Annotated in this window: 55 protein-coding genes and 1 tRNA gene (1 of these 56 only partly in view); 18 read left to right on the top strand and 38 right to left on the bottom strand. The window is 67.4% G+C overall.

What is annotated here, in order from left to right:
• From soxB to BM115_RS23640, 3 genes are all read left to right on the top strand, one after another.
• Positions 1 to 779, top strand: the 3' portion of a protein-coding gene (gene soxB / locus BM115_RS23650) for a thiosulfohydrolase SoxB (protein WP_092300134.1). It extends 943 nt beyond the left edge of the window; the window shows 779 of its 1,722 coding nt (coding positions 944-1,722); its start codon lies off the left edge, out of view; its stop codon occupies positions 777 to 779.
• A 77-nt stretch (positions 780 to 856) separates the two neighbouring features.
• Positions 857 to 932, top strand: a tRNA-Ala gene (locus tag BM115_RS23645).
• A gap of 167 nt (positions 933 to 1,099) precedes the next feature.
• Positions 1,100 to 2,137, top strand: a complete 1,038-nt coding sequence (locus BM115_RS23640; protein WP_092300410.1) for a cation diffusion facilitator family transporter — start codon at positions 1,100 to 1,102, stop codon at positions 2,135 to 2,137.
• On the opposite strand, the gene BM115_RS23635 is transcribed toward BM115_RS23640, so the two are convergent.
• The 4 genes from BM115_RS23635 to BM115_RS23620 all read right to left on the bottom strand — a co-directional run bounded on the left by BM115_RS23635 (position 2,039) and on the right by BM115_RS23620 (position 5,511).
• Positions 2,039 to 2,668: a LysE family translocator gene (locus BM115_RS23635; protein WP_092300131.1), complete on the bottom strand. Its 630-nt coding sequence runs from the start codon at positions 2,666 to 2,668 to the stop codon at positions 2,039 to 2,041. The two genes, BM115_RS23640 and BM115_RS23635, sit on opposite strands and share 99 nt — an antisense overlap.
• Positions 2,669 to 3,075: 407 nt before the next feature.
• Complete coding sequence (locus BM115_RS23630) at positions 3,076 to 3,702, bottom strand: DNA-3-methyladenine glycosylase I (protein ID WP_092300128.1); 627 nt, start codon at positions 3,700 to 3,702, stop codon at positions 3,076 to 3,078.
• 175 nt (positions 3,703 to 3,877) lie between these two features.
• A complete protein-coding gene (locus BM115_RS23625; protein WP_092300125.1) occupies positions 3,878 to 5,188 on the bottom strand; it encodes an MFS transporter in 1,311 nt (436 codons plus the stop codon).
• 47 nt (positions 5,189 to 5,235) lie between these two features.
• On the bottom strand, positions 5,236 to 5,511 hold the full coding sequence (locus tag BM115_RS23620) for a hypothetical protein (protein ID WP_369823533.1): 276 nt from the start codon (positions 5,509 to 5,511) through the stop codon (positions 5,236 to 5,238).
• Between the two features lie 314 nt (positions 5,512 to 5,825).
• On the opposite strand from BM115_RS23620, the gene BM115_RS23615 reads away from it, so the two are divergent.
• Positions 5,826 to 6,710 (top strand): dioxygenase family protein, encoded by an 885-nt coding sequence (locus BM115_RS23615; RefSeq protein ID WP_092300121.1) that lies wholly within the window; start codon positions 5,826 to 5,828, stop codon positions 6,708 to 6,710.
• A gap of 12 nt (positions 6,711 to 6,722) precedes the next feature.
• Here the strand turns inward: BM115_RS23615 and BM115_RS23610 are convergent, their stop codons facing one another.
• The 5 genes from BM115_RS23610 to BM115_RS23590 all read right to left on the bottom strand — a co-directional run bounded on the left by BM115_RS23610 (position 6,723) and on the right by BM115_RS23590 (position 10,456).
• A complete protein-coding gene (locus tag BM115_RS23610; protein ID WP_255370961.1) occupies positions 6,723 to 7,874 on the bottom strand; it encodes an MFS transporter in 1,152 nt (383 codons plus the stop codon).
• Entirely contained in the window at positions 7,871 to 9,112 is a 1,242-nt protein-coding gene (locus tag BM115_RS23605; protein WP_092300118.1) for an MFS transporter, read from the bottom strand. Before BM115_RS23605 ends, BM115_RS23610 begins: the two co-directional genes overlap by 4 nt.
• A 101-nt stretch (positions 9,113 to 9,213) precedes the next feature.
• On the bottom strand, positions 9,214 to 9,639 hold the full coding sequence (locus BM115_RS23600; protein WP_092300115.1) for a VOC family protein: 426 nt from the start codon (positions 9,637 to 9,639) through the stop codon (positions 9,214 to 9,216).
• Positions 9,640 to 9,655: 16 nt separating this feature from the next.
• Complete coding sequence (locus BM115_RS23595) at positions 9,656 to 10,006, bottom strand: GFA family protein (RefSeq protein ID WP_092300112.1); 351 nt, start codon at positions 10,004 to 10,006, stop codon at positions 9,656 to 9,658.
• A 30-nt stretch (positions 10,007 to 10,036) separates the two neighbouring features.
• A complete protein-coding gene (locus BM115_RS23590; protein ID WP_092300109.1) occupies positions 10,037 to 10,456 on the bottom strand; it encodes a GNAT family acetyltransferase in 420 nt (139 codons plus the stop codon).
• A 115-nt stretch (positions 10,457 to 10,571) separates the two neighbouring features.
• On the opposite strand from BM115_RS23590, the gene BM115_RS23585 reads away from it, so the two are divergent.
• From BM115_RS23585 to BM115_RS23565, 5 genes are all read left to right on the top strand, one after another.
• Positions 10,572 to 11,342 (top strand): DeoR/GlpR family DNA-binding transcription regulator, encoded by a 771-nt coding sequence (locus BM115_RS23585; RefSeq protein ID WP_092300106.1) that lies wholly within the window; start codon positions 10,572 to 10,574, stop codon positions 11,340 to 11,342.
• A 33-nt stretch (positions 11,343 to 11,375) separates the two neighbouring features.
• On the top strand, positions 11,376 to 12,356 hold the full coding sequence (locus BM115_RS23580) for an ABC transporter ATP-binding protein (RefSeq protein WP_092300103.1): 981 nt from the start codon (positions 11,376 to 11,378) through the stop codon (positions 12,354 to 12,356).
• A gap of 63 nt (positions 12,357 to 12,419) precedes the next feature.
• Positions 12,420 to 13,703 (top strand): ABC transporter substrate-binding protein, encoded by a 1,284-nt coding sequence (locus tag BM115_RS23575; RefSeq protein WP_092300100.1) that lies wholly within the window; start codon positions 12,420 to 12,422, stop codon positions 13,701 to 13,703.
• 36 nt (positions 13,704 to 13,739) lie between these two features.
• Entirely contained in the window at positions 13,740 to 14,624 is an 885-nt protein-coding gene (locus BM115_RS23570) for a carbohydrate ABC transporter permease (protein WP_092300402.1), read from the top strand.
• On the top strand, positions 14,621 to 15,433 hold the full coding sequence (locus tag BM115_RS23565; RefSeq protein ID WP_092300097.1) for a carbohydrate ABC transporter permease: 813 nt from the start codon (positions 14,621 to 14,623) through the stop codon (positions 15,431 to 15,433). The genes BM115_RS23570 and BM115_RS23565 overlap by 4 nt, the downstream gene beginning before the upstream one ends.
• Positions 15,434 to 15,475: 42 nt before the next feature.
• Here the strand turns inward: BM115_RS23565 and BM115_RS23560 are convergent, their stop codons facing one another.
• Both BM115_RS23560 and BM115_RS23555 read right to left on the bottom strand, forming a co-directional pair.
• Positions 15,476 to 16,951, bottom strand: a complete 1,476-nt coding sequence (locus BM115_RS23560) for a LamG-like jellyroll fold domain-containing protein (RefSeq protein WP_092300094.1) — start codon at positions 16,949 to 16,951, stop codon at positions 15,476 to 15,478.
• A gap of 227 nt (positions 16,952 to 17,178) precedes the next feature.
• On the bottom strand, positions 17,179 to 20,772 hold the full coding sequence (locus BM115_RS23555; protein ID WP_092300091.1) for an indolepyruvate ferredoxin oxidoreductase family protein: 3,594 nt from the start codon (positions 20,770 to 20,772) through the stop codon (positions 17,179 to 17,181).
• Positions 20,773 to 21,051: 279 nt separating this feature from the next.
• Between BM115_RS23555 and BM115_RS23550 the strand changes: the two genes are divergently transcribed.
• A complete protein-coding gene (locus BM115_RS23550) occupies positions 21,052 to 22,398 on the top strand; it encodes an NYN domain-containing protein (RefSeq protein WP_092300088.1) in 1,347 nt (448 codons plus the stop codon).
• 24 nt (positions 22,399 to 22,422) lie between these two features.
• On the opposite strand, the gene BM115_RS23545 is transcribed toward BM115_RS23550, so the two are convergent.
• The 15 genes from BM115_RS23545 to gspG all read right to left on the bottom strand — a co-directional run bounded on the left by BM115_RS23545 (position 22,423) and on the right by gspG (position 36,138).
• Positions 22,423 to 22,707 (bottom strand): hypothetical protein, encoded by a 285-nt coding sequence (locus BM115_RS23545; RefSeq protein WP_092300085.1) that lies wholly within the window; start codon positions 22,705 to 22,707, stop codon positions 22,423 to 22,425.
• Entirely contained in the window at positions 22,704 to 23,162 is a 459-nt protein-coding gene (locus BM115_RS23540) for a DUF2778 domain-containing protein (RefSeq protein ID WP_092300082.1), read from the bottom strand. Before BM115_RS23540 ends, BM115_RS23545 begins: the two co-directional genes overlap by 4 nt.
• Positions 23,163 to 23,376: 214 nt before the next feature.
• On the bottom strand, positions 23,377 to 23,616 hold the full coding sequence (locus tag BM115_RS23535) for a hypothetical protein (RefSeq protein ID WP_092300079.1): 240 nt from the start codon (positions 23,614 to 23,616) through the stop codon (positions 23,377 to 23,379).
• A 482-nt stretch (positions 23,617 to 24,098) separates the two neighbouring features.
• On the bottom strand, positions 24,099 to 24,557 hold the full coding sequence (locus tag BM115_RS23525) for a DUF2778 domain-containing protein (RefSeq protein WP_092300072.1): 459 nt from the start codon (positions 24,555 to 24,557) through the stop codon (positions 24,099 to 24,101).
• A gap of 89 nt (positions 24,558 to 24,646) precedes the next feature.
• Positions 24,647 to 25,864, bottom strand: a complete 1,218-nt coding sequence (gspF, locus tag BM115_RS23520; RefSeq protein WP_092300069.1) for a type II secretion system inner membrane protein GspF — start codon at positions 25,862 to 25,864, stop codon at positions 24,647 to 24,649.
• Between the two features lie 16 nt (positions 25,865 to 25,880).
• The gene (gene gspE / locus BM115_RS23515) at positions 25,881 to 27,437 is read right to left on the bottom strand and encodes a type II secretion system ATPase GspE (protein ID WP_255370960.1); all 1,557 of its coding nucleotides are present in this window, start codon (positions 27,435 to 27,437) and stop codon (positions 25,881 to 25,883) included.
• A gap of 9 nt (positions 27,438 to 27,446) precedes the next feature.
• On the bottom strand, positions 27,447 to 29,840 hold the full coding sequence (gspD, locus tag BM115_RS23510; protein ID WP_092300396.1) for a type II secretion system secretin GspD: 2,394 nt from the start codon (positions 29,838 to 29,840) through the stop codon (positions 27,447 to 27,449).
• Positions 29,841 to 29,884: 44 nt separating this feature from the next.
• Positions 29,885 to 30,703: a type II secretion system protein N gene (locus BM115_RS23505; protein WP_092300066.1), complete on the bottom strand. Its 819-nt coding sequence runs from the start codon at positions 30,701 to 30,703 to the stop codon at positions 29,885 to 29,887.
• On the bottom strand, positions 30,703 to 31,284 hold the full coding sequence (locus BM115_RS23500) for a type II secretion system protein M (RefSeq protein ID WP_092300063.1): 582 nt from the start codon (positions 31,282 to 31,284) through the stop codon (positions 30,703 to 30,705). Before BM115_RS23500 ends, BM115_RS23505 begins: the two co-directional genes overlap by 1 nt.
• Positions 31,281 to 32,774, bottom strand: coding sequence for a type II secretion system protein GspL (gene gspL, locus BM115_RS23495; RefSeq protein WP_092300060.1), 1,494 nt, complete (start codon positions 32,772 to 32,774; stop codon positions 31,281 to 31,283). The genes BM115_RS23500 and gspL overlap by 4 nt, the downstream gene beginning before the upstream one ends.
• Before the next feature lie 180 nt (positions 32,775 to 32,954).
• Positions 32,955 to 33,968 carry a type II secretion system minor pseudopilin GspK gene (gene gspK, locus BM115_RS23490; protein WP_092300057.1) on the bottom strand — a complete coding sequence of 338 codons (1,014 nt, stop codon included), beginning with the start codon at positions 33,966 to 33,968 and terminating at the stop codon, positions 32,955 to 32,957.
• Positions 33,965 to 34,717, bottom strand: coding sequence for a PulJ/GspJ family protein (locus BM115_RS23485; protein ID WP_092300054.1), 753 nt, complete (start codon positions 34,715 to 34,717; stop codon positions 33,965 to 33,967). Before BM115_RS23485 ends, gspK begins: the two co-directional genes overlap by 4 nt.
• The gene (gene gspI, locus BM115_RS23480; protein WP_092300051.1) at positions 34,695 to 35,114 is read right to left on the bottom strand and encodes a type II secretion system minor pseudopilin GspI; all 420 of its coding nucleotides are present in this window, start codon (positions 35,112 to 35,114) and stop codon (positions 34,695 to 34,697) included. The genes BM115_RS23485 and gspI overlap by 23 nt, the downstream gene beginning before the upstream one ends.
• Positions 35,111 to 35,629, bottom strand: a complete 519-nt coding sequence (locus BM115_RS23475; protein WP_092300048.1) for a prepilin-type N-terminal cleavage/methylation domain-containing protein — start codon at positions 35,627 to 35,629, stop codon at positions 35,111 to 35,113. The genes gspI and BM115_RS23475 overlap by 4 nt, the downstream gene beginning before the upstream one ends.
• Positions 35,630 to 35,658: 29 nt before the next feature.
• Entirely contained in the window at positions 35,659 to 36,138 is a 480-nt protein-coding gene (gene gspG / locus BM115_RS23470) for a type II secretion system major pseudopilin GspG (RefSeq protein WP_092300045.1), read from the bottom strand.
• A gap of 177 nt (positions 36,139 to 36,315) precedes the next feature.
• On the opposite strand from gspG, the gene BM115_RS23465 reads away from it, so the two are divergent.
• The 5 genes from BM115_RS23465 (at position 36,316) to BM115_RS23445 (ending at position 40,378) form a co-directional block, all read left to right on the top strand.
• On the top strand, positions 36,316 to 36,768 hold the full coding sequence (locus BM115_RS23465) for an RrF2 family transcriptional regulator (RefSeq protein WP_092300042.1): 453 nt from the start codon (positions 36,316 to 36,318) through the stop codon (positions 36,766 to 36,768).
• Positions 36,769 to 36,871: 103 nt separating this feature from the next.
• Positions 36,872 to 38,092, top strand: coding sequence for a globin domain-containing protein (locus BM115_RS23460; RefSeq protein ID WP_092300039.1), 1,221 nt, complete (start codon positions 36,872 to 36,874; stop codon positions 38,090 to 38,092).
• Between the two features lie 80 nt (positions 38,093 to 38,172).
• On the top strand, positions 38,173 to 38,871 hold the full coding sequence (locus tag BM115_RS23455) for a general secretion pathway protein (protein WP_255370959.1): 699 nt from the start codon (positions 38,173 to 38,175) through the stop codon (positions 38,869 to 38,871).
• Between the two features lie 165 nt (positions 38,872 to 39,036).
• Entirely contained in the window at positions 39,037 to 39,657 is a 621-nt protein-coding gene (locus BM115_RS23450; protein WP_092300036.1) for an EF-hand domain-containing protein, read from the top strand.
• A gap of 229 nt (positions 39,658 to 39,886) precedes the next feature.
• Positions 39,887 to 40,378, top strand: coding sequence for an Lrp/AsnC family transcriptional regulator (locus tag BM115_RS23445; RefSeq protein WP_092300033.1), 492 nt, complete (start codon positions 39,887 to 39,889; stop codon positions 40,376 to 40,378).
• A gap of 87 nt (positions 40,379 to 40,465) precedes the next feature.
• Here the strand turns inward: BM115_RS23445 and BM115_RS23440 are convergent, their stop codons facing one another.
• Positions 40,466 to 41,173 (bottom strand): GNAT family N-acetyltransferase, encoded by a 708-nt coding sequence (locus tag BM115_RS23440; RefSeq protein ID WP_092300030.1) that lies wholly within the window; start codon positions 41,171 to 41,173, stop codon positions 40,466 to 40,468.
• Between the two features lie 333 nt (positions 41,174 to 41,506).
• Between BM115_RS23440 and BM115_RS23435 the strand changes: the two genes are divergently transcribed.
• The gene (locus tag BM115_RS23435; RefSeq protein ID WP_255370958.1) at positions 41,507 to 42,103 is read left to right on the top strand and encodes a glutathione-regulated potassium-efflux system oxidoreductase KefF; all 597 of its coding nucleotides are present in this window, start codon (positions 41,507 to 41,509) and stop codon (positions 42,101 to 42,103) included.
• Positions 42,100 to 43,914 carry a glutathione-regulated potassium-efflux system protein KefC gene (gene kefC, locus BM115_RS23430; protein WP_092300028.1) on the top strand — a complete coding sequence of 605 codons (1,815 nt, stop codon included), beginning with the start codon at positions 42,100 to 42,102 and terminating at the stop codon, positions 43,912 to 43,914. Before BM115_RS23435 ends, kefC begins: the two co-directional genes overlap by 4 nt.
• Before the next feature lies 1 nt (position 43,915).
• On the opposite strand, the gene BM115_RS23425 is transcribed toward kefC, so the two are convergent.
• From BM115_RS23425 to paaA, 7 genes are all read right to left on the bottom strand, one after another.
• On the bottom strand, positions 43,916 to 44,557 hold the full coding sequence (locus BM115_RS23425) for a TetR/AcrR family transcriptional regulator (RefSeq protein WP_092300025.1): 642 nt from the start codon (positions 44,555 to 44,557) through the stop codon (positions 43,916 to 43,918).
• 7 nt (positions 44,558 to 44,564) lie between these two features.
• On the bottom strand, positions 44,565 to 45,362 hold the full coding sequence (locus tag BM115_RS23420; RefSeq protein ID WP_092300022.1) for a DUF1835 domain-containing protein: 798 nt from the start codon (positions 45,360 to 45,362) through the stop codon (positions 44,565 to 44,567).
• Between the two features lie 150 nt (positions 45,363 to 45,512).
• Positions 45,513 to 46,604, bottom strand: coding sequence for a 1,2-phenylacetyl-CoA epoxidase subunit PaaE (paaE, locus tag BM115_RS23415; protein ID WP_092300019.1), 1,092 nt, complete (start codon positions 46,602 to 46,604; stop codon positions 45,513 to 45,515).
• A 27-nt stretch (positions 46,605 to 46,631) separates the two neighbouring features.
• Positions 46,632 to 47,243: a 1,2-phenylacetyl-CoA epoxidase subunit PaaD gene (gene paaD / locus BM115_RS23410; protein WP_255370957.1), complete on the bottom strand. Its 612-nt coding sequence runs from the start codon at positions 47,241 to 47,243 to the stop codon at positions 46,632 to 46,634.
• 20 nt (positions 47,244 to 47,263) lie between these two features.
• Positions 47,264 to 48,115: a 1,2-phenylacetyl-CoA epoxidase subunit PaaC gene (gene paaC / locus BM115_RS23405; protein ID WP_092300014.1), complete on the bottom strand. Its 852-nt coding sequence runs from the start codon at positions 48,113 to 48,115 to the stop codon at positions 47,264 to 47,266.
• Positions 48,116 to 48,125: 10 nt separating this feature from the next.
• Complete coding sequence (gene paaB / locus BM115_RS23400) at positions 48,126 to 48,440, bottom strand: 1,2-phenylacetyl-CoA epoxidase subunit PaaB (RefSeq protein WP_092300010.1); 315 nt, start codon at positions 48,438 to 48,440, stop codon at positions 48,126 to 48,128.
• A gap of 21 nt (positions 48,441 to 48,461) precedes the next feature.
• The gene (paaA, locus tag BM115_RS23395) at positions 48,462 to 49,484 is read right to left on the bottom strand and encodes a 1,2-phenylacetyl-CoA epoxidase subunit PaaA (RefSeq protein WP_092300007.1); all 1,023 of its coding nucleotides are present in this window, start codon (positions 49,482 to 49,484) and stop codon (positions 48,462 to 48,464) included.
• Positions 49,485 to 49,741: 257 nt separating this feature from the next.
• On the opposite strand from paaA, the gene BM115_RS23390 reads away from it, so the two are divergent.
• Positions 49,742 to 50,209, top strand: coding sequence for a universal stress protein (locus tag BM115_RS23390; protein WP_092300003.1), 468 nt, complete (start codon positions 49,742 to 49,744; stop codon positions 50,207 to 50,209).
• A 4-nt stretch (positions 50,210 to 50,213) separates the two neighbouring features.
• On the opposite strand, the gene BM115_RS23385 is transcribed toward BM115_RS23390, so the two are convergent.
• The 4 genes from BM115_RS23385 to BM115_RS23370 form a co-directional block, all read right to left on the bottom strand.
• Positions 50,214 to 50,492: a DUF1488 family protein gene (locus BM115_RS23385; protein WP_092300000.1), complete on the bottom strand. Its 279-nt coding sequence runs from the start codon at positions 50,490 to 50,492 to the stop codon at positions 50,214 to 50,216.
• 99 nt (positions 50,493 to 50,591) lie between these two features.
• Positions 50,592 to 52,703, bottom strand: a complete 2,112-nt coding sequence (locus tag BM115_RS23380; protein ID WP_092299997.1) for an FUSC family protein — start codon at positions 52,701 to 52,703, stop codon at positions 50,592 to 50,594.
• Positions 52,704 to 53,085: 382 nt separating this feature from the next.
• Entirely contained in the window at positions 53,086 to 54,330 is a 1,245-nt protein-coding gene (locus BM115_RS23375; RefSeq protein ID WP_092299994.1) for a nucleoside recognition domain-containing protein, read from the bottom strand.
• 84 nt (positions 54,331 to 54,414) lie between these two features.
• Complete coding sequence (locus tag BM115_RS23370; RefSeq protein WP_092299991.1) at positions 54,415 to 54,801, bottom strand: DUF488 domain-containing protein; 387 nt, start codon at positions 54,799 to 54,801, stop codon at positions 54,415 to 54,417.
• Positions 54,802 to 55,221: the final 420 nt, after the last annotated feature.

The raw sequence follows: 55,221 nt of genomic DNA, 5'->3' as shown, positions 1-55,221 counted from the left end.
GGACCACGCTGGTCACCAACGCGGGCTCGAACGGCAAGTTCCTGGGGGTGCTGGATTTCGACGTACGGAATGGCAAAGTCGTCGATTTCCGATACAAGCTGCTGCCGGTCTTCGCCAATTTCCTGCCCGCCGACCCGGACATGGACGCGCTGATCCGCAAGGTGCGCGCCCCCTACGAAGCCAAGCTCGGCGAGGTCCTGGCCGTGAACCGCGGCCTGCTATACCGGCGCGGCAACTTCAACGGCACCTTCGACCAACTGATCCTGGACGGCCTGATGGCGGTGCAGGACGCCGAAATCGCCTTCTCCCCGGGCTTCCGCTGGGGCACGACGCTGGTGCCGGGCGAGCCGATCACCATGGAGGCGCTGATGGACCAGACCGCCATCACCTACCCGTACACCACGGTGACGGCGATGACCGGCGAGACCATCAAGACCGTGCTCGAGGACGTGGCGGACAACCTGTTCAATCCGGACCCGTACTACCAACAGGGCGGCGACATGGTGCGCGTGGGCGGGCTGCAGTACACCATCGACCCGAACCAGCCCATGGGCCAGCGCATCAGCGACATGCGCCTGGCCGGCCGTCCGCTCGACGCCGGCAAGACCTACAAGGTAGCCGGCTGGGCCCCGGTGGCCGAGGAAGCCCGCCAAACGGGCGGCCCCCCGGTGTGGGACGTCATGGCGCAGTGGCTGCGATCGAACAAGGAAGTTAGCGCCCGGCCGCTGAACCTGCCCACCGTGCGCGGCATGGACGGCAACCCCGGAATGATGGGCTGAGGTCCTTTCTCCGATGTGCAGTGTTGGGCGGACGCAATTGATACCCCGCGCGGAGTTCGGTTAGAATCGTCCGTCACGGGCCGATAGCTCAGCTGGGAGAGCGCTGCGTTCGCAATGCAGAGGTCGGGAGTTCGATCCTCCTTCGGTCCACCAGGATTTGTCTTACGAAACAACGCACTACGTCGAGAGATGTGGTGCGTTGTTTTGCTTTGGGGGATTCTGAATCGCTAGAATCCCAATGCGTCCGTGCGTCCGCATCGTTGAGATTCGCCATCCGGTCGTTCGCCGAATCGCAGAGCGTATAGTTTCCTCCCATGCACATGCCCAAATCCCCGGAACACACAGCGCCAGGCATCGGCAACGCCGCCACCGACCCCGCCGCCCGCGCCCAGGCCGGCCGGCGTAGCACCCTTGTCAGCGTGGCCGTCAATGTGGTCCTGACCATCGCGCAGGGGTTTATCGGCGTGGTGGCGGGGTCCCAGGCGCTGGTGGCGGACGCCATTCACTCCCTTTCCGATCTGGTTTCGGATTTCCTCGTGTTGTTCGCCGGGCATCACGGCAGCAAGGATCCGGATACCGATCACCCGTACGGGCATCAGCGCTTCGAGACCGCGGCGTCGCTGGCGCTGGGGGCCATCCTGCTGGCGGTGGGGGTGGGCATGCTCTGGGCGGCCATCGGCAAGATCCAGCATCCCGAAGGGGTGCAGCCGGTGAAGGCGATTGCGCTATGGGTGGCCATCGCCACGCTGATCTTCAAGGAACTGCTGTTCCGCTACATGCTCCGCGTGGCGGAGCGCGTGCGCTCGAGCATGCTGGTGGCCAATGCCTGGCATGCGCGGTCCGATGCGGCGTCGTCGCTGGTGGTGGCGCTCGGCATCGGCGGGAACCTGCTCGGTTATCACATCCTGGACCCCGTGGCGGCCATCGTCGTCGGGCTGGTGGTGGCGCGCATGGGGCTGCAGTTCGGCTGGACGGCCCTGAGCGACCTGATGGACCGCGCCGCCGATGACGACGTGGTGGCCGCCCTGCGCGCCGCCATGCTCGACACCCCCGGGGTGCTCGGCCTGCACGACCTCAAGACGCGCAAGATGGGGGATATGGTGCTGGTTGATGTCCACCTGGAGATCCGCGCCGACCTGACCGTGGAGCGCGGTCACGCCATCGCTACCGAGGCCCGCCGCCGCGCCATGCTGCGCGACGATGTCCTTAACGTGATGACCCACGTGGACCCGGTGCCGGCCCCGGACCCGGCCCCCTCGTCAGCGCAGGTCGCTGCGGCGGTAGAGGCTCAGGCCGACCGCCAGGAAGGCGAGCATGCCGGCGCAGCTCCGGTTGATCCACTGCACGGCGCGCGCTGACAGCGTGCGCATGGCGTGGCGTCCGCCGTACGCGTAGATCGACATCATCAGGATGTCCATCAGCGCGGCGATGACCGCCAGGATCGTGTATTGCAGCGCCACCGGCTTGTCCGCGTGGACGAACTGCGGCACGAAGGCCGAGGTAAACAGCAGCGTCTTGGGGTTGGAGAGCGCCACGAATAGCGCCCGGAAGAACGCCGCCCGGCCGCTGGCCGAGGCCGCGCCGGAGGTGGCCACCAGCGCCTGCGTTGGCGCGCGCCACATCCCCCACGCCAGGTAGAGCAGGTAGGCGGCGCCCATCCACTTGATGATGGTGAACCACTGCTCGGACGCCAGCAGCAAGGCGCCCAGCCCGCAGCCGACCGCGCCGATCAGGATCAGGTCGGCCAGCGCCGCGCCGGCGATGCCGCAGGCGGCCACCCGCATGCCCCGCGTGGCGCCGTTGCTCAGCGCGAGCAGCATGGTCGGGCCGGGCGTGACCATCACGGCGGCGACCGCAATCAGGTAGAGAAAGAGGGTAGTGGCATCCATCGCGGGGGCTCCTTCGGCAGCGAACCGCCAGTGTGCCCCGATCCCTGCCCGCATGCACGGGCCCTGTGGACATCTTCGCTACGCCTTGGGGACAACCACATGGATTGCCTGTGGCCTGCCTGGGGGCCGCATGTGGGCGGTATACGGATATCTCGGCGGCGTGGCGGGGGATGAAACCGGGCGCGAGGCGGTTGTCCACGTATACGCGGTGCGCCGCCCCTAGGTTGTCTTTTTTCCAAGCCCCTGACGGGAAAGGGAAAAGCCGGCTTATCAACGGCCAGGGGCGACGTTTACCTACTACTACTATTTATGCATACGTAAACAATATCTGTATACGTATACGCACCGTTGCCGAAACAGAAAAGCGCTGTGGATGGATCGGCTTCCAGCCAGCCTTCCGGCGAGGATCAGCGCGGCACCTTGAAGGCCTTGCGGGCCTTCAGCACCTCGGCGCGGGTCGCACAGCCTTCGAAATGATCGTTGACCAGGCCCATGGCCTGCATCAGCGCATACATCGTGGTCGGGCCGACGAACTTCCAGCCGCGCTTCTTCAGGTCCTTCGAGAGCGCCACGGACTCCGGCGACGTCGTCATCTCGCGCAGCACGGCCGGCGTGACTTTCTTCGGCCGCGACTTCGGGTCCGGCTCGAACTTCCAGAAATAGGCCGCCAGCGAGGGTTCGGTCTTCAGCAGATCCTGCGCGCGCTGGGCGTTGTGGATGGCGGCCTCGATCTTGCCCCGATGGCGGATGATGCCGGCGTCGCCCAGCAGCCGCTCCACGTCGCGCTCCGTAAACCGGGCGACCTTGTCGATCTCGAAATTGGCGAATGCCTTGCGAAAATTCTCACGTTTACGCAGGATCGTCAGCCAGCTCAGCCCGGACTGGAAGCCCTCCAGGCACAGTTTCTCGAACAGGCGCCGATCGTTATCGACCGGGAAACCCCATTCGTGGTCGTGGTAGTGGCAATAATCCTCGATCGTCCCGCACCAGCTGCAGCGTACCCGGGGCTGCGAGGCGGTCTCTGTCGATGTCATGCGTGAAGCTCCTGATGGGGTGGACGGCGCGCGCTGGCGCTTTGGCTGGGATCATGCCCGCACCTGCGGATTTGCGGAAGCCGGAATCGGACATGTAAAGCGGACACAAAAAGCGGACACAAAAAAGGCCAACCCGAGGGTTGGCCTTCTGACTTTCTACGACCCTGCAGCGCGCTCAGGCGAGCCGCTTGCCCGTGCGGTCGTGCATGAACGCCAGCGCCACGATGCTGATCATCGCGGCGGCAATCACGTAGTAGGCCGGCGCAAGCTTGTTTTGCGTCGACGTGATCAGCCACGTCACGATCAGGGGGGCGAAGCCGCCGAAGATCGTCACGGCGAAGTTATAGGCCAGCGAGAGGCCGGTGGAGCGCACCTCGGTCGGGAACTGCTCGGCCAGCACGGCCGGGGCCGGGCCGGTGAACGCGGCCAGCAGGATGCCCAGCACGATCTGCACCTGGAGCAGCGTGGCCGTGGTCGGCGACACGTTGAGCCAGTGGAACAGCGGGTAGGCCAGCGCGCCGATGGCCACCGCCACCACGGTCAGCATGCGCTTGCGGCCGACGCGGTCGGACAGCATGCCCATCAGCGGGCACAGCACCAGGATGATGGCGCCGCAGATCGCGGTCGACTGGAACGTCGCGCCCAGCGGCAGGCCGAGCTGCTGCTTGGCGTACGACGGCATGTAGAACACCAGCACGTAGGTGCAGACCGTCCAGAGGATGGTCACGCCCAGGCCGGCCAGTACTTCGCGCGGATGGTCGCGCAGCACCTGCGAGAGCGGCGAGAACTTCACATTGTTCTTGCGACGTTCGGCCTGGCGCGCCTCGAACTCGGGCGGCTCTTCCAGATGCGAGCGGATGTACATGCCCACGGGACCGATCAGCAGCCCGAACAGGAACGGAATGCGCCAGCCCCAGGCATCGATCTGCTCCGGGCTCAGGCCATTGGTCACCAGCGCACCCATCGCCGCGCCGAGCATGAACGAGATGCCCTGGCTGGCCTGCTGCCAGCTGGCATAGGCGCCGCGCTCCTCGTCCGGTGCGTGCTCGATCAGGAACGCCGTGGCGCCCCCGACCTCGCCGCCGGCCGAGAAGCCCTGGATCAGCCGCGCCACCACGATCAGCGCCGGGGCCCAGAGGCCGATGCTGTCGTAAGTGGGCGCCAGGCCGATGATGGCCGTGCCGAGCGCCATCAGCAGGATGGTCAGCGTCAGCGCCGCCTTGCGGCCGACACGGTCGGCGTAGACGCCGAGCACGATGGCGCCCACGGGCCGCATGAAGAAGCCCACGCCGAAGGTGGCTACGGTCAGCAGGAACGAGGTGAGGTCGTCGCCGGTGGGGAAGAACAGCTTGGCGATGATGACCGCGAAGAAGCTGTAGACGGTGAAATCGAACCATTCCAGGCCGTTGCCGATGGTCGCGGCGAGGATCGCGCGTCGTCGGGTGGCTTTGGACAGGTCATTGGCAGTGGCAGCTGTGACGGACATTACACTTTTCTATGACGGTGAAAACAGCCGCCATCTTAAGCGAATCCTTACATTTGCCGGGTTTGGGTGTGCGGTTGGGAGGGATCAGGTACCGCCGTGACGGCGTCATTCTGCGCCGGCGGGGCCGGTTTCTTGCGCGTGAACCACAGCCAGAGCGCGCTGGCGATCCAGCCGGTGACGAAGACGGTGTCGCCGGCGTGGTTGAACAGTGCGGGGGCCAGCGGCGTGCCGAAGACGGCGGCCAGGGTGTCCGCCGGCAGCCGCGCCACGATCCACAACACCACGGCGGGCCCGCTGCCATAGACGCCCGGCTGCCACCACAGCGCGTGGGGCAGGGCGTGAAGGGGAGCGTGGGGCTTGAACACGATGTTCGCCGGTGGGCCGGTCCGAGGCAGCTTGGGGAGGCGATCCGGGGATCGCAGGCTTTTCGCCATCATAGGCCCAATCGCCATATGCCTGCCGTCAGGCGCGGGCCTACGCTGTCGGCCTGTGTGCGCTATCCAACGCGGTGGCGAGGCGGGTGTGACGCGCACGGTCCGATGTTCAGAAAATTTGCACGAGGTATCCGCAATCGGGGTACGCCGGGGGCGGCCATTGTTGCCAAACTTCATGCAGTTGGACAAAAGGATTGAAGGCCATGAGCACGCTTCCCGCCATTTACGTGTCACACGGATCGCCGATGCTGGCGATCGACCCCGGCCCCACGGGCGCCGCATTCGATGCGCTGGGCGAACGCCTGCGCGCGCGCCAGCCCAAGGCGGTGCTGGTGATCTCGGCACACTGGATCTACAGCACGCTGGTCGTCGGCACGCGCACGCGCCAGGAGGCGTGGCACGACTTCGGCGGCTTTCCGCGCGAGTTGTACGCGCTCCGCTACGACGCGCCCGGCGCCCCGGACGTGGCCGCCCGGGTCAAGGTGCTGGTCGAAGCCGCCGGCGTGGAGGGCGTCTGCTACGTGGCCGAGGACGCCGATCGTCCGCTCGACCACGGCGCCTGGATGCCGATGCGTCACTTTTTCCCGGACGCCGACCTGCCGGTCCTGCAGCTTGCGCTGAACCCGTACCTGAGCCCCGCCACGCAGATCGAAATCGGCCGTGCGCTGGCACCGTTGCGCGATGAAGGCGTGATCGTGATCGGCTCGGGCAGCTTCACGCATAACCTGCAGGAAGTGTTCGGGGGCGGGCGCAAGGCCCAGCATGGCCCGGAGACCGAGCCCTATGTCGATGCATTCCGCGATTGGATGAAAGACGCGCTGGACGAAGCGCTGGCCACCGGCGATACCAGCCGGATCGCCGGCTACCGGGACAACGCGCCATTCGCCCGCCGCGCGCACCCGACCGACGAACACCTGCTGCCGTTCTTCGTGGCGCTGGGCGCGGCGCTCGGCCCTGCATCGGCGACCGATGGGCAGGCCCAGGTCGATCGCATCGCGGATGAAGTCACCTACGGCGTGCTTGCCATGGACACCTTCGTGTTCGAGGGGCAGGGCGCGGGCAGCGCCCCCGCTCGGCAGGCCGCCTGATCTTCCTTCGGGCTAGCGCGGCGTGAGATACCGCCGCGCGGCGCGCGCCCCGAACAGCGCGATCACCCCCATCGTCACCGCCACCACGGCCAGCCCGAAGCGCAGGTTGGCCAGGTGCGCCACCCCGCCGATCAGCACCGGCCCCAGCAGCAATCCCACATAGGCGAAGCGCGCCACGCGCGCGATGCCCTCGGCAGCGGTCACGCCGGGCAGGCGCGACGCCGCCACGAAGAAGATCGGCACCATATTGGCCGCGCCCAGCCCCATCAGGCTGAAGCCGATGAGCGTCGGCACCGGCCACGGCGCCGCGATGGCCAGCGCGATGCCGGCAAAGCCGAGCCAGGCGCTGCCGGTCAGCGTGCGGGCATCGCCAAAGCGCGCGCGCAGCAGGTCGCCGCCAAAGCGCCCACAGGCCATGCCGCCCGAGAACGTGGCGTAGCCAAAGCTGATCCAGCCGAGCGGGGCTTCCGCCACATCGCGCATATAGACCGCCGTCCAGTCGTACATCGCCCCTTCGCCGACCAGCCCGAGGAACGCCATCAGCCCAAGCAGCCAGAGCGCGCGGGAAGCGTGCGCGCGATGGTGATGGTCGGTCGTCGGCATGGCCGGATGATCGGCCAGCAGCCCGCCCGCAACGCCCACGGCGGTCAGCGCCGTCATGGCCGCGATCATCGCCGCATGGGCCAGCGGCGGCACGCCCAGCGTCAGCATCAGTCCGCCGAATGCCGCCCCGGCCATGCCGCCTAGGCTGAACATGCCGTGCAGGGCCGACATCACGGGCCGGGGGCGGCTGGCCTCCACCGTGGCGGCCTGCGCGTTCATCGACACGTCGAACGCGGCGTTGGCCATGCCGAAGAGGAGCAGCATCGGCAGCAGCAGCGTGAAGGCAGGCATGGCGAGGATGCCGAGCGTGCAGAGCGCGAACGCCACGCCGCCCAGCATCGAGGCCCGCCCGCTGCCCAGCCGCGCCACCCAGCGGCCGACCGGGCCCATCGCCAGGATGGCGCCGCCGGCCACGGCCAGCATGGCGAAGGAGAGCATGGCGTCCGATAGCCCGAAGCGCGCCTTGATGGTCGGGATGTGGACGCCCCAGGTGGCGAAGGTGGCGCCGTTGACGAAGAACAGCGCCATGGTGCCGCGCGTGGCGCGGGAGACATCGCTCATGCGGCGGCCTCCGGGCGCAGCAGCCCGCGCTTGTGCAGGGCGAAGCCGAACGCCAGCAGCGCGCCCACGGCCAGCGCCACCATCACCCACAGCATCAGCCAGTAACCGCCGGCGGCGCGCCACAGCAGCGCGCCGAACCACGGCGCGGCGGCCTGCATGATCAGGACCGGCGTCATCATCAGCCCGTTCAGCGTGGCGTAGTGGTGGCGGGAGATCAGCTCGGGCATGGCCATCGCGCGCAGCATGGTGTTGACGCCATTGGCGCAGCCATAGAGCACGGCGGCCAGCATCAGCCAGTAGCCGTGGCCGAGCGCGAAGCAGAGCAGCCCGGCACCCATCAGGCAGTAGACCGGCATCGACAGCCGCACCGGGTGGTGGATCGGCAGGCGCGCCATGGCCAGCCGGCCGGCCACCTGCGCGGGGCCGATCAGCGCCGCCACGATGAGCTGCTGTCCCACCGGCATGCCCTTCTCGGTCAGCATCGGGATCAGGTGCGCGCCGAGCAGCGAGGCGACTACGGCCGTCGCCGTGAAGGCCAGCACCACGGCCCAGAACACGGGCTGGCGCAGCGTCAGCCGCGCGATGCCGGGCCCGCCGGCGCCGGCAAGTGGCCCGCCAGCCTGCGCGGACGCGTAGGTGGCATGCGCCGTGTAGCGCAGCCGCGCATGCAGGGGCGCGCAGACGAACAGGTTCAGCGCGGCGAAGATCACCAGCGTGCCGCGCCAGCCCAGGTGCAGTACCAGCCACTGGCCGAGCGGGATAAAGATCGTGCTGGCGAAGCCGGCCAGCAGCGTCACGTGGACGATCGGCTTCTGGTAGCCATCGCCATACGCCTGGCGCAGCACCACGAAGGCGGGTTCATAGAGCGTGGACGCCATGGCCAGCCCGAGCGGAATCCACATCAGCAGGAACATCGTCGGCGAGGGCGACCACGCCCACAGCAACAGGCCGATGGCCGCCAGCACGGAGCCGCATCCCATCACCTTGCGCGCCGGCACGCGGTCCAGCAGCCGGCCCACGGCGAACGAGCACAGCGCCCAGACCAGCAGCCCGAGCGAGAACCCGCCGGCCAGGAACGGCTTGCCGAGGCCCAGCGACTGGTGCATCGGGTCGATGAAGACCGTGAACGTGAAATAGAGCGTGCCCCAGCTGATGATCTCGGTCAGGCCGAGCGTCCAGACGATATGGCGGGGCGGGGGCGCAGCGGTGGGTACGGCGGGGGCGTCGATGGTGGTCATGGCGCGCCCGGCGCAGGGCGGGGGCGCGCCGGTGGCGATGCGATGGATGAAGCGGGAATTGTATCGGCGTGACGGGCGAATGCCTACGTCAGTGCACTTGCTCAGGGACTGCCATCGCCGGGCAGGTTGGGCGGGCCTTTCAGTTCGACGGTGTTGCCGTCCGGGTCCTTCACATAGATCGACGGACCGGTGCCTTCGGCCCCGTAGCGCTGTTCGACCGGCCCGGTATCAACGTGATGAATGCGCAGATGCTCAAATATCGCCTCCGCATCGAACGGATCGATACGCAGGCAGAAATGGTCGAGGTTGCGGCCCTCTGCCCCCGGTCCCGCGCCGCCGGCACGGCCGATCGGGCCGTCCAGCGAAACGAGGTCGATCAGCCCGTTGCCGGCGCGGAGCTGCGTCAGGCCGATGGCGGTCTGCTCAAGCTCCAGGATGCAGCCGAGCACATCGATATAGAACCGCACGAGGCGCGGCACGTTGGCGGTGCGCAGTACGAGGTGGTCGATGCCGGCGATGCGGAGCATGGGCGGTCAGCCAGGATCAGGCGTGGAGGCCGTCGTACTCGATGACCTTGAGGCTGCCCAGATCGACGTTATCCACACAGCGCACGTTCACGGCGGCGGTGGGATTGCCCTTCGGGTCGGTCGCCTCGGCGTAAGGGCCGCAGCCGCAGACCGGGCAGAAGCGATGCGCGATCTTCATCGTGTTGAAGCGGTAGGTGGTGGCGTGCTCGTCCGGCGTCTTGAGCCGGAACTGCGCCTTGGGCACGAACCAGAGCAGATGCCCGCGCCGGCGGCAGATGGTGCAGTTGCACTGCAGCACCTGCGTGATCTCGCCATCCGCCTCGAAGGCGACGCGGCCGCAGTGGCAGCTTCCTTGATACGTGGTCATGGGGTCTCCTTGTCGGGGTCTTCCGCCCGATCACTGGTCCGGAATCAGCCGCTTGCCCAGGCTGACGGCCGCATCCCGGCCATAGCCGAGCTTCGCGTAGAACGCCATCACGGCGTCGTTGCCTTCGCGCACCTGCAGGTTGATCTTGGGGCAGCCGCGCTCGATCAGCAGCGCCTCGGCGCGCGCCATCAGCATACGCCCATAGCCGCGCCCCTGGCAGGCGGGCGCGACGGCGAGGTAGTAGACCCAGCCGCGATGCCCGTCGAAGCCGATCATCGCCGTGGCCACCACGTGGGCATCGACCTCGCCGACGAGGAACAGCTCGGGCTGCTCGGTCAGCTTGCGCGCGATGTCGCGGTGGGGATCGTTCCAGGGGCGGGTCAGGCCGCAGGCTTGCCACAGGGCAACCACGGTGGATTCGTCGGCGGGGCGGTAGGGGCGGATCTGCATGAGCGGAAGTAGAGAACAGGGGAAGACAGGGTGAACCCCAGTGTACCGAAAGCGACAGTCATCTACCCGACACACTTCCGGTTTAAATTTTCATTCGAACATCTAACATGATCGAATGAGCCTAACTCCGCGACAACGTGAAATCCTCGACTGGCTGCGCGATGCCAGCGAACTCAGCACCGACCAGCTTGCCGATCGCTTCCAGGTCAGCACGCAGACGATCCGGCGTGACATCAACGACCTGAGCGAGCAGGGCCTGGTGCGGCGGCTGCATGGCGGGCTGAGCCTGCCGGCGGGCCAGCGCAACCTCAGTTTTTTGCAGCGCAGCACGGCGCAGATCGAACGCAAGCGGCGCATCGCCCATGCGGCCATCGCACTCGTGCCGGACAACGCCACGCTGTTCCTCGGCTACGGCACCACGGTGGCCGAGTTCGCGCGCGCGTTGCCGGCCGACCGGCCGCTGCGCGTGGTCACCAACAACCTGGACGCCGTGCACGCGCTGGCCGAGAAGCCCGCCATCGAGACCTGGGTGGCCGGCGGCCGGCTGCGTCCCGGTGACCGCGACGTGATGGGCAGCGCCACGCTCGACTTCATCCGCCGCTTTCGCGCGCATCTGTCGATCTGCGGCGCGGGCGCGGTGGATGCCGACGGCAGCCTGTTCGAGTTCCACCCGGACGAGGCGGAGTTCACCCAGGTGCTGTTCGCCAACAGCCACGTCCGCGCGGTGCTGGCCGACAGCAGCAAGTTCCTGCGCGACGCGCCCTGCCGCGTGGCCACGCTCGCCCAGATCGACCATTTCTTCACCGATGAGGAAGCCCGCACCGACGCTGGCGCGGACCTGCCCGCGCTGTGCGAACGCGCGGGTGTCTCGCTTCATATCTGCTGACGCAATCGACGACCCATACGCTGATAAGAACCCATGGCCTACCTGCGACTCGACAACCTGCAGCAGCGCTTCGGCGAGCAACACGTGCTCCGCGGCATCGACCTCGACGTGGCGCGTGGCGAGTTCATCGCGCTGCTCGGCGCCTCGGGCTGCGGCAAGACCACGCTGCTGCGGCTGATTGCCGGACTGGACCGGCCGAGCGGCGGGCGGATCTGGTTCGATGGCGCGGACGTGACCGACGTGGACCCCGCCGCGCGCCACCTGAGCATGGTGTTCCAGTCGTACGCGCTGTTTCCGCACTTGAGCGTGGGCGAGAACATCGTCTTCGGCCTGCGCGCGCGCAAGCTGCCGCGCGAGGAGCAGGCGGCGCGGCTCAAGCAGGCCGCCGACATGCTCGGGCTGGACAAGCTCCTCGCGCGCAAGCCGGGTGAACTCTCGGGCGGGCAGCGGCAGCGCGTGGCGCTGGCACGCGCCATCGTCTCGCATCATCCGGTCTGCCTGATGGACGAGCCGCTCAGCAACCTCGACGCCCAGCTACGTGCCGAGATGCGCGCCGAACTGCGCAAGCTTCAGCGCGCGCTCGGGCTGACGGTGATCTACGTCACCCACGACCAGGTGGAAGCCATGAGCATGGCCGACCGCATCGTGCTGATGCATCAGGGCGAGATCGCCCAGGTCGGCACGCCCGAACAGCTTTATGAGCAGCCAGCCACGCCCGTCGTGGCGCGCTTTATCGGCCAGCCGCCGATGAATTTGCTGCGCGTGCCGGGGCTGGACGGGCTGGTGGGCATTCGTCCCGAACACATCGCGCTGGCGGCGACGGGCACTGCCGGCACGGATATTCACGATGGCGTCGTCGCGCGCAGCGAATATCACGGCGCAGACACGCTGATCGAGGTGCAGGTCTACGAGCAGCCCGTGCTGGTGCGCCATCCGGGCCGGCTTGCGCTGCAGACCGGCAGCCGGCTGGCGCTGGAATGGCCGGCCGCACGCGCCCACCGGTTTGCCGCGTGAGGGGCCTCCCTCCATCCCCATGACTTTCCCGATGTTTTGATTCGTCTTTCACCAGGAGCCTTCATGTCGTTCAAATCCCGTGGCCTCGCCCTCGCGCTGGGCGCCGTTCTCTCGATGGCCGCGCTCGGCGCGGCGGCACAGACGCAGGTGACCATGTACTACCCGGTCTCGGTCGGCGGCCCGCTGACGCAGGTGGTAGACAAGCTGGTCGACCAGTTCCAGCAGGCCAACCCGGACGTCAAGGTCAACGCCATCTACGCCGGCAACTACGACGACGCCCGCACCAAGGCGCTGGCCGCCCTCAAGGCCGGCACGCCGGTGCAGACCTCGGTGCTGTTCTCGATCGACCTGTTCGAGCTGAAGGACCAGAACGTGATTCGCCCGTTCGATGACTTCGCCACCACGCCGGAAGACAAGGCGTGGCTCCAGAGCTTCTACCCGGGCCTGATGGACAACGGCCGCGCCGACGGCAAGACCTGGGGCATCCCGTTCCAGCGCTCGACCATCGTCATGTTCTACAACAAGGACGCCTTCAAGCAGGCCGGCCTGGATCCGAACAAGCCGCCGCGTACCTGGACCGAGATGCGCGAGGCTGCTGCCAAGCTGGTGAAGCAGGACGGTGGCGCCACGTCGCGCTGGGGCGTGATGATTCCGTCGACGGGCTACGCCTACTGGATGTTCGGCGCGCTGGCCAAGCAGAACGGCGCCACGCTGATGAACGCCGCCGGCTCGCACACCACCTTCGACACGCCCAAGACCGTGGAGGCGCTCCAGTACTGGACCTCGCTGGCCAAGGACGGCCTGAGCCCGAAGGGCCTGATCGAATGGGGCACGCTGCGCCAAAACTTTGTCGAGGGCAAGACGGCGATGATGTGGCACTCCACGGGCAACCTGACCGCCGTGCTCAAGGATGCCAAGTTCGACGTGGGCGTGGCCCCGCTGCCGGGCAACCCGACGGGTGGCTCGCCCACCGGCGGCGGCAACTTCTACCTGTTCAAGAGCGGCAGCGAAGCCGAGCAGAAGGCCGCCTACCGTCTGGTGCGATTCCTGACGGCGCCGGAACGTTCGGCCGAATGGAGCGTGGCCACCGGCTACATGGGCGTGAGCCCGGCCAGCTACGAGACGCCGACGCTCAAGAGCTACGCTGCCAAGGTGCCGCAGACGCTGGTCGCGCGTGACCAGCTCCAGGTGGCGACGGCGGAACTGTCGACGCACCAGGCGGGCCGCGTGCGCAAGGTGCTCGAGGACTCGCTCCAGTCGGCCATCACCGGCCAGCAGGAGCCGAAGGCCGCGCTGGCCGGCGCCCAGGCGCAGGCTGACCGCATCCTGAAGCCGTACCAGCGCTGACGCGGCGGGCCCACCGTGAACGACATCCGCCACGCCATGACTTCCCGATCCTTCGTCTCCAGGCCGGCCGTCCATGCGTGGCTGATGTTGCTGCCGGCGCTGGTGCTGCTGGCGGCGTTCACCTACTGGCCCATCGCGGGCAGCGTCTGGGAGAGCCTGCACACGCAGGCGCCCGGCGTCGCTCCGATGTTCAGCGGCGCGGACCAGTTCGCCGCGCTGCTGGACGACCCGGTGTTCCTGCAGGCGCTGCGCAACAACTTCTGGTACGCGCTGGTCACGGTGCCGGTCTCGGTAATGCTGGCGCTGGCGATGGCGCTCTGGGTCAATGAGCGCTTCGCGGGCCGCGGCCTGCTGCGGCTGGCCTTCTTCACGCCGACCATCCTGCCGATGGTGGCCGCCGCCAACGTCTGGCTGTTCTTCTACGCGCCCGACATCGGCCTGTTCAACCAGCTGCTCGGCGCCGCCGGCATCGCCGGCCGCAACTGGCTGGGCGATGTGGAGACCGTGCTGCCCGCGCTGATGGTCATCACCATCTGGAAGGAGGCGGGCTTCTTCATGATCTTCTACCTCGCCGCGCTTCAGTCGATCTCACCCGAACAGCGCGACGCGGCGCGCATCGAGGCGCCGTCCGCCTGGTACCGGCTACGGCGGGTCACCCTGCCGCTGCTGGCGCCGACCACGCTGTTCGTGGTCGTCAACGCGCTGATCAACGCGTTCAAGCTGGTCGATCACCTGTTCGTGCTCACGCGCGGCGGCCCGAACAACGCCAGCACGCTGCTGCTCTACTACCTCTATGAAGTGGCGTTCAAGTTCCAGGACATCTCGTACGCCTCGGCGCTGACGCTGGTGCTGCTGGCGCTGCTGGCCCTGTGCTCGGCGCTCCAGTTCTGGTTCTCCCGCAAGCGGGTCCATTACCGATGACGATCGCTCCTCCCCGGTTGTTGCTTCCCGTGGCCGGCTGGCTGGCCGGCCTGCTGTGGATCGCCCCGTTGCTGCTGATGTTCTGGGCAGCCTTCCACCCCGATGGCGATGCGCTGCGCCTGTCCTTCGACACCCGCTGGGGCTTCGGCAACTTCCCCGCCGCGTGGCGCGTGGCGCCGTTCGCGCGTTACCTCGTCAACACGTTCTGCATCGTCACGCTGCTGCTGGTGCTCCAGCTGCTGGTGTGCACGCTGGCTGGCTATGCACTGGCGCGGCTGCGCTTCCCGGGCCGGGGGCTGGTGTTCGCCATCGTCATGCTCCAGCTGATGGTGATGCCGGAGGTGCTGATTACCGAAAACTACGTCAGTGTGGCGCGGCTCGGGCAGGTGGATCACTACCTCGGCGTGGCGCTGCCCTACATCGGCAGCGCGTTCGGCATCTTCCTGCTGCGCCAGACCTTCATGATGGTGCCGCAGGAGCTGGAGGACGCGGCGCGCATCGAGGGCCTGGGCCGGCTGGCGATCCTGCTCAAGGTCTACGTGCCGCTGGCCCGGCCCACCTACCTGGCCTATGCGCTGGTGTCCATCAGCTATCACTGGAACAACTTCCTGTGGCCGCTGGTGATTACCAACACCGAGGCAAGCCGGCCGGTGACCGTGGGCATGGCGCTGTTCGCGGCGCCCGAGACCGGTGTGGACTGGGGCGTGCTGTCCGCCGGCACGCTGCTGTCGATTGGCCCGCTGCTGGTCGCCTTCCTGCTGTTCCAGCGCCAGTTCATGCAGTCGTTCATGAACGCCGGCATCAAGTAGCCCGACAAAACTGGCCCCGCGCGAGGCGGGGCCCGGGCGCGATCAGTGGTTGCGCCAGCGCTGCACCATCACCTGCTGGACCTTGCCCTTGAAGAAGTAGCGGCGGTCCGTGGCGCCCTGCGGGTCGGCGCCGATCACGATCGGGCTGGTGTTCAGACCCACGCCGCCCGTCACCGAGACCGACGGGGTGCGCTCGACGTTGTTGACCCAGAGCCGCACCGCGCCGTCGCCGTCATAGGCGCCGACGATGAAGTACGAATCCGTGCCATTGAGCGAGGACAGCGGCACGGTGGCGTACTGGTAGCCGCCGTTGACGTAGACGCCGAAGCGCAGCAGCGTGCCCGCCTGCTCCAGCGCGAAGCCGCCCGCGTCGCTCTTGGCAAGGATCGCGGCGGTGGCGCCCGAGGTCAGGTCGTCGAAGTTGACCACCGCGCTGACCAGGAAGCCGCCGTTGATGTCGTTGTCGGCCTGCCAGGTCGTGACCGACTGCGCGCCGGCAAACACCATGCTGCCGCCCACGCGGTCCTCATCGGACGTGACCGACAGCACTTCCAGCGTCGGCGTGGTGCCGCTCTGGGCCACCGCGTAGTTCGTCGGGCCGGTGCGCTTGTAAGTCAGCGGGTAGGCGGTCTGGGTGAGCGTGTTCATGTGCACCAGCGACGTGGCTTCGGTGATCAGCGCCCGCGCCGAGGTAGCCAGCGGCGTGGCGCCCCGGTCGTAGTCCGAGGTGATGAAATCCACGTCCTCGCGCAGCGCCGACAGGTACAGTTCGCCCAGGCTGGCCGGCGTGGTGTAGACGCCCACGCCGAGGCCGAGCAGCTTGGCCTGATCGATCGCGCCGAACAGGCTCGCCATCCGGTATTCGAGTTCCACGCCCTGGAAGCCCAGGCTCTTGGCCGTGCGCATGCGGTTGCGGATATCGCTCTCGATCAGGGCATGGAAGCGCACATGGTCGCGGATGCTCGCGAATTCCGACTGTGCCAGCAGCGCCTGGGCGCGCACCAGATGCTGGTGGCGGTTATTGCCGTCCATAAACGCGCGCAGCATGACCGGCCGGCCCGCCGTGGCGTAGCCCCAGTCGCGGATCGCGCGCAGCACGCCGAGCATCAGCGTGTCGCTGGCGGCGGCCGTCGAGTAGCCCTCCTTGATTTCGAGGAACAGCATGCGGTCGCTCTGCTGCAGCGCGGTATTGGCCAGCGCGCTGGCGAAGGTGCCCACGGCGGACTCCGAGTCGCTGTGCTCGACATAGACCTGGCCATCGGCGTGCAGGGTCAGGTCGAACTCCACGAGGTCGAGCCCCCGGTTCAGCGCCATCGACACTTGCGTGGTCGTGGCGGCATTGCTGGCGCCGTAGCAGTTATGGCAGGACAGCGCGACCGTGTTGCCGAGCGGCGAGACCGGCAGGCTGCGGGACACGCCGGTCCAGTAGCCCGCGAACGCCGGCGAGAACACGGCCGCGAGCAACAGCCCGGAACATGCGCGAATGAAACGTCGAAACACCAGCGTAGTGGACGGCATGCGAACCTCGCTTTGAAGGTGGAAACGGCGATTGGAACTGCGAAAAGTGCCGCGTGATGCCCGGCTGGGCGGCGGCAATGCGGATTGTTCCGGCTGACCGTGTCAGCGCCGTGACGCTGTTGCGGTGGCGATACGCAAGTCGCAAAGATTCACTTGAACATTGATAGACGAAAAAAAGGGCAGGTGCCAGCGATTGCCGACACCTGCCCCTGCTTACCTCAGCGCGATCAGGCGGCTTGCTGCCCCGCCTCCGGATGCTTGAACTGCGCCAGCAGCTTGGCCCACCGGCCGCGCACCGCGTTGAGATTGTTCTCCTTCACGTGCCCGAAACCGCGGATATCGTCCGGCAGGTTCGCCAGCGCAATCGCGGTGTCGTGGTTCGCGGCGGACAAGCCTTGCGCCAGTGTGTCCAGCAGCGCCCGGTATTCGCCGATCAGCGCGCGCTCGGTGCGCCGTTCCTCGGTCTTGCCGAAGATATCGAGCGCACCACCGCGCAGCCCCTTCAGCCTGGCCAGCAGGCGGAACAGCGTCATCGTGGACGGGCCGAAGCGGCGCTTGACCAGATGCCCCTTGTCGTCGCGCTTGGCCATCAGCGGCGGCGCGAGCCAGAAGTTGAGCTGGTAGTCGCGGCCGGGCTCGCCTTCGAACTGGGCGCGCAGTTTGTCGAGGAACACCGGGTCGGTGTAGAGCCGCGCCACCTCATACTCGTCCTTGTACGCCATCAGCTTGGCCAGATTGCGCGCGGCGGCCTCGGTCAGCGGCAGCGGCTTGCCGGCGCCCACCATGGCCGTTTCGGCCGCGCGCACGCGTTGCACGGCGTCGCGGTACTCGGCGGCATAGGCGGCGTTCTGGTACTGGGTCAGCAGGTCCACGCGGCTCGCGATCAGCTTCTCCAGCAGCGCGCCCGAAGACGTCGGCAGCTTCACCACGTCCGCCCCGTCCATGGCCGGCTTGAGCTTGCCGGTCAGCCCCAGCACCTGCGCCGGGTCGTGCGCCATGTGGCGGCCCCAGTCGAACGCGGCCTTGTTCTTGTCCACCGACACGCCGTTCAGTTCGATGGCGCGCTCCAGCGCCTCCAGCGTCAGCGGAATCCAGCCCTTCTGCCAGGCGAAGCCGAGCACCAGCGGGTTGGTGTAGATGGCATCGCCGATCAGCGCCACGGCCAGCGCACTGGCGTTGATGAACTCGCACTGCTCGCCCACGGCGGTGCGGATGTCCTGCTCCGCCGACAGGCCCGGGAACTGCCACTTCGGATTCTTGATGAAGTCGGCGGTCGGCGTCTGCGCGGTGTTGACCACCGCGCGGGTGCGGCCCGCCTGCGTCTTCGAGATCACTTCGTCGTTGGCCGAGACGATGGCATCGCAGCCGATGACCAGATCCGCCTCGCCCATGGCGATGCGCGTGGCATGGAGGTCATCGGGCTTGGCGGCAATCTGCACGTGGGACAGCACCGCGCCGCCCTTCTGCGCCAGCCCGGCCATGTCCAGCACCGTCACGCCCTTGTTCTCGAGGTGCGCGGCCATGCCGAGCAGGCCGCCAATCGTCACCACGCCGGTGCCGCCCACGCCCGTGACCAGCACGCCGAACGGGTGGTCGAGCGATGGCAGCGTCGGCTGGGGCAGCACCGGCAGGCTGTCCATCGACAATCCCCGCTCCCGGGGCTTGCGCACCTGCGCGCCTTCGGCCGTCACGAAGGACGGGCAGAAGCCGTTCAGGCACGAGAAGTCCTTGTTGCACGACGACTGGTTGATCTGGCGTTTGGTGCCCAGCTCGGTCTCGAGCGGCTCCACCGACAGGCAGTTCGACTTGACCGAGCAGTCGCCGCAGCCTTCGCACACCGCGTCGTTGATGAAGGCGCGGCGGGCCGGATCGGGGAAGGTGCCGCGCTTGCGGCGCCGACGCTTCTCGGTGGCGCAGGTTTGGTCGTAGATCAGGATGGTGCAGCCCGGCACTTCGCGGAGTTCACGCTGGATGCGATCCAGCTCGTCCCGATGGTGGACGGTGAGCCCCTCGGGCAGCTTGATCGCGCCGTTGTACTTCTCGGGCTCGTCCGTGACGATGACGATCTGCTTCGCGCCTTCGGCGGATACCTGGTAGGCGATGTCGCGCACCGAGAGCTCGCCGTCCACGGGCTGGCCGCCGGTCATCGCCACGGCGTCGTTGTAGAGGATCTTGTAGGTGATGTTGACCCCCGCCGCGATCGACGCGCGGATGGCCAGCAGCCCCGAGTGGAAGTAGGTGCCGTCGCCGAGGTTGGCGAACACGTGCTTGTCGCCCGCGAACGGCGCCTGGCCGATCCAGGCCACGCCTTCGCCGCCCATCTGGCTGAAGGTGCTGGTGCTGCGGTCCATCCACACGGTCATGTAGTGGCAGCCGATGCCGGCCAGCGCGCGCGAACCCTCGGGCACGTTGGTTGACGTATTGTGCGGACAACCGGAGCAGAACCACGGTTTGCGCTCGGCGGTCACGCGCGGCGTGGCCAGCGCGCGCTCCTTGGCCTCGATGACCGCCAGACGGGCGGCGATGCGGGCGCGCACATCGGACGGCAGGTCGAACTTTTCCAGCCGCGTGGCGATGGCCTTGGCGATGATCGCCGGCGACAGCTCGTAGTGGGCCGGCAGCAGCCAGTTGTTCTGCGGGATCGACCATTCGCCGCCCGCGTTGTCGCGCTCGTCGAACTTGCCGTACACCTTGGGGCGCACGTCGTCGCGCCAGTTGTACAGCTCCTCCTTGAGCGCGTATTCCATGATCTGGCGCTTTTCCTCGACGACGAGGATCTCCTGCAGCCCCTCGGCGAACTTGCGCGCGCCGTGCGCCTCCAGCGGCCATACGCAGCCCACCTTGTAGAGGCGGATGCCCAGGCGCGCGCAGGTCTCGTTATCGAGGCCGAGGTCGGACAGCGCCTGGCGGGTGTCGAGGTAGGCCTTGCCGGCGGTCATGATGCCGAAACGCGCGTGCGGCGAGTCGATCTCGATCCGGTCGATCTTGTTGGCCCGCACATAGGCCAGGCCGGCGTACCACTTGTAGTCGAGCAGCCGCGCTTCCTGTTCCAGCGGCGGATCGGGCCAGCGGATGTTCAGGCCGCCCTGCGGCAGGATGAAGTCATCGGGCAGCACGATCTCCACGCGGTGCGGATCGAGTTCGACCGAGGCCGACGATTCCACCACGTCGGTCACGCACTTCATGGCCACCCAGAGGCCGGAGTAGCGGCTCATCGCCCAGCCGTGCAGGCCGTAGTCGAGGTATTCCTGTACGTTCGACGGATAAAGCACGGGCAGGCCGCAGGCCTTGAAGATGTGCTCGGACTGGTGCGCCAGCGTGGAGGACTTGGCCGAATGGTCGTCACCGGCCAGCACCAGCACGCCGCCGTGCTGGCTGGAGCCGGCGGAGTTGGCGTGCTTGAAGACGTCGCCGGTGCGGTCCACGCCCGGGCCCTTGCCGTACCACATGCCGAATACGCCATCGAACTTGGCATCCGGATACATGTTGACCTGCTGGGAGCCCCAGACCGAGGTGGCGGCGAGATCTTCGTTCAGGCCAGCCTGGAAGACGACGTTGTGCGCTGCAAGATGCTTCTTGGCTTTCCAGAGCGACTGGTCGAGCGCGCCGAGCGGCGACCCGCGATAGCCGGACACGAATCCGGCAGTGTTCAGACCCGCGGCGCGATCCCGTTCCTGCTGCAGCATCGGCAGCCGTACCAACGCCTGCGTGCCGCTGATATAGATGCGGCCGCGTTCCAGCGTGTACTTGTCTTCGAGGGAAACGTTCTCTAGCGCGCGACGAATGGCGTCGCTGACCGGCGGGGTCAGGGGGGCATTCATAAGTGCTCCTCTATGGGCATGCTGTCGGGATCACCGACACATCAGTTGTGGGCAACCTTCCGGGGCCTCTTGTGGAGGCGTGGGAAGGCCGTGTCTCTGCGCGGCATGGTAGCACCCGCGTTGCGCGCGCGGTACCTTGCTATGCAGCATAAACCGGGCCAGCTACCCCCGTGATTTCCCGTAGGCACGGGCTTTCAGCGTGTACACTGCGTTGCATCCAGGCGGCCCCGACCGCCCGCTCCGGGCGGCGCCGGCTGCACCGCAACCCCCTATCGACACATGACAAATTCCCCTCGCCAGGGCGCGACCCTGGCTGTGCTGATCGACGCCGACAACGCGGCGCCCGCCATCGTGGAAGGCCTGCTGGCCGAAGTGGCCAAGTACGGCGTGGCCGCCGTGAAGCGGATCTACGGCGACTGGACCAAGCCCAACCTGGCCGGATGGAAGGAGCGGCTGCTGTCGCACTCGATCCAGCCGATCCAGCAGTTCCGCTACACCGTGGGCAAGAACGCCACGGACAGCGCGATGATCATCGACGCGATGGACCTGCTCTACACGGGCCGCTTCGACGGGTTCTGCATCGTCTCCAGTGACAGCGACTTCACGCGGCTGGCGTCGCGCATCCGCGAGCAGGGGCTGATCGTCTACGGCTTCGGCGAGCGCAAGACCCCCAAGCCGTTCGTGACGGCCTGCGACAAGTTCATCTATTCCGATGTGCTGCGCGCGGACACCGATACCGACGTGGAAGCCGAGGGCGCCGTGGCCCCGGCACGCCGCCGCAACACCCAGGAGCTGCGGCAGGACTCGCGGCTGGTGCGCCTGCTGCAAAGCGCCGCGCAGGCGGTGTCCGACGAGGACGGCTGGTCGACGCTGGGCGGCATGGGCAACCACATCGCCAAGCAGGCGCCGGAATTCGACTCGCGTAACTATGGGTACGGCAAGCTGTCCGAACTCGTGGCATCGACTAACCTGTTCGAGGTGGAAACGCGCAACGGCGGGAACAACAAGACCATCTGGGTGCGGCTGAAGAAGCGCGCCAAGGGGGAGGGCGGCCAGCCGGGGCAGCAGTCGGGCCAGCAGGGTGGGCAACAGGGTGGCCAGCAATCGGGCCAGCAGTCTGGGCAACAGTCCGGCCAGTCCGGCCAGCAGCAGCGCCCGCAGCAAAACCAGTCGAACCAGCAGGAGCGCCGCCCGTCGCCGCCACCGCTGCCGGCCACCACGGTGGCCCAGGCTGTGCCGCCGGTGGAAACGCCCGCGCCGGTGGTCGAGATCGACGCCATCCCCGAGCCGGCCCCGGTCTTCTCGGCGGCCTCCGAGGACGAACCGGCCGGCTCCGCCTCGACCCTGATCCCGGAAGCCGTGGAACCCCCGGCCTCGTCACGCGGCAAGCGCGCCAAGCGTCCCGAAGTCGCCCTGAGCGACACCCCGTGGCCAATCGACCAGTCGGTCTTCGCCGCCCCGGGCACGACGGTGCTGTCCGCCCAGGTTGTCGAGGAACCCACCGAGCCCGCCCCGGCCCCCGCCGAGGAAGCCCCGAAGTCCGCCGACAAGAAAGCTCCCGCAAAGAAAGCCGCCCCGCGCAAGCGCGCGCCGGCCAAGAAGGCGGTGAAGAAGGCAGCGGAGTAAGGTAGTGAGGGGAGGGCGGCCGGCTTAACGAAGCCGGGCCGCTCGCCCACGCCGGTCCAGCATCCACCTGCGCGCCAGCCAGGTTCCGATCACCACCGCCACGAATGACAAGGCGAGGTGGACCAGGAGTTCCAGATCGTCGCCAGCTTCGCCGTCCCAGAATCCCGGGACATGGGTGAATATCCAGAACCAGAACGACTCCGGGAATGGGAAGATGGCCGCAAGCCAACGCAGCCAAACGAAGGTTAGCGCGAGCGTGGCAAAAACCGTCCACACGGCCAACAATAGCCACCGAGCCAAGGTCTTCATCTGACGATCACCCTGCCATACGCCTTGAGCGTCGTCCCCGGCACGGGGTGTTGTCGCTGGGCTTTGAGGAGCGAGCGGAGGTGGTGGTAGCCCATGTGGCTCTCGACGGTAATGCACCCTTTGCTGATGCCTTGGCCGCCCTTCGGATGGAGGCGGAATTCGCCGCGCCGTATGGCGGTGCAGAAGGCTTCGTCATCTATCTTGCCGTCAACAGCATAGAGAGCGAACCATTCGTTCTTGTTCCGAAGCGAATCTCTGATCGACCCGAGCATGCCTCCGGATTGCCGATCAACGACGTAGTAGGTTCCGCGGGGAATCGGACCTGTACTTGCATAGCAGGAAAATTCGGGTCGATTCTTATGGTGATCCAGGCCAGAAAACGCTGGAAAAGCCAGAGCGCCGCAGCGCAGCGCACTCATTTCCTTGCCATTCAGTTCAAAGGTGCATTCGAGCATGGTCGTTCTCCATCGAAGTCTCTCAACCGTGAGAGCACGAAGGAGGCTACGCCTCAGGCTTTGGCGCGAACATCGTACGAGTTCGAAACTCAGCGCATCAGAGGGCTGCGCGCTTGAGCAGGCGGGCGCGGGGAGCTAACCGCCAGCCGTGGCTATGCCTTCGGGGTGCTTCCCTCTCCCCGTGGGAGAGGGACCGAGGGAGAGGGCAGGCGCATCAACGAAGTCCGGCCATGCGCCGGCGCCGGGCCAGCACCCATCTGCGGGTCAGCCAGGTTCCGATGACCACCACCCCGAACGACAGCCCGAGGTGGATCAGCATGACGAGGTCGTGGGACGATTCACAGTCCCCGAACTCAGGGAACTGGGTGAGCATCCAGACCCAGAAAGCTTCCGGAAATGGGATGAGGAACGAGACCCAGTGGAACCACACGTAGGTCAGGCCGAGCGTCCCCACGATGGTCCACAGGCCGAGCAGCAGTTAGCGGATAAGCGTAGTCATTTCACCTCGCAGGCAGTAGAGCCCACGAGGCTAGCGACTCCGTATCGCCGCGACCATCGTACGAGTTCGAAACTCAGCGCACCAGCTGATTGATCTCGATAATCGGCATCAGCACCGCCAGCACGATGAGCGCTGACCGGCCGTCTAATGTCGGCGCAGTGATGTGTTGGATCGACGCAGGGACCGGAACCGTGCAAGGCGGCACGCCGCCCACGTCCCGATAGCGACCACCACGAACGAGATGCCGAGGTAAATCAAAATGGCGAGATCGTAAGCCGATTCACCGTCCCAGAACCCAGGCGTATGGGCGAATACCCATACCCAAAAGGTATCGGGCAAATGGACATAGCGCCCAAGCTCGTGGATCCAGAGGTAAGTCACGCCCAAAGTCGCGATGAGCACCCAAAGTATCAGTAGAAGATAGCGCGCGAACCTTGTCATTTGACGACCACCTTTCCATATGCCAAATGTTTGGTTCCCGGAATGGGACTTAGCTTCTGTCCCTTCAGCAGCCCCCGCAGCCGGTGGAAATCCATTGGATTGTCTATCGTGATGCAGCCTTTGCTGATTCCGAGGTCGCCCTTGGGATGAAGCCGGAAGTTTCCCCGCTTCACGGCGTTGCAGTAGGTGTAGTCGTCGATCTTGCGGTCTATTGCGTACAGGGCAAACCAGTCGCCTTTCCCGCTCCAAGCATCCCTGATCGGACCAAGCAGGCGTCCCGATTGCCTGTCAATAATGAAATAGGTGCCGCGTGGAATTGGCCCCGAGTCCAAGGTGCACATGAATTCCGGGCGATTTACGTGCGTCGCCAGGCCTGAAAACGCTGGAAAAGCCAGAGCGCCGCAGCGCAGCGCACTCATTGCCTTGCCATTCAGTTCAAAGGTGCATTCGAGCATGGTCGTTCTCCACCGAAGTCTCTCAACCGTGAGAGCACGAAGGAGGCTACGCCTGGGGCCTTGCCGCGACCATCGTACGAGTTCGAAACTCAGCGCACCAGCTGATTGATCTCGATAATCGGCATCAGCACCGCCAGCACGATCAGCAGCACCACCACGCCCATCGTCAGAATCAGCAGCGGTTCCAGCAGGCTGGTCAGGAACAGCGTGCGGCGTTCCAGTTCCTGGCTTTCGCCGATGGCGGCGCGTTCCAGCATGATCGGCAGGTTGCCGGTGGCTTCGCCGGAGCGGATCAGGTGGACCAGCACCGGCGGGAACTGATTCTGCGCGGCCAGCGCGCGGGCCAGCGAGGCGCCTTCGCGCACGCGGGTGGTGGCGTCGTCGACGTTGGTTTTCAGCGCGAGGTTGGTCAGCGTTTCGCCGGCGGCCTGCAGGCTGCGCAGGATCGGCACGCCGGCAGAGACCAGGATGGCCAGCGTGCTGGCGAAGCGCGCCGTGTTGTAGCCCCGGATCAGCTTGCCCAACAGCGGGGCGGTCAGCAGCCAGCGGTGCCAGGCCAGGCGGACGTCCGGCTGGCGCAGCACGCTGCGGATGACCAGCGTGGCCACCGCGATCACGGCCAGCGCCGCCCACCACCAGTTCCGTACGAAATCCGACAGCGCCAGCATGACGATGGTCAGCGTCGGCAACTTCTGCTTGGTGTTGGCGAACACGCTCACCACCTGCGGCACCACATACGACAGCAGGAAGATCACGATGGCGAACGCCACCACCGTGACGATGGCCGGGTAGGTGAAGGCCAGCCGGATCTTCGAGGTGAGCTGGTTGCGCGTCTCGATATAGGTCGCCAGCCGTTCCAGCACCACGCCGAGGTGGCCGGAGTGCTCGCCGGCCGAGACCAGCGCGCGGTAGATATCGGGGAAGTCTTTCGGATGCTGGGCCAGCGCCACGGAGAGCGAGCTGCCGCCCATCACCTCGGCGCGGATGCCGGCTAGCAGTTCGTGCAGGTACTGGCGCTCGGCCTGATCGGCCAGCGCGCCCAGCGCCTCGTCGAGCGGCAGGCCGGAGACGATCAGGCTGGCGAGCTGGCGCGTGAACAGCGCCTGCTCCTGCGTGGAGAGCCGGCGCACCAGGACGCTGCTGCCGGTGCGCGGCGCCAGCCCGGCGCCGGCCAGCGGATCGACGGTGATCGGCGTCAGCCCGCGCGCGCGCAGTTGCGTGCGCGCCTGCTTGGGGCTGTCGGCCTCGATGACGCCGCGGTCGGCGCGGCCGGTGGCGTCGGCGGCTTCGTAGCGATAGGCGGGCATGCGGTGCGGCTCCCGGCTATTCGCGCGTCACGCGCAGCACTTCTTCGAGCGACGTGGCGCCGCTGTCGATCCAGCGCTGGGCATCGGCCCGCATGGTGTGCATGCCCTTGGCCAGCCCCACCTGCTTGATCTCGGATTCGGGCTGCTGGCGGTGGATCATGGTCTGGATGTCGGCATCCACGGTCAGCAGTTCATAGACGCCCATCCGGCCCTGGTAGCCCGAATGGCCGCACTTGTCGCAGCCCACGGCGTGCCACACGCGCTGGAGCGGCTTGCCCTGTGCGTGCAGGATCTCGGCCTCGGCGGGTGTCACTTCGATCACTTCCTCGCGCTTGCAGTGCGGGCACAGCCGGCGTACCAACCGCTGCGCCAGCACGCCGAGCAGCGACGACGACAGCAGGAACGGCTCGATCCCCATATCGACCAGACGCGTCACGGCCGAGGCCGAGTCGTTGGTGTGCAGCGTGGCCAGCACCAGGTGGCCGGTCAGCGAGGCCTGCACGGCGATCTGCGCCGTCTCCAGGTCACGGATTTCGCCGATCATCACCACGTCCGGGTCCTGCCGCAGGATCGCGCGCAGGGCCTTGCCGAATGTCATGTCGATGCGGGGATTGACCTGGGTCTGGCCGATGCCGTCCAGGTCGTACTCGATCGGGTCTTCCACCGTCATGATGTTGGTGGTGCGCGCGTCGAGCCGCGACAGTGCCGCGTACAGCGTGGTGGTCTTGCCGGAACCGGTCGGCCCGGTCACCAGCACGATGCCGTGCGGCTGGCGCACGAGGTGATCGAAGCCGCCCAGCGTATTGGGCGCCATGCCAAGCTTGGCGAGGTCCAGCCGGCCGGCTTCCTTGTCGAGCAGACGCAGCACCGCGCGCTCGCCGTGGCCGGTGGGCAGCGTGGAGACGCGCACATCCACCGGCCGGCCGCCCACGCGCAGCGTGATGCGGCCGTCCTGCGGCAGGCGTTTCTCGGCGATGTCGAGCTGCGCCATGATCTTGATCCGCGAGATCAGCGCGCCGTGCAGCGCCTTCTTGGGCCGCACCACGTCGCGCAGCGTGCCATCCACCCGGAAACGCACCACGGACGACGACTCGAACGGCTCGATATGGATATCCGAGGCCTGCTCGCGCGCGGCCTGGGTCAGCAGGGCGTTGATCATGCGGATGATCGGCGCGTCGTCCTCGGACTCGAGCAGGTCTTCCACGGCGGGAATGTCCTGCATCAGCCGCGACAGGTCGACTTCGCCCTCCACCTCGCCCACCACCTGGGCGGCGCTGCCGTCCTGGCGGTTGTAGGCATCGGAGATCGCCGCGATCAGCGCGTCCGGCTCCAGCACGCGCAGTTGCAGCGCGCCGTGCACGCGGGCCACCTCGGCCAGCGCCTGTGGCGCCGTGGCGCGGCTGACCCAGACCTCCACGCCATCGGGGCGCTGGTGGGCGATCAGCAGCGGCGCTTCGCGCGAAAACGAGTACGAGACCAGCCGCGCCGCCATCGGCGAGGGCGGCTCGAGTGGTGCAGGTGCCGGTGCCGACGGTGCCGGCAGGGCGGTGTTGTCGATAGTTTCGGTGGCCATGGTTAGCCTTTAACCGGCGCGTGGCGTATCGGTGGCTTGCGAGCCCTTGGAGATCGGGCGCGGCGCTGCCTGCGGGGCCGGCGACGGCGCGGCAGGCAGGGTCGGGTCCAGCGGCAGCGGGCTCTGCACCGGCCCGTTGTAACGCGGATCGACGAACGGCGCGCCCGGCGCGTCCGCCGGCGGCAGCACTGGGGTGTCCTTGTCGCGTACGAACATGTTAGGCGAGACGAAGCCCTGCTGCTGGCCGCGGATGTACTCGTAGCGGTCCTGCGTCAGGCGGTCGGTGGCCTGTGCCGTGCGCATGATGTACGGGCGCAGGAACACCAGCAGGTTGGTCTTCTTGCGGTTCTTGTTCTCGTAGCGGAACAGGGCGCCGAGGTAGGGAATGTCGCCCAGCAGCGGCACCTTCTGCACGCCGTCGCCGTAGCTGTCCTCGATCAGGCCGCCCAGCACGATGATCTGGCCGTCATCCACCAGCACGTTGGTCTCGATCGAGCGCACGTTGGTGGTCGGGCCCTGCGTGGCGTTGATCGTGTTGGCCACCACCGACGAGGACTCCTGGTAGATCTGCATCTTCACCAGCCCGCCGTCCGTGATCTGCGGCCGCACGCGCAGCGTGATGCCGACGTCCTTGCGGTCGAAGGTCTGGAACGGCGTGACCGAGGCCGAGCTGCCGGTCTGGGCGTAGGAGCCGGTCGTGATCGGAATGTTCTGGCCGATCAGGATCTTGGCTTCCTCGTTCTCCAGCGTGATCAGGTTCGGCGTGGAGAGCAGGTTCACGCTGTCGTTGCTGCCGAGGGCGCGCAGCAGCGCGCCGAGGCCGATGGCCTTGTTGACCACGCCCAGGTTCAGGCCGCCGATGTCCGGCACCAGCTGCGTGGCGGCCGCGATGCCCGCCGTGCTGTCGTTGTTGATGGCCGCGATGGCGCCGGTCAGGTTGATGATGTTCTTGCCGCCCGAGCCGAAGTTCGTGCCCGCGAAGCCGATGGCGTTGCCACCCGAGTTGATCAGGCCCTGCCACTGGATGCCCAGTTCGCTGGCCTGCGTGGCGGTCACTTCCACGATCATCGACTCGATGTAGACCTGCGCGCGGCGCGCGTCGAGGTCGTCGATCACGGCGCGCAGGTTGCGGTAGACCGGCTCGCTGGCGGTGATGATCAGCGCGTTGGTGGTCGGGTCGGCCTGGATCGTGCCGCCGGTGGTCGGCTGCTGGTTGACCGCGAACGACGACGAGAAGGCATTCGAGCCGCCGCCGCCGAAGCCCGAACCGCCCGAGGAGCCCGAGCGGCCATAGCCGCCGCTGCTGGACGAGCCGCCGCCGTACTGGCCGCTCTGCGTTGACGCCTGGTTCTGGAACGCGCCGGACGTGGCGGTGTTGGCGCCCGCGCCGGCCGCCCCGCCCTGCTGCGTGGAGCTGGCGAAGCTGGTGTCGGCGGCGACGATGGCGCGCAGCGTGGCCGCCAGCTTCACCGCATCGGCGTTCTTGAGCGGCACCACCCAGATATTGCCGGGGCGGGCGTAGGGCTGGTCGAGCTTCTCGATCAGCTGGCGCGCCTGCTGCACGCGCGCGCGGCTGGAGGCGCGGATCATCAGCGAGTTGGTGCGTGGCTCGGCCACGACCGAGGTGCGCAGGCTGGCATCGCCCCCGGGGGCCGCGCCGCCGCCGGCGCCGCCGGAGGCCGACGGGTCGAGCAGCCGTTGCAGGACCACGGCGGCGTCGCTGGCGATGGCGTTCTTCAGCGGAATCAGTTCGACTTCGCCCGACGCCGGCGCATCCACGGCGGCGATGATGCGGGCCAGCCGGCGCAGGTTGTCTGCGTAGTCGGTAATGACCAGCGTGTTGTTGGCCGGGTAGGCGGTGATCGTGTTGTTCGGTGCGATCATCGGGCGCAGCACCGGCACGAGGTTGTTGGCGGACTCGTAGTTGAGCCGGAACACCTGCGTGACGACCTGATCACCCCGGCTCGAGCCGGCGCCGATCACGGTGGGCGAGCCCTGCAGCTTGGCGTCGGCCTCGGGCACCACCTTGGTGAAGCCGTTGCTCTCCACCATCGCATAGCCCTGCATGCGCAGCACCGAGCCCAGCGTCTCCAGTGCCTGCGCGCGCGACACCGGCTGCTCCGTCACCAGATTCACCGTGCCCTTCACGCGCGGATCGATGACGAAGTTCTTGCCCGTGGCCTGGCCTACCGCCTTGACCACCGAGTCGAGGTCGGCGTTGACGAAGTTCAGCACCACCTGGTCACGGTTCTGCGTGCGCGGCGTGATGTCGTTGGGCTGCGGCGGCTGGCCCTGGCCCTGGGCCCACAGCGGGGCAGGGGCCAGCAGGGACAGGCCGCACAGCAGCGCGGTGGCGCGGGCGCAGGCGGTACGGAGAAAGCGGTGGTGTGCGTGCGTTGTCATCATGGTTCTAGGCGTGCTGCGCTCGGTCAAGGGCTAGTGGTGGCTCAGAAGCGCAGCCGTGTCACGTTGTTCTCATGTCTACCCAGCAGGCTCAACAGCCCTGCCAGTTGCGTGGCGGCGTCGGGGTCGGTACGGGCCGTGCCCTCGAAGCGTGCCTGCCGGCCCAGGGTGCCGCTGCCCTCCAGGTACAGCGGTCCGGCCGTGGTCTTCAGTTGCAGCTTGCCGTCCACGCCGGCCAGGTCCACTTCGGCGCGATAGCTGCCGAGTGGACGTACCCGGCTCACGGCGGAGGACACCTGGTCGAACTGCAACGTCAGGTGCCCGAAAGTCTGGCTGCCGGTCTTCTTGTCGCCGAACTGGCCGCGCAGCGCGGACCAGTCGATCCGCATCTGGCCGTCCGGCCGCAACGTGTTGAACGGGGCGCCGATGCCTTCCAGCAGCGCGGCCGGCAGGCGGATGGCGCCGGCCTGCGCGGTCCAGCCGGTCGGTGTCACAGCCAGCGTCACCGGGGCCGCCATGGCCTCGGTGTGCGCCAGCGCCACGCGCAGCGTCCCGACCAACAGCGGCCAGCCCGCCACGTTCCATTCGAGCCGGCCCGGCAGGACCGTCGCGGTCTGGCTCCCCGCGCCGGCGGAGAGCGCCAGCGTGGCGCTGCCGTGCCAGATCGTGCCGGCCGCGTCGGCCAGCAGTACCCGGCGCTGCGTGCGGCTGGCCACGCTCTCGGCCAGCCATGCGGCGGGCGCGCAGGCCGCTACCGTCACGGCTACCGTGGCGACGCCCAGCAGCGCCCAGCGCACGCGCTTCCAGCCACGCGCCACGGGCGCGCGCCGGCGCGTCAGACGCAGCGATTCCAGCCGGACCATCAGTTTCGGCCGCCCGAGCCGGGGCCTTGCAGTGTGGCGGTCACGTTGACCAGCGCCGTCGCGCCCACGTAGGCGATACGGGCATCGACCACCTTGAGCCGCTGCTGCGCGCGTACGTCCTGGAGCCAGCCGGCCACTGCGCCGAACGGTACTTTATCGAGTTGAAGCTGCACGGCATTGTCGCCGGTCGGCGCCAGCCTGGTCGGCTTCAGGCCATGCTGGCCCATGCTGTCCTGCAGCGCCTGGGTCAGGGCATCGCCGCGCAGCGTGGGGGCCGGGCTGGCGGCCAGGCCGCGTGCCTCGTGCGCCAGCGTTTCCATCTCGGCAAGGTCCGCGCGCATCTGCGGCAGATTGCGATTCAGGCGGGCGCGGCCATCGGCGGCCGGTTCCCACAGCAGCAGGTAGCCGAAGACGAGGACCAGCAACACGGCGCCGCCGCCGAGGATGGCCTGCTCGCGCGGGTTGCGGGCGTTCCAGAAGGCGTCGAAGCGTTCGCGCCAGCGTTCCGGCACACGCGGTTTCAGGCGCGCGAAGCGGGCGGAGAGGGCGCTGGGCCGGGCGGAGGGACGCGACATTTTCATGATGCGGCCTTCACGGTCCAGCGCGTGGCGCCCTGCGGGGGCGAGCTGCCGCCGCGCGCGGCGTCCGGCGGATTCTTGTCTTCTTCCATCTGCAGGCCGGTCTGGCGCACCGCGTTGCGCAGCGCGCCGGTGTTGGTGCCGGGTTTCAGCGTCACATAGAGCGTGCCCGCGCGGTATTCCAGCGCCAGCAGCGCATCGGGCGGCAACTGCTGGGCGCCGCGCGCGAAGCCATCGGCCAGCGGCAGGAAATCGCCCGGCACGCTACGCCCGCTCGCCGTGCGCAGCTGTTCCACCTGGCGGCGCATCAGCAAGGGCGGCTCGGCGATCTGCGGCACATTGGGGAAGGCGGTGTGGAGCAGGTCCGCCTGCGCGGCCTCGACCCGCTTCGCCTCGTTGCGCAGCAGCAGCCACTGGATATTCACGCCGATGATCTGCACCAGCAGCAGGCCGATGGCCAGCGCCACGGGCAGGCGCCACGCGCGCAGGTTCCAGCGATCCATGCGGCCCTGCGCGAATTCGAACTGGGCGAGGTCGAGCTGGGGATTCTGCAGGCAGTCTTCGGCGCCAACCAGCCAGAGGCGCCAGGCATCGGAAATCCGCGAGGCACGGGCGACCGGCGGCTGCGCGTGGAGTGCCGGCACCGGGGCGTGCGCGCGCGCCGTAGCGTCGCCATGCCATTGGCCGGCCGGAGCCAGCGCCTGCCAGGCCGCCAGCGCGGCATCGCCCAGCATCAGGCCGAAACCCTCGTACTGGCCGGTGCGGGCCGTGACCTGCCACATGCGCGTCGCTTCCGTCGTGGCGGTGGCCGTGACGTCGAGCAACGAGGCGGATTGCGAAAGTGCCGTGGCAGCCGCCTCCACGATCAACGTGGCAGGCTGGACTGGGGCGGTGGGCTTCGATGCAGCCACGGCAGGCGCCGGTTGGGCAGCGCCGGCACCAGCCAGCACGGGCTCGGGCGCCTCGGCGTCGGCCGGCACCGCTTCGACCGGTTCCGGCAACGGCAGGCAAAGCTGCGCGGCCACCACGTGGCGGCGGCGGTGCTTGTGTTCGGCAAAGTTGTCGAGCGCGGCGCGCATCCAGGCGCGGTCCGTCACCATCAGCAGGCGGCGGCGCGCGCCACGGGCGGTCGCCGTCGGGTCCAGCGCCGGCCCGAGCGCGATATGGCAGGGGGCGGCGTCCGTCGCCAGCATGTCCTCGACCAGATTCGGCAGGGCCAGCCGCAGCCGCGCGGGCGGCAGCGGGGGCACCATCGCCGTGGTCAGCAGCACGTCTGAGGCGGCCACGATCAGCACCAGGCGGTCCGCCGCCGGCATGTCGGCGGCCAATGCGTGGCCTTCGCGCAACAGTTCGGGGGCGTGGGGCAGGCCCGGGCGGCGGCTCTTGTCCGCCACCGGCGTGCGGACCAATGCAAAAGCCATGGCGCCAAACTGCCACGGTTGCGGCTGGTCGTGCGGCCGTTGCGGCAGGCGGACGTAGAGGGTGGTGCTCAAGGGTTACCTAAATGGAATCGCTCGGTCGGGGTGGGGCGGCGCGGCAGGCCGCCCGGGTTCGGCGCAACAGCGTACCTTGCCTGTGTGACTAAAGCACGTCAATACAGTCCTGTCTGAATCTGGTCTCGACGTTTGTCCGACATTTATGGAGCATGCCGCACCCGGGGGTGCCCGCATGACTCAGGGCGCCTCCGGCAGGCGGTCGGTGTCGCGCACCCAGAGTACACGGGTGGTGTTGCCGCTCCCGAGCGTGGACGCGCGCTGGACCAACGACACCTGCAGCCGCCGCGCGCGCTCGTGCCGCACCAGACCATACACCAGGAAATAGTGGGTGCTTACCTCAAGCGCTTCGCCGGCGGTGCTGCCGGCCTGCGGCGCGACGGCGCGCAGCTGCGTGCTGATGTCGCCCGTATTGCGGAAGTAGGCGCGGTCGCGCTGGCGCACCAGCTCGCGGGCGCGGTCCAACGGCAGCTTGTCGATGGCGGCGGCCAGTACCTCGGGCTCGGCCGTGTTGGCATTGATCTTGGTCCGTTCGGGCAGGAAGGCGATGAACGGGTCCAGCGCGGCCACCATCTCCGGGTTGTAGCCGGGAATGGCGAGCAGGTCGGCGGCGGTGTCGGGCGGGCGCGGCACGGGCTGGCCGTCGGGCGACGCCCCGCGTGCCGCGCGTACCAGATACTGCGCGGTCGGCTCTGCCAGCGACGGATTCATGCCGAGCGTTTGAAGCAGGCGGCGGTAAACCAGCAGCGAGGGCAGGTCGATCTCCACCACGCGCCCGCTGCCCGAGGCGTTCCAGATATAGAGGTTGTTGAGGTTGAAGCGCGCCTGGGCATCGACGATGCGGCCAGACAGGAACGAGGTCTCCCCGGCCTGGTCCGTGCGCAGCCCGGCGCCGAGGAAGTCGGACAGCCGCGTCTCCGCCACCGGCACCGACCACGGCTCGCCGAGATAGTCGACGTTGGAGCGGCGCTGGTCGTCGCGCAGGATCAGCCGCGCCCAGTCCACGGCCGCGCGCTCGATCCACGCGGCCTGCGCGGTCAGGCGCTGGTTCTCGATCGACCGGATCTGCACCTGTTGGCGCCACAGCATGCCGGAGACGATGACCACGGCAAGCGTCACCATCAGCAGGGCCGTGACCACGGCGGCGCCGCGCTGGTGGGTACGGTGGCGAGGGAGGGCAGGGCGCGCGTTCATAGGCCGGTCATGCAGACTTTCTGGAACCGGCGTGGCGCGTCGCCATCGCCCATCTTTGCCAGCACGGTCAGCTCCAGCGCGCGCAGCGTGGCATTGCCGTTGATGTTGGCGGGGCCGGCGTCCGCGTCGCTTGCGCCAGCGGTGCCGGCTGCGGTTGCGGCCTGCGCCGCCGCGCTGTCGATGGCGCTCTGCTGCATCAGCGCGGCCCGCACCCGGCCGTTCTCGGCCTGCCAGCCGGCCGGCTCCACCCAGACCCGCGCGGCCAGTTCGGCCGTATCGGGCAGCAGTGGCCGCACCTGGGCGCCGCCGGGCGCGCCCTGGCGCAGGTTCACCATCGCACCCTGCACCGCGTTGCGTGAGAGCGCGGGGCGGCTGGCCATACGGACCAGCGTGTTGTTATCCACACGGTAGACCACCACCTGCCAGGCGGTGGGCTGGCCTTCGTCGCGGCGGTCGCGCACCAGCATCAACTGGTTGGCGCCGAGTTCCACGGGGCTGGCCTGGAGCTGGGTGGGATTGGCCAGGTGCTCGCAATCGGACTGGAACTGGCCGTAGAGCACCTTCAGGGCGTCGAGGCGTGCGTCGTGATCGGTCAGGCGTTCGCGGCTGCGCGTCAGGGAATCCAGCGCACGCCAGCCAATCACGGCCATCACGGCCAGCAGGGTGATGGCGACGAGCATCTCCAGCAGCGTGAAGCCGCCACGCCGGCTGCGGGGGGAGGGCCGCTCAGAGGACGCCGCGCGTTTCATTGGGAACCAAAGTGACGAGCCAGGCCAGCCTGACCGATTTGTCGGTGGCCGACGGGTACACGGCAATTTCCACGCGCCGGAACGACGGATTGGGGGTGCCCGAGACCGATTCCTCGCACCAGAGCGGGGTGCCGCCCTGCGGGCAGTCGTAGCCGCGCGTGCCGGGTTCAGGCCAGGTCTTGGAGAGCCGCAGCGTGGCGAAATGGTTCTCGGCGCTGAATTCGGCCAACATGCGCGATTGCAGCGCGGCGCTCGACTCGGTCATCGAGCCCATCGCCCGCATGGCGGCCGTGAGCGCCACTGCGAGGATGGTCAGCGCCACCAGCACCTCGATCAGCGTGAAGCCGGATCGGTATTGCTGGCGGAGGGTCGATCGGGAGGCAGGGCGGCGGCTCATTGCGGCACCGTGGCCTGGTAGCGACCGCTGCCATCGCCGGTGATGTCCACGCGGATGTCGCCGCGCGTGAGGACCAGCCGCTGCGGCTCGTCCACCAGTTCGCGGCCGAATACCAGCCGCTGCGGGCCGGTGCCCACGCGCCGGCCGCCTTCGACGATCATCACGCTGTCCAGCCCCAGCCGCCAGTGGCCGGGCGCGAAAACATCGGCGCGCATCGGCACCCAGCCTTGCGGGGTGGATTCCAGGAAGCGCCAGCCGCCGGCATCGCCCTCCCAGGCCAGCGGGCGGGCGCCCAGTTGGGCGTCTTCCTGGGCGAGTTCGAACAGGCGGGCGATGCGCTGGCCGTCATCGAGCACACGGCCCCGCTCATTGGGCGAGGCATTGACGGCCACCAGGGAGATGACGATGCCGGCGATCACCATGACCACCAGCAGCTCGAGCAGCGTGAAGCCGGCGGGCCGGCGGCGCTGCGGGCAAGGGCGGCGCGGGAGCAAGGCGGGCGTCGCCGGGGCCATGTCGATGAAGGGGCAGGAGGCGGGAGGACTTATTCCCAGTTGCCGATATCGGCGTCGTTGGCGCTGCCGCCGGCCTGGCCGTCGGCGCCAAAGCTGAACACGTCGATTTCGCCGCGCACGCCGGGGTTCAGGTACTGGTAGGCATGGCCCCAGGGGTCTTTCGGCAGCTTTTCGAGGTAGCCGCCGCCCTTCCAGTTGTTCGGCACCGGCTCGGTGGTCGGCTTGCTGACCAACGCCTGCACGCCTTGCTCGGTGGTCGGATAGCGGCCGTTATCGAGGCGATACAGCTTGAGCGCCTGCATGATCGACGAGATATCCTGGCGCGCGGCCACGATACGGGCTTCGTCCGGGCGGCTCATGATCTTGGGCACCACCAGCGCTGCCAGCACCCCCAGGATGACGATCACCACCATGATTTCGATCAGGGTGAAGCCGCGGGCACGGCGCTGGCCATGCGGGCGGGCAGTGGCGGGCGTGCGGGTGGAGGAGAAGTTGGCGAATCTGCGCATCGTGGTGTCTGGCCTTATCGGGATGGACATTCCGCGCCTGACGGGCAGGCACGGCCGGGTATGGCCAGAAAGTATAACCCCCATGGCGTGACTGTTTCGTGTGGGGTGTGGCGTAGCCGGCAGGCATGCATTTATATCTTGCATCTTCAATGCATCTTATCTAGTATTTCAACCACGATGCAACTGACCCGTTTTTCCGACTATGCGCTGCGCCTGCTGATGTATGTATCGCGGGCGGATGGCACCCGGCCGATCACGATTGCCGAGGTCGGCCAGCAATTCGACATCTCGCACAACCACCTCGTGAAAGTGGCCGCGCGGCTGTCGAAGCTCGGCTGGATCACGGCCACGCGTGGCCGCCACGGCGGCCTGCAGCTTGGGCCGGGTGCGGAACGGCTGTCGGTGGGCACGATCCTGCGCGAGCTGGAAGGGCACAAGTCGGTGGTCGACTGCGCTGATCCGCCGTGCGCGCTCAAGGGCAACTGCCGGCTGAAGCTGGCGCTGGACGAGGCCGAGGAGGCCTTCTACCGCGCGCTGGACGGCGTGTCCCTGGGCGATGTCATTGGCAGCCGTACCGCCGAGTCGATCATCACCCTGCATCGTAATTTCCTGAACCGGCGAGCAGCCTGACGGTTCCGGGACATCAGATCCCGGACCCCCGAGCCATGCGCCGGTTTTATTGTGCGATAAAACATGCATCTAGTATGCATGATAATTAATCGGAGTTTTCCAAATGCTGTCGGCAGCTTCCCGCCCCTACATCGATGCCAGCGTTCCCGTGCTGCGTGAGCACGGCCTTGCCATCACGACGCACTTCTATCGCGAAATGTTCGCCGCGCGGCCGGAACTGACCCGGCTGTTCAACATGGGCAACCAGGCCAATGGCGCGCAGCAGCAGTCGCTGGCCTCCGCGGTGTTCGCCTACGCCGCCAATGTGGATCGCGCCGACGTGCTCGCGCCCGTGGTGGAGCGCATTGTCCACAAGCACGTGGCCGTGGGTTTGACCTCCGCGCACTACCCGATCGTCGGCAAGCACCTGCTCGAAGCGATTGCCGCCGTGCTCGGCGACGCCGCCACGCCGCCCCTGATGGCCGCCTGGGACGAAGCCTACTGGCTGCTGGCCGGCGAACTGATCGCCGCCGAAGCACGCCTCTATGACCGCCACAACGTGAAGGCGGGCGAGCTGCAGGCCGTACGCGTGGTGCGCCGCGAAAACGAAGGCGATGCCGTGGTCGCGCTGACCCTCGCCGCCGAGGATGGCACGCCGCTGCGCGACTTCGCGCCGGGCCAGTACATCAGCGTGGAAGCCAATTTTCCCGATGGCGGCCGTCAGCTGCGCCAGTATTCGCTCTCCGCCGAACGTGGTGTGGCGACGTGGCGCATCTCGGTCAAGCGCGAGGCCGGCAATGCCGAGACCCCGGCCGGCGCCGTCTCCAACTGGCTGCATGACACCGCCCGTGTTGGCACGACGCTGAACGTGAGCACGCCGTGGGGCGACTTCGCGCCCGCGCTGGCTGGCAACACGCCGATGGTGCTGATGTCGGCCGGTATCGGCATCACGCCGATGATCTCGGTGCTGCGCACGCTGGCGCTGGAGAACCCGAACCGTCCGGTGTTGTTCGCCCACGCCGCGCGCCATGGCCGTCACCATGCCCATCGCAAGGACCTGGCCTGGGCGCGCGAACGCATGCCCAACCTGCGTACCCATATCAGCTACGAGACGCCCCAGGACGGCGACGTGGCGGGGCATGACTACGACCACGTCGGCACGCTGCCGATCCACGCGCTGCTGACCACCGAGGAAACCTCCGCGTTCCAGGACGGCCAGGTCTATATGTGCGGTCCGATCGGGTTCATGCAGGCCCAGCGCCTGGCGCTGATCTCGGCGGGGATTCCTGTGGGCCATATCCATCGCGAAGTGTTCGGTCCGGACCTGCTGGACGACCTGCTCTGACCCGCTGACTGACAGCCGACACACGCGTCTGGTACGCTAGGCGATCTTCTTTGATCGCCGGCGTGCCGGCGTACTGTCTCGTGGCCACCCTTTCCCGGTCTCCGCTTCGCTTCGACCTCTCCGCTCCCTGGCTGCCCCGCGTCGCGGGGCTGTTGCTATTTGTGGCGCTGTGCGCGCTGGTGACGCACTGGGTGCTCGCGTTCAGCGCGATGCGCACGATCCCGGTGCCCAAGAGCGCGCGTGTGGCGCAGACGGAGGCAGTAGAGACGGGCGCCGTGGCTACGCTGTTCGGCGGCAGCGCCCAGTCGGGCGTGCGTGACGTGCAGTTGATCGGCGTGGTGGCGGACCTCGATGGCGTGGGCCCGGCCGCCGCCATCCTTTCGCTCGATGGCGGGCCGGCCAAGTCCGTGCGCGCCGGGACGTCGCTGTCGCCGCAGATCAAGCTGACCGAGATCCATGGCCGCAACATCGTGATCGAACGCAACGGCGTGCGGCAGGAAATCGCGCTGCCGCTCCAGACCGGCGTCAGCGCCGGCAGCCGTGGCACCGCGCCGGCGGCCCCGCCTTCCGGGGCTGCCGCGCCGCTCTCCACGCCGCTGCAACCGCCGGCCAACCTCGCACCGCCGCCGTCCGTGACGGCTGGCGCGATGGCGCAACCGGCCCAGCCACCTCAGCAGCCCTATCAACCGCCGCCGCCGCAGACCATGCAGCCGCAGCCCCAGGTGGCGCCGGCCCAGATGGCTCCCGGCGGCATGCCGGATGCGCCTGGCGGCGGCTGACCCGCCACCGTTTCAAACCATTGCGCAATATTGGCCTGTCTTTCGCCTGTTTACGCGAGTCATCCTTTCTGTGAGGCCCGTAACATCGTATTAAAAGTGCCAACTTTGCGAGATCGTCTGCGTTCTAATCCGTACATGCCCAACATGACGAAAAGGAGCACAGACATGCAACGGACTCACACGACGCACATCCTGAAGAAGCTGGCGGCCGCCTCGGCCATGGTCGTGGTCGCGGGCGCCGCTTTCGCCCAGGCCACCACGCCGGCCCCGGCACCGACCACCCCGCCGGCCGCCCAGGGCCCGGCAGGCGCCCCGCGCGGCGACATGGGCCGTCACCACGGCGGCCCCGGCCACCATGGCGGCATGTGGCTGAAATCGGTCGATACGGACGGCGACGGCGCCATCTCGAAGGCCGAGGCCGACGCGATGTTCGCCAAGATCGATACCAACAAGGACGGCAAGCTCGACAAGTCGGAACTGGCGGCCTACCGCAAGGCGTCGATGGAGGAGCATCGCGCCAAGATGCGCGCCGAGTTCGAAGCCAAGTTCAAGGCGGCGGACAAGAACAACGACGGCGCGCTGACCCGTGACGAGTTCAAGGCCGCGTTCCCGCGCATGGCCAACCGCTTCGACACGATCGACGCCAACCGCGACGGCAAGGTGACTACCGCCGAAGTGGAGTCGAGCATGAAGAAGATGCGCGACGAACACATGAAGCACCACGGCGGCCCTGGCCGCAGTCCGGGCGCCTCGGCCCCGGCGGTGCCGTCGAGCAGCGGCGGCTAAGCCTTCGCCACCCTGCTGGAAAGCGCGACCTTCGGGTCGCGCTTTTTTTTGCCTCAGTACCTCGGAAAGTGCCGAAGTTGGCACCATCCTTGCCTCTCCGGGGCGCACCGCCGGCGCACGTCGAGGGCGGTTCAGGCGGATTCCTCATCAAATAAATTGCGTAGTTGTGCCTGACTTGCTAAATTTGCGCAAAAAAATTGCCGACAAATATACTGCGGAGCAACAAAACGTGAGCAAGGTGGAGCTGGACAAGATCGACCGCAAGATTCTGGAGGTCCTGCAGACCAACGGGAGGCTGACCAACCTGGAAGTGGCCGAGCGCGTGAACCTGTCGCCGAGCCCATGCCTGCGCCGGATCCGCCGCCTCGAGGAAATCGGGGTGATCCGCCAGTACGCGGCGCTGCTCGAGCCCAACAAGATCGGGCTGGGGCTGCTCGCCTATATCAATGTGCGGCTGGAGAAGCAGGGCGGCACGCCCAAGGGCAAGGCGCCGCTGGACCTGTTCCGCGCGGCCATCCAGAACTGGCCCGAAGTGGCCGCGTGCCACGCCATGACCGGCGAGATGGACCTGCTGCTCAAGGTCTATGTGCAGGATATGGAGCACTTCGCCCGCTTCATGCAGGAGCAGTTGCTGGCCCATCCGTCGGTGATCGATGTTCGTTCGAGCTTCGCGCTGGAGTCGATCAAGGACACCACGGCGCTGCCGGTGGCCGGCGACTGATCGACGAAATCGGCTCGTAAACGCAATCGACGCACCACCAGGGTGCGTCGATTCGTCTTGCGATTCGTGCGATAACGGGCCGAGCCGTCAGATCACGTGCTTCTGCGGCAGCAGCGAGCGCCAGAAGCGCAGGCCGAAGCGCCGTGCGTCGCGCAGGTTGCGGCGGACCATGTAGTCGAGGTCGGCCACCTGTTCGTCGAGCGCCTCGGTCAGGCGGCTCACGGTGTCGGCGGGCGGCAGTTCCAGGTAGGCATCGGCCTCGCCATAGGCGTATTGCACCTTCATGCCGGCCTTCTTGGCGATGTGCATCATCGCTGCATTGCGCGACAGGCAGTGCATGTACAGCGTGCGGACATTGGTATTGCGGCCATGCATTGCGGCACGCTCGAACAGCGCGCTGCCGATGCCCCGGCCCCGCGCGCTCTGCGACACCGACACGCCGAACTCGGCCACGCGGCCCTGGGCGTTGTCGCGCAGGTTGGCAAAGTGGCCCACGCCGATCAGCACGAGGTCTTCGTCATAGACGCCGAACACGGTGTCGTGGTCGAAGTCGATGCTGTCGACGTAGCCTTCGATCACATGGTCGCCAACGGACTGGCCAAAACGGAGCAGGCGATCTTCCTCGCCCAGGGCGAGAAAATGCTTGAGCAGGCGCGAGCGGTGATGCGCGGCCAACTCCCGCACCAGAACGGTGGGGCGATGTCCGGAGCGGCTGGCGGCACTGGCCTCGGCGGCACGGCGAAGATCTTCATCGGTTACGGCACCGACGGCCTTGCTCAGTTCGAGCGGGTTCACTTTGGTTTCCTCTTGCTGCGATCAGTATGAAAAATAGCACCCACACAGTGAATGCCCAGCCACTTTTGGCGTATCTCGGGGCAAACACTAGGTTGCTGCAATGCGAAAAGTATTGTAGTGGAATTGTCAGGGTCGCGTAAGCTTTCGGGCGCAATGGTCGGCGCAGGAAATTGCATCAGACTGTGACGGCCAAGAAAATCCCGTAAAATCAAGCGGTTGCCGGAGAGGCTACAACGTCATATGGGTGACGGTGTGGATTTGCTGCAACGCCGCACACTTCCAGCGGTCTGTGGTGATCAGACGCTAACCGGAATCTTCGCCTTGCCACCCTCCATGCACGAGCCCCCCATCGTTGTGATCTATGCGCATCCCGCGCCCCGCCGTTCCCGCGTCAACCGTCCGCTCGCCGAGGCGCTGGCCGCCCTGCCGCACGTGGCCGTGCGCGAGCTTTACCGGCTTTATGTGGATTACGACATCGACGTCGTGGCCGAGCAGCGGCTGCTTTCCACCAGCGAGACGGTCGTCCTGCAATTCCCGGTCCGCTGGTACAGCGTGCCCGCGCTGCTGAAGCTCTGGATCGACGAAGTGCTCGAGCCCGGCTGGGCCTACGGGCCAGGCGGCACGGCGCTGCGCGGCAAGTCGATGCTGGTGGTGGTCAGCACGGGCGGCCACGCCGATGCCTACGGGCCGGACGGCTCCCACGGCCATCCGATTGCCGATTTCCTGCTGCCGCTCGAGCAGACCGCCGTGCTATGCGGCATGACCTGGCTGCCGCCGGTGGTGCTGCACGATGCCAACAACGCCGATCCGGAGGCCATCGCGCTGCATGTCGAGCATGTGGCCCGGCATCTGGCGCCGCCCGAGCCGGTACCGCCCGAGGTGGCCTCGGCCGATGAAGTGCCGTCCGAGGAGCCGGAGGACGCGCCATGAACCAGCATGACTTCCTGATTGCGCTGCTGGTGTTCCTGGTGGCGGCCGTGGTGGCGGTGCCACTGGCGCGGCGGCTTGGCCTCGGCGCGGTGCTCGGCTACCTGATCGCCGGCGCGGCCATCGGCCCGTTCGCGCTGCGGCTGGTCACCAATGTCGAGTCGATCCTCCATTTCTCGGAGTTCGGCGTCGTGATGATGATGTTCGTCATCGGCCTGGAACTGGAGCCGCGCAAGCTCAAGAACCTCAAGAAATCGATTTTCGGCTACGGGACGACGCAGCTCGCGGTCTGTGCCGTGGTGCTGGGTATCCTGGCCGCGCTGCTGGGCGCGCCGTGGCAGGTGGCGCTGGTGGCGGGGCTTGGCCTGGCGCTGTCTTCCACGGCCATCGCGTTCGCCACGCTGGCCGAGCGGAACCTGATGGGCACCCCGGCTGGCGCGGCCAGCTTCGGCATTCTGCTATTCCAGGATATCGCCGCGATCCCGATGATCGCCTTGCTGCCGCTGCTGGCCGCCGATGCCGTCGGCGCGGTACCGCATGGCCCGCCAGCCTGGCAGACCGCCGGCAAGGCGGTGGCCGTGATGGCGCTGCTGGTGGTGGTGGGCCGCTACCTGGTGCGCCCGGTGCTGCGCTTCATCGCCCGCACGGACATGCGCGAGATGTTCACTGCGTTCGCGCTGCTGCTGGTGGTTGGCATCGCGCTGATGATGGACGCGGTGGGCGTTTCCATGGCACTCGGCACCTTCGTGGCCGGCGTGCTGTTGGCGGATTCGGAGTACCGCCATGCGCTCGAGGCCGACATCGAGCCGTTCAAGGGCCTGCTGCTGGGGCTGTTCTTCATGGCAGTGGGCATGTCGATCGACTTCGGCGTGCTCAGCGAGTCCCCGGGGCAGGTGCTGGGCCTCGTGCTGGGCTTCGTCGCGGTCAAGACGCTGATTCTGGCGCTGCTGGCGCGCCGTTTCGGCATCTCGCGCGGCCAGTGGCTGCTGTTCGGGCTGCTGATCTCGCAAGGCGGCGAGTTCGCCTTCGTGGTGTTCGGCGTGGCCGCCCACGCGGGCCTGCTGCCGCCGCATATGGAGGCGCTGCTGGTGCTGGTCGTGGCCTTGTCGATGGTGGCCACGCCGTTGCTGCTGCTGGTCTTCGACCGCCTGATCGCGCCGCGCCTGCATGCGCTGTCGCGCCGTAAGGACGACGCGATCCCGCCGCAGCACAACCCGGTGCTGATTGCCGGCTTCGGGCGCTTCGGCCAGATCGTCGGCCGCCTGCTGTACTCGCAGGGCATTACGGCGACGATTCTCGACCACGACCCGGACCAGATCGAGTTCCTCAAGGGCTTCGGCTTCAAGGTGTTCTATGGCGACGCCACCCGCGTGGACCTGCTCGAGGCGGCCGGCGCCGGCACGGCCCAGATCCTCGTGGTGGCCATCGAGGGCATGGAAGACAGCCTGGCGCTGATCGACCGCGTGCGAGCGCGCTTCCCGCACCTGAAGATCTACGCACGGGCGCGCCACGTCTCGCACGTGTACCAGCTCAAGGACCGCGGTGTGGAGATCTTCGAGCGGGAGATGTTCGAGGGTTCGCTGATGATGGGCCGCCGCGTGCTGGAGGGGCTGGGCATCGATCCGGCCGACGCGCGCAGCGTGGCCTTGCGCTTCCGGCGTCACAATATCCAGGCGATCGACCGTTTCTACCCGCACTACCGCGACCAGACCAAGCTGGTATCGCTGGCGCGGCAGGCGCGCGACGAACTTGAGGAAATGTTCCGCCAGGACCGCGAACAGCGGCAGAAGCAGGAAGACGCGGAGTGGTCCTGATTCAGGGCTGGGCCGGCGCGCTGCGTGCCAGCCCGTCGGCCAGCCCATTGGCCAGGCCGTTGTCGAGCAGGTCCACGACCATCTCGGCGAACTGGCCGTAAGACAGCTTGCCGCCCGGCTTGAGCCAGGTGAAGGTCCAGTTGATCATGCCGAACACGGTCATCGCCAGCGCGGTCTGGTTCTCGCGCGTGACGCGCGCCGGGTAGGCCAGCCGCAGCTTGCGGGAGAAGGCCGCTACCACGTCGCGCTCGCGCTTCAGGATCAGGTCGCGCTGTTCGTCGGCCAGGAACTTGACGTCGTTGATCAGCGCGATGTGCCGAGTTTGAGACGTTTCGTATTCGGCGAGGAAGGCGCGCAGCAGATCGCCGAAACTCTCGGCGTCGGTACGGCCCTGACGCTCGCTCTCGGCTTCCACCTGGGTGACGATCAGCATCAGCTGGCGCGTGTAGCGGTCCAGCAGGTCGAACAGGATCGCTTCCTTGCTCTCGTAATAGTGATAGAGCCGCGCCTTGGACGTGCCGCAGGCCGCCGCGAGGTCGGCCATCGACGTGCTCGGGTAGCTGCTGGCCGCGAAGGCGGCGGCGGCCAGGTCCAGGATCTGCTCGCGTTGTGCCTCGAAATCGGGCGCCTTGGTTCTTGCCATGGGCCGCTTATTCCGCGCTCGCGCTGAGGGGGTTGCGGCGCAGTTCGCAGGTCTGGAGCGAATCGGCGTTGCCGCGCAGCATGAGCTGCCCGGTGCTGATGAGCTCCCGGCAGCGCCAGAACACGAACCAGTCGCTCGCCAGCAGGCCTTCGATGGCGCCCATGACGCTGGCGACCACCTCGGCGGCCGGCTTCCAGTCCTCGGGCGCGCGCTCCAGGATCACGTCGTCGACGTTATGGTAGGCGGCCGGCACGAGCGTATTGCCCTTCCAGAGCCGCACGTCGGCGTTCTCCTTCACGTTCTGCTGCCACTCGTAGCCCAGCCGGCCCAGCCGCAGCACCGAGACCGGCGCGATGGTCGAGAACCGCCGCGCCAGCCGCGCGGCCGGGTACATGCCGATGGCGGCGAGGTTGCCCTGGGCGGGTACCTCCAGTTCGCGCAGGTCCATCGACACTTCATTGATCCGCTGGGGCGCCTGGTACAGGTGGAAGACCACCCGGCGCAGCATGAGCTGGTCGGAGGCGCTCTGGCCGTGCCAGATGGCGACCTCCAGGTCGTCGCGGCGTAGCGCCTGGAGCTGGTCCAGCGCCTGGCGCATCTCGGCCGCAAAGTCGATATCGGTATGGGGCGCCACCCGCTGCCAGAAGCCGGAGCGGATCAGGCCGGTGCTGTCCACATCCGCGATGGGGCCGACGGCCAGGTCGTCGCGCAGGACGACCACCGGATCGGGACGGGCCGCCTGGGCCAGGGCCTGGCGCAGCGTGTTGCCCGCAACATCGCCGTTGACGACATGGATATATTGCATGACCGTGATTGTATAGGGTGCGACGTGTCCCGGCGGAACCCCGGCCGCCATCGGTCCCGCCGTTGGCGAACGGCCCTGTGGCGGACGATGCGACGCATGGAGCGTGTCCCGCCATTGTAATCACGGCGACAGTCGTGCCACCAGCAACAACTAGCGTTCGTCGTAGCTGACCACCACCCGGGGCGTGAGCGCGCGCGCCTGGCAGGTGAGCACGAACCCTTTTTCCATCTCCCACGGCTCCAGCGTGTAGTTCTTCTCCATCTCGACCTTGCCTTCGAGCACCTTGGCGCGGCAGGTGCAGCAGACCCCGCCCTTGCAGGCGTAGGGCAGGTCCAGACCGGCTGCCAGCGCGGTGTCCAGCACATTGGCGTCCTCCAGCGGCAGGCGCATCTTGTGCTGCTTGCCGTCCAGCACGACCACCAGTTCGGCGGTGCCGGCGTGGCTCGCGTGGTGTTCCGTCGACGTTTTACGAGGCGCGGACGCTAGCGGCACGCCAAAGCGTTCGGCGTGGATCTGGTGCGGATCCAGGCCCGCTTCCTTCAGCGCCGCCTCCACTTCGTCGATCATCGAGGCCGGGCCGCAGACAAAGGCGGCGTCGATATCGTCGACGGGAATCAGCGTTTCCAGGAAGGCGGCCACCCGGGCGCGGTCGAGCCGGCCGTGCAGAAGATCCACCTCCTGTGGCTGGCGGGACAGCACGTGGTAGAGCGTGAAACGGGACAGATACTGGTTCTTCAGATCCTCCAGCGCCTCGGAGAAGATGATGCTGTCCACGCTGCGGTTGCCGTAGACCAGCGTGAAGCGGCTGCGCGGCTCGCGCGCCAGCGTGGTACGGATCAGCGACAGCACCGGCGTGATGCCGCTGCCGGCGGCAAAGGCCACGTAGTGGCGCGCGGCGGCGGTGTCCAGCGGCACGTGGAAGCGGCCATCGGGCGTCATCACCTCGAAGACCTGCCCGGGCGCCACGGTGTCGTGCAGCCAGGTGGAGAACACGCCGTCGTCCACCAGCTTCACGGCTACGCGCAGTTCGCCGCGCTCGTCGTAGTCCTGCACCCCGCAACAGATCGAATAGGAGCGACGCACGTCCTTGCCGTCGACGGGAGCCTTCAGCGTGAGGAACTGGCCCTGCGTGAAGCGGTAGGCGTCGCGCAGCGGCTCGGGCACCTCGAAGGCGATCGACACCGTGTCGGACGTTTCCGGGCGTACCTGCGCCACGCGCAGCGGGTGGAACTGTGGGGTCATCGCGTGTCTGCCTCTGGCTTTCTGGACTTAATACGGCTTGAAGTAGTCGAACGGCTCGCGGCAGTCCAGGCAACGGTGGAGTGCCTTGCACGCCGTGGAGGCAAAGCGCGATAGCTCCTCGGTGTGCGTGCTGCCGCAATGGGGGCAGGCGATGGCCGGGGTTGCGTGGGGTAGGGCGCGTGGGACAAAGCGCAGCGGCCTGACCGTCGCGCTCGCGCCGATCTCGCTGTCTTGCGATCCGCAACGCCCCGGCGGGGCGATGCCGTACGCGCGCAGGCTGGCGCGGCCGGCCTCGGTGATCCAGTCAGTGGTCCAGGCCGGCGCCAGCACCGTGCGCACACGCCACGGCGCCAGTCCGGCGGCTTCGAGCGCGCGGCCCACGTCTTCCTCGATCTGGGACATGGCCGGGCAGCCGGAGTAGGTCGGCGTGATAACCGCCTCCAGCGTCGCGCCATCGTCGGCCAGCCGTACGTCTCGCAAAATGCCGAGATCGCGGATCGACACGACCGGGATTTCGGGGTCCGGCACGGCCTCCAGCGCGGCCCACGCGGCGGCGAGGCGTTCGTCGGCCGAGCGCGGGCCGGTCGCGGTGGCGACGGGGAAGGCCGGTGCGAAGGGGGAGGTGACAGTCGACGCCATCCGCATGACCGGACCCCCGCCTACCACTGCGCGCCGGGGTGGGCGCGTGCCAGCCCCTGCATTTCGGCCAGCAGGTAGCTCATGTGTTCCGAATGCACGCCGAGCTTGCCCGTGGAGACGAACGCCGAGGGCGCCGGCAGGCGCAGCGTGGCGTCCTCCAGAGTGGCGTGGACGATGGCCTCCCAGGCGTCGCGCAGGCTTGCCGTCGGCACGGCCACGCCCTGGTCGGCGGCGGCCTGCTCGACTGGATCGGGCGCGAAGCACTCATTCATATAGGGCAGCAGGTGGTCCAGCGCGCGCTGCATGCGGACGTGGGACGCATCGGTACCGTCGCCCAGCCGCATCACCCATCCCGCCGCATGCTGCAGGTGGTAGCGCGCCTCCTTGGCCGATTTGGCGGCGATGGCGGCCAGCCCCGCGTCCTGGCTGGTCTCCAGCGCGGGCCAGAGTGCGGCCATCAGCGCCCCGTATAGGAAATTTCTCATGATGGTGACCGCGTAGTCGCGCTCGGTCCGGGCCGTGCCGGCCAGCGGGCCGGTGTGCGGCAGCTCCAGCAGCGTCCAGTTGCGGAACTCGCGTTCCTCGCGCCAGTACGCGTACTCGTCCTCCTGGCGCGCGCGGCCGGTGAGCCGGCCTTCGAGTTCGCCGGCATGGGCGTACAGCAGCCGCGCCTGGCCGATCAGGTCCAGGCTGATGTTGGCCAGCGCGATGTCTTCTTCCAGCGCCGGGCCATGGCCGCACCATTCGGCGTTGCGCTGGCCCAGGATCAGCGCGTTGTCGGCCAGCCGCAGCACGTACTGCAGCGGCGCGGTGCGGGCGAGGTCGTGGGAGCTGTCGAGGGCGCGATCGTCGGCGACGAGGGTCTGCGTCATGGTGCCGGCCTTACATATGGTTGACTTCGTCGGGGAGCTGGTAGAACGTCGGGTGCCGGTAGATCTTGTCGGCGGCCGGATCGAACAGCTCGGCCTTCTCCGCCGGCGCGCTGGCCGTGATGGCGGACGAGGGCACCACCCAGATCGACACGCCTTCCTGCCGGCGCGTGTAGACATCGCGAGCCATGTGCAGCGCCTGCTCGGCGTCTGCGGCGTGGAGGCTGCCGCAATGCTTGTGCTCCAGTCCCTGCTTGCTGCGGACGAACACTTCCCACAGCGGCCATTCCTTCTTGCTCGGGTGCGTCTCAGGTGTCGATTGCGCCATGTCTGTCTCCTTGGGCGGCGGTCAGGCGGCTTCGCGCTGCGGTCGTTCGGCGCGGCGGCGGGCGTGGGCCAGCGCGGCCTCGCGCACCCAGGCGCCGTCTTCGTGCGCCTTCACGCGCGTGGCCAGCCGCTCCTTGTTGCAAGGGCCGTCGCCATTGATCACGCGCCAGAATTCGTCCCAGTCGAGTGGGCTGTAGTCGTGGTGGCCGCGCTCGGCATTCCATTTCAGGCCGGGGTCGGGCAGCGTCACGCCCAGCACCTTGGCCTGCTCGACGGTGGCATCGACAAATTTCTGGCGCAGGTCGTCGTTCGAGATCCGCTTGATGCCCCAGGCCATGGTCTGGCCGCTGTTGGTGGAGGCGGCGTCCGGCGGGCCGAACATCATCAGCACCGGGAACCACCAGCGGTTCACCGCGTCCTGGACCATCTCGCGCTGGGCATCGGTGCCGCGCATCATGGCCAGCAGGGCGTCGAAACCCTGGCGCTGGTGGAACGACTCCTCCTTGCAGATGCGGATCATCGCGCGCGCGTACGGGCCGTACGAGCAGCGGCACAGCGGAATCTGGTTCATGATCGCCGCGCCATCGACCAGCCAGCCGATCACGCCGACGTCCGCCCAGGTCAGCGTCGGGTAGTTGAAGATCGACGAATACTTGGCGCGGCCGGTGTGCAGGGCATCGACCAGATCATCGCGCGAGGCATTGAGCGTTTCGGCCGCGCTATATAGATAGAGGCCGTGGCCGCCTTCGTCCTGCACCTTGGCCAGCAGGATGGCCTTGCGCTTGAGCGACGGCGCGCGGCTGATCCAGTTGCCCTCCGGCAGCATGCCGACGATCTCCGAATGCGCGTGCTGCGAAATCTGGCGCACCAGGGTCTTGCGGTAGGCGTCGGGCATCCAGTCCATCGGCTCTATCTTGCCGTCTTCCGCCATGCGCGCGTCGAACGCGGCCTGGCGCGCGGCGAGGCCGGCATCCTGCGGCCCGCCGAGCGGCGTGGCCGTGGGCTGGGCAGGCTGGCCGGGCAGGTCGAGACTCTGCGTGTACATAACGTCTCCTTCTGATGGGTGGCCGCGCGGTGGTTGTTCTTGTCGAGGCTGGACGGCGGCGGCGGGTCTGCTCACTATATATATAAACCGACCGGTCGGTCAATTTAATGGCGTATGGATGGGTGCGCGTGATGGGTGATCCGCCTATCCCATTTTCAGAATCGGCTCATCACGTGGGTTTGGCGCCACGTGTAGTATCGGATGTAGCGGTCGCGGCACGGCTGCGGCGCTTCTCTCTTCTATCGGAGGACAAGGCAATGACTAGCACGGCTTACAACCGGATCGTGGTGGCGGTGGATGGCAGCAGCACGTCCGACCTGGCCCTGCGCGAGGCCCTGCGGGTGGCCGGCGGCGGCTCGACGATCCTGGCGCTCTATGTGGTGGACAACGGCGTGATGCTGTTCGACGCGGGCTACTACGACCCCACGCAGATCGAGCGCGCCTTCGCGGACAGCGGCAAACGCGCGCTGGAGGCGGCCGGCAAGGTGCTGGGCGACGCCGGTGCGACGTTCGAGACGAAACTGGTGACGGAGCCTGCCGTGGCCGGCGACATCGCCGGATCGATCAATGAAGCCGCGCGCCAGTGGGGCGGGGACCTGCTGGTCATCGGCACCCACGGCCGGCGCGGCGTGCGGCGTATCGTGCTCGGCAGCGTGGCCGAGGCGGTGATCCGTCAGGCGACGATGCCGGTGCTGCTGGTACGCGGGCAGGCGGCCGAAGGCTGATCGATCAGTCCGCGAAGCGGAAATGCCCGCTGCGCAGGACGATCTCGCGCGCCTTGGTCAGCTCGAACAGGGTTTCCGCCAGATGCTCAATGCGCTGGCGGTGACTCGTGAACGCGGCGCGCAGGTCGTCTTCGCGCGGCGACTGGGCGCCACAATGGTTCTCGAGCGCCTCGGCGGTCACGGAATACTGCGATGAATTGCCATTGACCGTAGCGGGGCACGATAGCGTCAGACTGGCGGCGCAGTAAGACGGAACGCTGGTCGGGAAGGAGATTTGAGCCATGGCGCACCTCGTACTTGTCGGGAACGGGGAAACGGCGGATATCCAATCATTCTAGGATAGTTGCGAGCGCCTGCCCGAACGCCGAAATGCCGGGCTATCTCATCCCGCCTTGACCCCGCGCAAGCGCGAGCGCGTCGCCAGCGCCTGTTCCGCCACCAGGGTGCGCAGCCTGGCGACCGTGTGATGCGCGGCATCGATATGGTTGTCCGCGTAGCCAGCCTGTTCCGCCAGAAATCGGTCAAAGGGCGGATCGGCGGGCGTTAGCGGTGCCAGCCGGGCCGGCGCCACCGCTGCCGTCACGCCGGTGTGACCCGGTCGGACGGCCACCTCGGCCAGTCGGGCCTCCAGATCGCCAAGCAGTGCCTGCACGGCCGGCACGGGCTTCGTGTAGATCTCCCCCGATTCGGTGCCGGCACGCAGCAGCCCTGCCAGTGCGGCCATTCGCCGCGCTGTGGCATGCAGGGTGCGATGAGTGACCGCCAGCGCCGGATCCAGTTCGGCCGCACATTGGGCGAGCGTGTCCTCGGCACGGGTGGAGGCGCGGCCGGCAGCCACGCGCAGCGCCTCGAGCCGGGCTGGCGCCGCCGACAGCGCGCGCGCCGCGCTGATCGAGGCGCGGAGGTAGACCGCGTTGACCGCGAGCGCATCCAGGCTGTGGCGGAACGCGCGCGACAACTCCGCACGTGGCGCCAGCACCACATAGCTGGCCAGCGCGATCAGGCAGCCGATGGCCGTATCGGCGCCGCGCAATGCCGCCACGTGGCTGCTGCTGGCGGCGGGCTCGCCGAGCCAAGAGAACAGGATGACCGCTGGCGTCAGGCAGAACGCGAACGCGCCGGCATTGCCGGCCAGCCGCGTCGCATAGGCGGCGGCGAGGAATACCGCGCTGATGCCGAGCGCCAGCGTCGGCGTGGGGTGCATCAGGCTGATGCCGCAGGCCAGCAGCGCACCGCCCAGCGAACCGGCAAAGCGCAGAAACGAGATCTGCCGGGTGGTTTGCAGGCGCGGGCTCAGCACCATGATCACGGTGACGGCCACCCAGTAGCTGTGATGGACCTGCCAGATCTGCGACGGCAACAGGCTCAGCCCGCCCGCCAGCGCCAGCCGGAGCGCGTGGCGCGACACCCGGGCATCGCGCGCGGCGAGGTCGGCCAGCGTATGCGCCAGGCGGTCGAGCATGGCCGTGACGCCGGTATTCGGCCAGACGAAGCGCTCGCGCCATCGATCGAAACCGGGGTGCTGGGCCAGCGCGGCCAGGGCGGATTGGTAAGGGGGCGGCGCGGAGGCATTGGGGCGCTGCGCCACGAGGCCACGCAGGTCGCGGGTCAGCATCGCGCTCAGTGCCGGCAGGTCCGGGGCATGACGGGCGAGGGCCTGGCGAACCTGCTCCTGCGTATCGGCGAGGCAGCGCGCGGCATAGGCCAGCGGCAGGCCGTGGGTGTCGCCGGCGCGCTCGCGCAGTTCGCCAGCGACGATCAGCAGGGCGAAGATGGCGTCGGCCACCGCCACGGCGTAGGCGTAGTGGAGCAATCCCAGCGGGTCTCGCAGGCCACGCCGGGCGGTCACGGCGGCGCGCGCCGCTTCGATACGAAGGCGGATTTCCTGCTTATGTGGCGTGCTGTCGTGGGCGGGCGCGGTAGTCGCCAGGAAATCGGCAAAGCGCAGCAGGGCGTCGTAGACGGCGACTACCTCCGTCCGCGGCCGGGTGTCGCGCTGGGAGGGAATCAACAGCAGGCAAACCAGGCAGGCAAAGACGCCGCCTAGCAGGTAGTCGACGCTGCTCGTCCACGCGTAGGTGGCGATCGGTAAACCTTCGGCCGGCTGCAGGCAGGCGGCGATGAGCACCACATAGAGCAGCTTGAGGCACAAAGCGGCTGCGGGGCCGCGTAGCTCGACCAAACCGGCCACCAGCCCTGCGGCTAGCACCACGAGCAGTGCCAGCAGCGGCGACCCCGAAAGGCTCGCGCCCAGTGCGCTGGCCAGCGCACCGCCGATGCCCACGGTGCCCAGCGCACGCATGCGGGCGGCCGCCGTGCCTTGGCGATCAGCCAGGCAGGTCCAGATCGATGCCGTTGCCGACCAGAGATAACCGTGTTCGCCAGTCAGCCAGCCGGTACCGGCCAGCGCCAGGAAAGACAAGGCGTAGACGATGCCACGCCGCAGGTAGGCGGTATCGGGCCAGTATCGGAGAAGGCGCGCAGCGGTAGGCATCGCAGGCAAATTAGGAGAGCGGCGGGGTGTCAGGGTTATTGCTGATGCCACTCTACGATGCTGATTGGTGCATCGCAACAAAGGTGTGGGTTTTCTGCGATTTGCGCGGCAACTGTGCGCGCTTGCACCACGACGGGGAAAAGTGACGCTGACCGGTGCAGATGTCACATTCGTGATGTAGACCGATCAAAAACCGCCTATCGATCTGAGGATTCCACAGATTTTGGGCAAAAAAAACCCGCGCAAGTGATGCGCGGGTTGGAATCCACCGAGGTGGTGGAGGAGACAGACTTCACTATACACAGGTTGTTGCGACGCACCAAGTCCCGCGTTCGAGAATGACTTCAAAAGCGCACAATCACGTTGCATTGGGACAACAGCGCTATCGAAAGAGGTAGGCGATCCACACGGCGGCGGTCATGCCGACCACATCGGCGAACAGCGCACAGCCCAATGCGTGACGGGTATTGCGCACATTGACGCTACCGAAATAGACGGCCATCACATAGAAAGTGGTCTCGGTCGAACCCTGGATGATCGCCGCGAGTCGGCCCTGGAAGGAGTCGACGCCGTAAGTGCTCATCACATCGACCATCAGCCCGCGCGCGCCGGCGCCGGACAGGATCTTCATCAGGCCGACTGGCAGCGCGGGAACGAAGTCGGTATTGAGTCCCAGCCACGCGAATCCGGCCGACAGGCCCTGCATGAGCACGTCCATGCACCCCGAGGCGCGGAACAGTCCGATCGCCACGAGGATCGCCACTAGATAAGGAATGATCTGCACCGCGACGCCGAAGCCTTCCTTGGCGCCATCGATAAAGGCGTCGTAGACATTGACCCGCCGCACCGCGCCGCAAACCAGGAACAGGGTGATCAGCGACAGGATGAAGGCGCTGCCGGCGAGCGCGGCCAACTGGCTCACCTGATCCGGCGGCGCCTGCCGCAGCCAGACGAACAGCCCCCCGACAGCCGCCGCCGTGATCGCGAACGCGGCCAGCACGGCGGGTTTGAGCAGGTTCAGTCGCTGCACCCAGGCCACGGCCAGCAGCCCGGCCAGGCAGGAGACGCCGGTGGCGAGCAGCGTCGGCAGGAAAATATCGGCCGCATTGAAGCCGGTGAGCCCCTGCTTGACGGCCATCGCCTGGCGGATGGCGATGACCGACGTGGGAATCAACGTCAGCCCGGCCGTGTTCAGGACGATGAACATGATCTGGGCGTTGCTGGCGGTGTCCGGCTTGGGATTCAGCGTCTGCAGCTCGCGCATGGCGTTGAGCCCGAGCGGGGTGGCGGCGTTGTCCAGGCCGAGCAGATTGGCGGACACATTCATCATCATCGCGCCCTGTGCCGGGTGGCCCTGCGGCACGCCGGGGAAGAAGTGACGCAGCAATGGGTTCATGGCCCGGGCGAAGAGATCGACCACGCCGGCCCGCTCGCCAATCCGCATGATGCCAATCCAGAGGCACATGACGCCGGCCAGCCCAAGAGAAATCTCGAAAGCGGTGCGCGCGTTGTCAAACAGGCTGGCGAGCATGGCCGGGAAGACCGCCGTGTCGCCGTGAGCCAGCCGCACGCAGGCGGCCAGGAAGGAAATCAGGAAGAATCCAAGCCAGACGAGGTTCAGTGCCATCGACGTATGAGAGGCCAGTGAGAAGCTTCGCCTTGCCTGCTTGCTAATAAGGAGGCGGCGAAGCTTCGCATCATATCGTGCGGATTACGCCAGGTCGGCGCCGCGCTTGGCCAGCAGGTCGCGCAGGATGCTGCGGTGACAGTGAGATTCGTCCTCGCAATAGCAACCGAGCGAGAAGTTCGTCTGATGGGACAAGGCTGCAAGGAGATCTAGCGTGCGGCTGGCATCGGGCTCGGCCATCTCGGCACGGTACTTCTTCTCGAAGGCACGCCACGCCTTGCCGTCCGTGGCGGCCTGGGCCTGCGCGACGAGGTCCGTGGATGGTGCAAGCGCCGGGTACCAGACATCGTAATAGTCACGGCAGGCGAACTCAGCCTTGGGCACCCCGCGCGGCGGCCGTCGCACCGTGCCCATGCGCAGCCCCTCATCCTCGGCGCGCGGCGATCCTAATCTCACGATACGGATGGTCATGGTTTCCTCGTTTTGTGCTCTAAACGGCACCTGAAATGAACTTGAGAATTATTTTGCGAAATCGCTTGCCAGCCTGCCATCAGTCGCCTACTATTCGTCCCCTCGCAACACAAACCGCGCTGCAAACGCAGCAGCGACAAGGGTTGCGGGGTTGATGGGTGGTCGGGCTGAGGAGTTTTCCAGCGCTGACCGCAGCGAAAAAAACTTCGCTGACCTGTTGACGAAACGCAGGTTGTTCTTCATAATCTCGTTTCTCTGCTGCGACGCAAACGACGCAGCGCAGACAAGCAGTACCGCCCCCGGCAAAGCCGGTGTGGCCAGTTCTTTAACAACCAAACAACCGATAAGTGTGGGCGCTTGATGGCGAACGCCACGCAGACTCCGGTCTGCGTGATGCTTCAAAAGTTATTAAGTGCTCGC

Origin of the sequence: Cupriavidus sp. OV096, from assembly GCF_900115455.1 — a bacterium.
Classification (GTDB): Bacteria; Pseudomonadota; Gammaproteobacteria; order Burkholderiales; family Burkholderiaceae; genus Cupriavidus.
This window is presented reverse-complemented; position numbering and strand designations above follow the sequence as displayed.

What these genes read in the sequence shown, in the direction of transcription:
- BM115_RS23640 (WP_092300410.1), top strand. Translation starts at nt 1,100, where the DNA reads ATGCCCAAATCCCCGGAACACACAGCGCCAGGCATCGGCAACGCCGCC.
- BM115_RS23635 (WP_092300131.1), bottom strand. Translation starts at nt 2,668, where the DNA reads ATGGATGCCACTACCCTCTTTCTCTACCTGATTGCGGTCGCCGCCGTG.
- BM115_RS23630 (WP_092300128.1), bottom strand. Translation starts at nt 3,702, where the DNA reads ATGACATCGACAGAGACCGCCTCGCAGCCCCGGGTACGCTGCAGCTGG.
- BM115_RS23625 (WP_092300125.1), bottom strand. Translation starts at nt 5,188, where the DNA reads ATGTCCGTCACAGCTGCCACTGCCAATGACCTGTCCAAAGCCACCCGA.
- BM115_RS23615 (WP_092300121.1), top strand. Translation starts at nt 5,826, where the DNA reads ATGAGCACGCTTCCCGCCATTTACGTGTCACACGGATCGCCGATGCTG.
- BM115_RS23610 (WP_255370961.1), bottom strand. Translation starts at nt 7,874, where the DNA reads ATGAGCGATGTCTCCCGCGCCACGCGCGGCACCATGGCGCTGTTCTTC.
- BM115_RS23605 (WP_092300118.1), bottom strand. Translation starts at nt 9,112, where the DNA reads ATGACCACCATCGACGCCCCCGCCGTACCCACCGCTGCGCCCCCGCCC.
- BM115_RS23600 (WP_092300115.1), bottom strand. Translation starts at nt 9,639, where the DNA reads ATGCTCCGCATCGCCGGCATCGACCACCTCGTACTGCGCACCGCCAAC.
- BM115_RS23595 (WP_092300112.1), bottom strand. Translation starts at nt 10,006, where the DNA reads ATGACCACGTATCAAGGAAGCTGCCACTGCGGCCGCGTCGCCTTCGAG.
- BM115_RS23590 (WP_092300109.1), bottom strand. Translation starts at nt 10,456, where the DNA reads ATGCAGATCCGCCCCTACCGCCCCGCCGACGAATCCACCGTGGTTGCC.
- BM115_RS23585 (WP_092300106.1), top strand. Translation starts at nt 10,572, where the DNA reads ATGAGCCTAACTCCGCGACAACGTGAAATCCTCGACTGGCTGCGCGAT.
- BM115_RS23580 (WP_092300103.1), top strand. Translation starts at nt 11,376, where the DNA reads ATGGCCTACCTGCGACTCGACAACCTGCAGCAGCGCTTCGGCGAGCAA.
- BM115_RS23575 (WP_092300100.1), top strand. Translation starts at nt 12,420, where the DNA reads ATGTCGTTCAAATCCCGTGGCCTCGCCCTCGCGCTGGGCGCCGTTCTC.
- BM115_RS23570 (WP_092300402.1), top strand. Translation starts at nt 13,740, where the DNA reads ATGACTTCCCGATCCTTCGTCTCCAGGCCGGCCGTCCATGCGTGGCTG.
- BM115_RS23565 (WP_092300097.1), top strand. Translation starts at nt 14,621, where the DNA reads ATGACGATCGCTCCTCCCCGGTTGTTGCTTCCCGTGGCCGGCTGGCTG.
- BM115_RS23560 (WP_092300094.1), bottom strand. Translation starts at nt 16,951, where the DNA reads ATGCCGTCCACTACGCTGGTGTTTCGACGTTTCATTCGCGCATGTTCC.
- BM115_RS23555 (WP_092300091.1), bottom strand. Translation starts at nt 20,772, where the DNA reads ATGAATGCCCCCCTGACCCCGCCGGTCAGCGACGCCATTCGTCGCGCG.
- BM115_RS23550 (WP_092300088.1), top strand. Translation starts at nt 21,052, where the DNA reads ATGACAAATTCCCCTCGCCAGGGCGCGACCCTGGCTGTGCTGATCGAC.
- BM115_RS23545 (WP_092300085.1), bottom strand. Translation starts at nt 22,707, where the DNA reads ATGAAGACCTTGGCTCGGTGGCTATTGTTGGCCGTGTGGACGGTTTTT.
- BM115_RS23540 (WP_092300082.1), bottom strand. Translation starts at nt 23,162, where the DNA reads ATGCTCGAATGCACCTTTGAACTGAATGGCAAGGAAATGAGTGCGCTG.
- BM115_RS23525 (WP_092300072.1), bottom strand. Translation starts at nt 24,557, where the DNA reads ATGCTCGAATGCACCTTTGAACTGAATGGCAAGGCAATGAGTGCGCTG.
- gspF (WP_092300069.1), bottom strand. Translation starts at nt 25,864, where the DNA reads ATGCCCGCCTATCGCTACGAAGCCGCCGACGCCACCGGCCGCGCCGAC.
- gspE (WP_255370960.1), bottom strand. Translation starts at nt 27,437, where the DNA reads ATGGCCACCGAAACTATCGACAACACCGCCCTGCCGGCACCGTCGGCA.
- gspD (WP_092300396.1), bottom strand. Translation starts at nt 29,840, where the DNA reads ATGACAACGCACGCACACCACCGCTTTCTCCGTACCGCCTGCGCCCGC.
- BM115_RS23505 (WP_092300066.1), bottom strand. Translation starts at nt 30,703, where the DNA reads ATGGTCCGGCTGGAATCGCTGCGTCTGACGCGCCGGCGCGCGCCCGTG.
- BM115_RS23500 (WP_092300063.1), bottom strand. Translation starts at nt 31,284, where the DNA reads ATGAAAATGTCGCGTCCCTCCGCCCGGCCCAGCGCCCTCTCCGCCCGC.
- gspK (WP_092300057.1), bottom strand. Translation starts at nt 33,968, where the DNA reads ATGAACGCGCGCCCTGCCCTCCCTCGCCACCGTACCCACCAGCGCGGC.
- BM115_RS23485 (WP_092300054.1), bottom strand. Translation starts at nt 34,717, where the DNA reads ATGAAACGCGCGGCGTCCTCTGAGCGGCCCTCCCCCCGCAGCCGGCGT.
- gspI (WP_092300051.1), bottom strand. Translation starts at nt 35,114, where the DNA reads ATGAGCCGCCGCCCTGCCTCCCGATCGACCCTCCGCCAGCAATACCGA.
- BM115_RS23475 (WP_092300048.1), bottom strand. Translation starts at nt 35,629, where the DNA reads ATGGCCCCGGCGACGCCCGCCTTGCTCCCGCGCCGCCCTTGCCCGCAG.
- gspG (WP_092300045.1), bottom strand. Translation starts at nt 36,138, where the DNA reads ATGCGCAGATTCGCCAACTTCTCCTCCACCCGCACGCCCGCCACTGCC.
- BM115_RS23465 (WP_092300042.1), top strand. Translation starts at nt 36,316, where the DNA reads ATGCAACTGACCCGTTTTTCCGACTATGCGCTGCGCCTGCTGATGTAT.
- BM115_RS23460 (WP_092300039.1), top strand. Translation starts at nt 36,872, where the DNA reads ATGCTGTCGGCAGCTTCCCGCCCCTACATCGATGCCAGCGTTCCCGTG.
- BM115_RS23450 (WP_092300036.1), top strand. Translation starts at nt 39,037, where the DNA reads ATGCAACGGACTCACACGACGCACATCCTGAAGAAGCTGGCGGCCGCC.
- BM115_RS23435 (WP_255370958.1), top strand. Translation starts at nt 41,507, where the DNA reads ATGCACGAGCCCCCCATCGTTGTGATCTATGCGCATCCCGCGCCCCGC.
- kefC (WP_092300028.1), top strand. Translation starts at nt 42,100, where the DNA reads ATGAACCAGCATGACTTCCTGATTGCGCTGCTGGTGTTCCTGGTGGCG.
- BM115_RS23425 (WP_092300025.1), bottom strand. Translation starts at nt 44,557, where the DNA reads ATGGCAAGAACCAAGGCGCCCGATTTCGAGGCACAACGCGAGCAGATC.
- BM115_RS23420 (WP_092300022.1), bottom strand. Translation starts at nt 45,362, where the DNA reads ATGCAATATATCCATGTCGTCAACGGCGATGTTGCGGGCAACACGCTG.
- paaE (WP_092300019.1), bottom strand. Translation starts at nt 46,604, where the DNA reads ATGACCCCACAGTTCCACCCGCTGCGCGTGGCGCAGGTACGCCCGGAA.
- paaD (WP_255370957.1), bottom strand. Translation starts at nt 47,243, where the DNA reads ATGGCGTCGACTGTCACCTCCCCCTTCGCACCGGCCTTCCCCGTCGCC.
- paaC (WP_092300014.1), bottom strand. Translation starts at nt 48,115, where the DNA reads ATGACGCAGACCCTCGTCGCCGACGATCGCGCCCTCGACAGCTCCCAC.
- paaB (WP_092300010.1), bottom strand. Translation starts at nt 48,440, where the DNA reads ATGGCGCAATCGACACCTGAGACGCACCCGAGCAAGAAGGAATGGCCG.
- paaA (WP_092300007.1), bottom strand. Translation starts at nt 49,484, where the DNA reads ATGTACACGCAGAGTCTCGACCTGCCCGGCCAGCCTGCCCAGCCCACG.
- BM115_RS23390 (WP_092300003.1), top strand. Translation starts at nt 49,742, where the DNA reads ATGACTAGCACGGCTTACAACCGGATCGTGGTGGCGGTGGATGGCAGC.
- BM115_RS23385 (WP_092300000.1), bottom strand. Translation starts at nt 50,492, where the DNA reads ATGGCTCAAATCTCCTTCCCGACCAGCGTTCCGTCTTACTGCGCCGCC.
- BM115_RS23380 (WP_092299997.1), bottom strand. Translation starts at nt 52,703, where the DNA reads ATGCCTACCGCTGCGCGCCTTCTCCGATACTGGCCCGATACCGCCTAC.
- BM115_RS23375 (WP_092299994.1), bottom strand. Translation starts at nt 54,330, where the DNA reads ATGGCACTGAACCTCGTCTGGCTTGGATTCTTCCTGATTTCCTTCCTG.
- BM115_RS23370 (WP_092299991.1), bottom strand. Translation starts at nt 54,801, where the DNA reads ATGACCATCCGTATCGTGAGATTAGGATCGCCGCGCGCCGAGGATGAG.